Source organism: Thermoplasma sp. (assembly GCF_023256435.1).
GTDB lineage: Archaea > Thermoplasmatota > Thermoplasmata > Thermoplasmatales > Thermoplasmataceae > Thermoplasma.
On the sequence record NZ_JAGDXM010000048.1, the window covers coordinates 1 to 47,286 of the forward strand.

Annotated in this window: 52 protein-coding genes and 2 tRNA genes; 34 read left to right on the forward strand and 20 right to left on the reverse strand. The window is 42.6% G+C overall.

What is annotated here, in order from left to right:
* The 4 genes from Q0C15_RS06475 to Q0C15_RS06490 all read left to right on the forward strand — a co-directional run.
* Positions 1–1,382 (forward strand): HAD-IC family P-type ATPase (locus tag Q0C15_RS06475; RefSeq protein ID WP_297217495.1); only part of this gene is annotated, 1,382 nt, incomplete at its 5' end.
* Positions 1,383–1,390: 8 nt separating this feature from the next.
* Entirely contained in the window at positions 1,391–1,837 is a 447-nt protein-coding gene (locus tag Q0C15_RS06480) for a cation transporting ATPase C-terminal domain-containing protein (protein WP_297217586.1), read from the forward strand.
* 48 nt (positions 1,838–1,885) lie between these two features.
* A complete protein-coding gene (locus tag Q0C15_RS06485) occupies positions 1,886–3,061 on the forward strand; it encodes a CaiB/BaiF CoA-transferase family protein (protein WP_297217497.1) in 1,176 nt (391 codons plus the stop codon).
* Positions 3,062–3,129: 68 nt separating this feature from the next.
* Positions 3,130–4,494, forward strand: a complete 1,365-nt coding sequence (locus tag Q0C15_RS06490; protein WP_297217499.1) for an MFS transporter — start codon at positions 3,130–3,132, stop codon at positions 4,492–4,494.
* A gap of 79 nt (positions 4,495–4,573) precedes the next feature.
* Here the strand turns inward: Q0C15_RS06490 and Q0C15_RS06495 are convergent.
* The 4 genes from Q0C15_RS06495 to Q0C15_RS06510 all read right to left on the reverse strand — a co-directional run bounded on the left by Q0C15_RS06495 (position 4,574) and on the right by Q0C15_RS06510 (position 8,258).
* Positions 4,574–4,648: transfer RNA gene (locus tag Q0C15_RS06495), tRNA-Glu, on the reverse strand.
* A gap of 25 nt (positions 4,649–4,673) precedes the next feature.
* A complete protein-coding gene (locus Q0C15_RS06500; protein WP_297217501.1) occupies positions 4,674–6,254 on the reverse strand; it encodes an APC family permease in 1,581 nt (526 codons plus the stop codon).
* Positions 6,255–6,398: 144 nt separating this feature from the next.
* The gene (locus Q0C15_RS06505) at positions 6,399–7,607 is read right to left on the reverse strand and encodes an MFS transporter (protein ID WP_297217503.1); all 1,209 of its coding nucleotides are present in this window, start codon (positions 7,605–7,607) and stop codon (positions 6,399–6,401) included.
* Between the two features lie 81 nt (positions 7,608–7,688).
* Complete coding sequence (locus Q0C15_RS06510; RefSeq protein WP_297217505.1) at positions 7,689–8,258, reverse strand: hypothetical protein; 570 nt, start codon at positions 8,256–8,258, stop codon at positions 7,689–7,691.
* A 168-nt stretch (positions 8,259–8,426) separates the two neighbouring features.
* On the opposite strand from Q0C15_RS06510, the gene Q0C15_RS06515 reads away from it, so the two are divergent.
* Positions 8,427–9,218, forward strand: coding sequence for a S24/S26 family peptidase (locus Q0C15_RS06515; protein WP_297217507.1), 792 nt, complete (start codon positions 8,427–8,429; stop codon positions 9,216–9,218).
* A gap of 5 nt (positions 9,219–9,223) precedes the next feature.
* Here the strand turns inward: Q0C15_RS06515 and Q0C15_RS06520 are convergent, their stop codons facing one another.
* Entirely contained in the window at positions 9,224–9,748 is a 525-nt protein-coding gene (locus Q0C15_RS06520; protein ID WP_110640168.1) for a peroxiredoxin, read from the reverse strand.
* 272 nt (positions 9,749–10,020) lie between these two features.
* On the opposite strand from Q0C15_RS06520, the gene Q0C15_RS06525 reads away from it, so the two are divergent.
* Complete coding sequence (locus tag Q0C15_RS06525; protein ID WP_297217509.1) at positions 10,021–10,698, forward strand: glycosyltransferase family 2 protein; 678 nt, start codon at positions 10,021–10,023, stop codon at positions 10,696–10,698.
* On the opposite strand, the gene Q0C15_RS06530 is transcribed toward Q0C15_RS06525, so the two are convergent.
* Entirely contained in the window at positions 10,699–11,844 is a 1,146-nt protein-coding gene (locus tag Q0C15_RS06530) for an MFS transporter (protein WP_297217511.1), read from the reverse strand.
* 174 nt (positions 11,845–12,018) lie between these two features.
* Between Q0C15_RS06530 and sepF the strand changes: the two genes are divergently transcribed.
* Complete coding sequence (gene sepF, locus Q0C15_RS06535) at positions 12,019–12,381, forward strand: cell division protein SepF (protein ID WP_297217514.1); 363 nt, start codon at positions 12,019–12,021, stop codon at positions 12,379–12,381.
* 5 nt (positions 12,382–12,386) lie between these two features.
* Here the strand turns inward: sepF and Q0C15_RS06540 are convergent, their stop codons facing one another.
* Positions 12,387–13,664 carry an MFS transporter gene (locus Q0C15_RS06540; RefSeq protein ID WP_297217516.1) on the reverse strand — a complete coding sequence of 426 codons (1,278 nt, stop codon included), beginning with the start codon at positions 13,662–13,664 and terminating at the stop codon, positions 12,387–12,389.
* A gap of 230 nt (positions 13,665–13,894) precedes the next feature.
* Here Q0C15_RS06540 and Q0C15_RS06545 point away from each other — a divergent pair, with 230 nt between their 5' ends.
* From Q0C15_RS06545 to Q0C15_RS06555, 3 genes are all read left to right on the forward strand, one after another.
* Entirely contained in the window at positions 13,895–14,062 is a 168-nt protein-coding gene (locus Q0C15_RS06545) for a hypothetical protein (protein ID WP_297217518.1), read from the forward strand.
* Positions 14,063–14,175: 113 nt separating this feature from the next.
* Positions 14,176–14,595: a hypothetical protein gene (locus Q0C15_RS06550; protein ID WP_297217520.1), complete on the forward strand. Its 420-nt coding sequence runs from the start codon at positions 14,176–14,178 to the stop codon at positions 14,593–14,595.
* A 534-nt stretch (positions 14,596–15,129) separates the two neighbouring features.
* Positions 15,130–15,942, forward strand: coding sequence for a carbon-nitrogen hydrolase family protein (locus tag Q0C15_RS06555; RefSeq protein ID WP_297217522.1), 813 nt, complete (start codon positions 15,130–15,132; stop codon positions 15,940–15,942).
* Positions 15,943–16,497: 555 nt separating this feature from the next.
* Here Q0C15_RS06555 and Q0C15_RS06560 read toward each other — a convergent pair.
* Entirely contained in the window at positions 16,498–17,472 is a 975-nt protein-coding gene (locus Q0C15_RS06560) for a hypothetical protein (RefSeq protein WP_297217523.1), read from the reverse strand.
* Positions 17,473–17,634: 162 nt separating this feature from the next.
* Between Q0C15_RS06560 and Q0C15_RS06565 the strand changes: the two genes are divergently transcribed.
* From Q0C15_RS06565 to Q0C15_RS06620, 12 genes are all read left to right on the forward strand, one after another.
* Positions 17,635–17,922, forward strand: coding sequence for a YunC family protein (locus tag Q0C15_RS06565; protein WP_297217525.1), 288 nt, complete (start codon positions 17,635–17,637; stop codon positions 17,920–17,922).
* Between the two features lie 205 nt (positions 17,923–18,127).
* Positions 18,128–18,409: a 50S ribosomal protein L44e gene (locus tag Q0C15_RS06570; RefSeq protein ID WP_110642237.1), complete on the forward strand. Its 282-nt coding sequence runs from the start codon at positions 18,128–18,130 to the stop codon at positions 18,407–18,409.
* 2 nt (positions 18,410–18,411) lie between these two features.
* The gene (locus Q0C15_RS06575) at positions 18,412–18,609 is read left to right on the forward strand and encodes a 30S ribosomal protein S27e (RefSeq protein WP_297217528.1); all 198 of its coding nucleotides are present in this window, start codon (positions 18,412–18,414) and stop codon (positions 18,607–18,609) included.
* Positions 18,606–19,370: a translation initiation factor IF-2 subunit alpha gene (locus tag Q0C15_RS06580; RefSeq protein ID WP_297217530.1), complete on the forward strand. Its 765-nt coding sequence runs from the start codon at positions 18,606–18,608 to the stop codon at positions 19,368–19,370. The genes Q0C15_RS06575 and Q0C15_RS06580 overlap by 4 nt, the downstream gene beginning before the upstream one ends.
* Complete coding sequence (locus Q0C15_RS06585; RefSeq protein WP_297217532.1) at positions 19,367–19,549, forward strand: RNA-protein complex protein Nop10; 183 nt, start codon at positions 19,367–19,369, stop codon at positions 19,547–19,549. Before Q0C15_RS06580 ends, Q0C15_RS06585 begins: the two co-directional genes overlap by 4 nt.
* The gene (locus Q0C15_RS06590; RefSeq protein WP_297217534.1) at positions 19,527–20,282 is read left to right on the forward strand and encodes a proteasome assembly chaperone family protein; all 756 of its coding nucleotides are present in this window, start codon (positions 19,527–19,529) and stop codon (positions 20,280–20,282) included. The genes Q0C15_RS06585 and Q0C15_RS06590 overlap by 23 nt, the downstream gene beginning before the upstream one ends.
* The gene (locus Q0C15_RS06595; RefSeq protein WP_297217537.1) at positions 20,279–21,610 is read left to right on the forward strand and encodes a cobyrinate a,c-diamide synthase; all 1,332 of its coding nucleotides are present in this window, start codon (positions 20,279–20,281) and stop codon (positions 21,608–21,610) included. The genes Q0C15_RS06590 and Q0C15_RS06595 overlap by 4 nt, the downstream gene beginning before the upstream one ends.
* 151 nt (positions 21,611–21,761) lie before the next feature.
* Positions 21,762–23,207 carry a menaquinone biosynthesis decarboxylase gene (locus Q0C15_RS06600; RefSeq protein ID WP_297217539.1) on the forward strand — a complete coding sequence of 482 codons (1,446 nt, stop codon included), beginning with the start codon at positions 21,762–21,764 and terminating at the stop codon, positions 23,205–23,207.
* A gap of 25 nt (positions 23,208–23,232) precedes the next feature.
* Positions 23,233–24,093: a UbiA-like polyprenyltransferase gene (locus Q0C15_RS06605; protein WP_297217541.1), complete on the forward strand. Its 861-nt coding sequence runs from the start codon at positions 23,233–23,235 to the stop codon at positions 24,091–24,093.
* A gap of 75 nt (positions 24,094–24,168) precedes the next feature.
* Positions 24,169–24,927 carry a transcriptional regulator gene (locus Q0C15_RS06610; protein WP_297217543.1) on the forward strand — a complete coding sequence of 253 codons (759 nt, stop codon included), beginning with the start codon at positions 24,169–24,171 and terminating at the stop codon, positions 24,925–24,927.
* Positions 24,928–25,113: 186 nt separating this feature from the next.
* Entirely contained in the window at positions 25,114–25,509 is a 396-nt protein-coding gene (gene speD, locus Q0C15_RS06615) for an adenosylmethionine decarboxylase (protein ID WP_110642219.1), read from the forward strand.
* Positions 25,487–26,419 (forward strand): sodium:calcium antiporter, encoded by a 933-nt coding sequence (locus tag Q0C15_RS06620; protein ID WP_297217545.1) that lies wholly within the window; start codon positions 25,487–25,489, stop codon positions 26,417–26,419. The genes speD and Q0C15_RS06620 overlap by 23 nt, the downstream gene beginning before the upstream one ends.
* A gap of 82 nt (positions 26,420–26,501) precedes the next feature.
* On the opposite strand, the gene Q0C15_RS06625 is transcribed toward Q0C15_RS06620, so the two are convergent.
* Complete coding sequence (locus Q0C15_RS06625; protein ID WP_297217547.1) at positions 26,502–27,488, reverse strand: bifunctional pantetheine-phosphate adenylyltransferase/NTP phosphatase; 987 nt, start codon at positions 27,486–27,488, stop codon at positions 26,502–26,504.
* A 66-nt stretch (positions 27,489–27,554) separates the two neighbouring features.
* A complete protein-coding gene (locus tag Q0C15_RS06630) occupies positions 27,555–28,763 on the reverse strand; it encodes a PLP-dependent aminotransferase family protein (protein WP_297217549.1) in 1,209 nt (402 codons plus the stop codon).
* Between the two features lie 167 nt (positions 28,764–28,930).
* Here Q0C15_RS06630 and Q0C15_RS06635 point away from each other — a divergent pair, with 167 nt between their 5' ends.
* Positions 28,931–29,437 (forward strand): GTPase domain-containing protein, encoded by a 507-nt coding sequence (locus Q0C15_RS06635; protein WP_297217551.1) that lies wholly within the window; start codon positions 28,931–28,933, stop codon positions 29,435–29,437.
* Positions 29,438–30,307 carry a tRNA-intron lyase gene (gene endA, locus Q0C15_RS06640; RefSeq protein ID WP_297217553.1) on the forward strand — a complete coding sequence of 290 codons (870 nt, stop codon included), beginning with the start codon at positions 29,438–29,440 and terminating at the stop codon, positions 30,305–30,307. It abuts the gene before it with no gap.
* Here endA and rpsB read toward each other — a convergent pair.
* Positions 30,304–30,903 (reverse strand): 30S ribosomal protein S2, encoded by a 600-nt coding sequence (gene rpsB, locus Q0C15_RS06645; protein ID WP_110642256.1) that lies wholly within the window; start codon positions 30,901–30,903, stop codon positions 30,304–30,306. The genes endA and rpsB overlap by 4 nt on opposite strands.
* A 233-nt stretch (positions 30,904–31,136) precedes the next feature.
* On the opposite strand from rpsB, the gene Q0C15_RS06650 reads away from it, so the two are divergent.
* Positions 31,137–32,318: a glycine C-acetyltransferase gene (locus Q0C15_RS06650; RefSeq protein WP_297217556.1), complete on the forward strand. Its 1,182-nt coding sequence runs from the start codon at positions 31,137–31,139 to the stop codon at positions 32,316–32,318.
* Positions 32,319–32,456: 138 nt separating this feature from the next.
* Positions 32,457–32,530 (forward strand) — tRNA-Arg (locus Q0C15_RS06655).
* A gap of 137 nt (positions 32,531–32,667) precedes the next feature.
* Here Q0C15_RS06655 and Q0C15_RS06660 read toward each other — a convergent pair.
* The 5 genes from Q0C15_RS06660 to Q0C15_RS06680 form a co-directional block, all read right to left on the reverse strand.
* Positions 32,668–33,882 carry an MFS transporter gene (locus Q0C15_RS06660; protein ID WP_297217558.1) on the reverse strand — a complete coding sequence of 405 codons (1,215 nt, stop codon included), beginning with the start codon at positions 33,880–33,882 and terminating at the stop codon, positions 32,668–32,670.
* A gap of 120 nt (positions 33,883–34,002) precedes the next feature.
* Positions 34,003–34,653, reverse strand: coding sequence for a metalloregulator ArsR/SmtB family transcription factor (locus tag Q0C15_RS06665; protein WP_297217560.1), 651 nt, complete (start codon positions 34,651–34,653; stop codon positions 34,003–34,005).
* Between the two features lie 168 nt (positions 34,654–34,821).
* Positions 34,822–36,012 carry a cation:proton antiporter gene (locus tag Q0C15_RS06670; RefSeq protein ID WP_297217562.1) on the reverse strand — a complete coding sequence of 397 codons (1,191 nt, stop codon included), beginning with the start codon at positions 36,010–36,012 and terminating at the stop codon, positions 34,822–34,824.
* A gap of 80 nt (positions 36,013–36,092) precedes the next feature.
* Positions 36,093–36,617, reverse strand: coding sequence for a hypothetical protein (locus tag Q0C15_RS06675; protein WP_237265350.1), 525 nt, complete (start codon positions 36,615–36,617; stop codon positions 36,093–36,095).
* Entirely contained in the window at positions 36,614–36,919 is a 306-nt protein-coding gene (locus Q0C15_RS06680; protein WP_201796952.1) for a DUF211 domain-containing protein, read from the reverse strand. The genes Q0C15_RS06675 and Q0C15_RS06680 overlap by 4 nt, the downstream gene beginning before the upstream one ends.
* Positions 36,920–37,151: 232 nt before the next feature.
* On the opposite strand from Q0C15_RS06680, the gene Q0C15_RS06685 reads away from it, so the two are divergent.
* The 3 genes from Q0C15_RS06685 to Q0C15_RS06695 all read left to right on the forward strand — a co-directional run bounded on the left by Q0C15_RS06685 (position 37,152) and on the right by Q0C15_RS06695 (position 39,299).
* Positions 37,152–37,469 (forward strand): zinc ribbon domain-containing protein, encoded by a 318-nt coding sequence (locus Q0C15_RS06685; protein WP_297217588.1) that lies wholly within the window; start codon positions 37,152–37,154, stop codon positions 37,467–37,469.
* Between the two features lie 84 nt (positions 37,470–37,553).
* Entirely contained in the window at positions 37,554–38,519 is a 966-nt protein-coding gene (locus tag Q0C15_RS06690) for a Gfo/Idh/MocA family oxidoreductase (protein WP_297217565.1), read from the forward strand.
* A 138-nt stretch (positions 38,520–38,657) separates the two neighbouring features.
* Positions 38,658–39,299 carry a Snf7 family protein gene (locus tag Q0C15_RS06695; protein WP_110642247.1) on the forward strand — a complete coding sequence of 214 codons (642 nt, stop codon included), beginning with the start codon at positions 38,658–38,660 and terminating at the stop codon, positions 39,297–39,299.
* Positions 39,300–39,648: 349 nt separating this feature from the next.
* On the opposite strand, the gene Q0C15_RS06700 is transcribed toward Q0C15_RS06695, so the two are convergent.
* Positions 39,649–39,957 (reverse strand): hypothetical protein, encoded by a 309-nt coding sequence (locus Q0C15_RS06700; RefSeq protein ID WP_297217567.1) that lies wholly within the window; start codon positions 39,955–39,957, stop codon positions 39,649–39,651.
* Positions 39,958–40,132: 175 nt separating this feature from the next.
* Here Q0C15_RS06700 and Q0C15_RS06705 point away from each other — a divergent pair, with 175 nt between their 5' ends.
* From Q0C15_RS06705 to Q0C15_RS06720, 4 genes are all read left to right on the forward strand, one after another.
* Positions 40,133–41,104 (forward strand): homoserine dehydrogenase, encoded by a 972-nt coding sequence (locus Q0C15_RS06705; RefSeq protein WP_297217569.1) that lies wholly within the window; start codon positions 40,133–40,135, stop codon positions 41,102–41,104.
* Positions 41,105–41,262: 158 nt separating this feature from the next.
* Complete coding sequence (locus Q0C15_RS06710) at positions 41,263–42,075, forward strand: ABC transporter ATP-binding protein (RefSeq protein WP_297217572.1); 813 nt, start codon at positions 41,263–41,265, stop codon at positions 42,073–42,075.
* Positions 42,072–43,697 (forward strand): ABC transporter permease subunit, encoded by a 1,626-nt coding sequence (locus Q0C15_RS06715; protein WP_297217574.1) that lies wholly within the window; start codon positions 42,072–42,074, stop codon positions 43,695–43,697. Before Q0C15_RS06710 ends, Q0C15_RS06715 begins: the two co-directional genes overlap by 4 nt.
* Before the next feature lie 74 nt (positions 43,698–43,771).
* Positions 43,772–44,239: an AAA-associated domain-containing protein gene (locus Q0C15_RS06720; RefSeq protein WP_110642189.1), complete on the forward strand. Its 468-nt coding sequence runs from the start codon at positions 43,772–43,774 to the stop codon at positions 44,237–44,239.
* A gap of 109 nt (positions 44,240–44,348) precedes the next feature.
* Here Q0C15_RS06720 and Q0C15_RS06725 read toward each other — a convergent pair whose 3' ends face one another.
* Entirely contained in the window at positions 44,349–45,470 is a 1,122-nt protein-coding gene (locus Q0C15_RS06725) for an ATP-binding protein (protein WP_297217578.1), read from the reverse strand.
* Complete coding sequence (locus Q0C15_RS06730) at positions 45,460–45,909, reverse strand: hypothetical protein (protein ID WP_297217580.1); 450 nt, start codon at positions 45,907–45,909, stop codon at positions 45,460–45,462. The genes Q0C15_RS06725 and Q0C15_RS06730 overlap by 11 nt, the downstream gene beginning before the upstream one ends.
* 185 nt (positions 45,910–46,094) lie before the next feature.
* Here Q0C15_RS06730 and Q0C15_RS06735 point away from each other — a divergent pair, with 185 nt between their 5' ends.
* A complete protein-coding gene (locus tag Q0C15_RS06735) occupies positions 46,095–46,400 on the forward strand; it encodes a winged helix-turn-helix domain-containing protein (protein ID WP_297217582.1) in 306 nt (101 codons plus the stop codon).
* A gap of 5 nt (positions 46,401–46,405) precedes the next feature.
* Here Q0C15_RS06735 and Q0C15_RS06740 read toward each other — a convergent pair whose 3' ends face one another.
* Positions 46,406–46,990, reverse strand: a complete 585-nt coding sequence (locus tag Q0C15_RS06740; RefSeq protein ID WP_297217584.1) for a DUF981 family protein — start codon at positions 46,988–46,990, stop codon at positions 46,406–46,408.
* Positions 46,991–47,286 lie beyond the last annotated feature (296 nt).

Here is a 47,286-nt window from a genome sequence, read left to right on the forward strand (position 1 = left end):
GGAGAGGAGAAATAACGGGGGTGGTGGTGGGCACCGGGGCGCGCACGTTTTTTGGAAAAACTACGGAACTGGTTAAGATAGCCAAGCCAAAGCTTCACATGGAAGAGGTTATTTCGCAAGTAGTAAAATGGCTGCTCGTAATAGTTGTCGTTTTGCTTGGAGCTGCTCTAGCGTTTTCCGCAATAGAGGGGCAGAACCTGTTTGACCTTTTGCCCCTGGCACTTGTTCTTCTTGTATCGGCAATACCTGTTGCGCTGCCGGCCATGTTCACAATAACAATGGCCCTGGGCTCAATGGAACTTTCCAAAAAGGGCGTTCTGGTGACCAGGTTAAGTGCATCAGAAGACGCAGCAAGCATGGATACTCTGTGTGTTGACAAGACCGGAACCATAACCTCCAATACACTTTCGGTGGTTGACGTCGTCCCCCTGAACGGACACACGCAGGACGACGTCATTGCATACGGCGCGCTTGCCTCTCAGGAAGCCAATCAGGACCCAATAGACCTTGCATTTATCAACGATGCAAAAAACAGGAAAGTCGACATTTCCAAATACACTGTCAAGCAGTTTATTCCGTTTGACCCCGCCACAAAAAGAACTGAAGCCATAGTAAATTTCGAAGGCCATGAAATCAAAATTTTAAAGGGGGCAGTGAACATCATAACCCAGCTGTGCCGGATGGACAAAAAGACGCAGGAGCAGGTTAAAGGTGCAGTTGAGAAGATGGCCGATAGCGGATACAGGAGTCTCGGGGTAGCTTTGGCTGACGAAAATAGAACGGAGTTAGTGGGCGTTGTGGGGCTCTATGACAAGCCGCGGCCAGATTCTTCTAAGCTAATTACAGAGTTAAGGGGCCTTGGAATAGCGGTAAAGATGCTCACAGGAGATGCAGCGCCAATTGCTAGGAGGATGGCCAGCCTCGTGGGGCTGGGAGATAGTGTAACTGAAGCGCCAGAATTTAGAAAGATAACAGATGAGGCAAAAGTGGCAGAAATAATAGAAAAAAGCGATGGGTTTGCAGAAATATACCCCGAAGACAAGTACAAGATAGTCAAATCGTTGCAGGTAAAAAAGCACATAACCGGCATGACGGGGGACGGCGTAAATGATGCTCCGGCATTGAGGCAGGCTGAGGTTGGTATCGCAGTAAGCAACGCCACAGACGTTGCCAAGGGAGCCGCTAGCGTGGTTCTTACACAGGAAGGTCTGATCAACATAGTTGACCTGGTAAAGATCGGCAGGATGATATTCCAGAGAATAGTGACATGGATATTCAACAAGGTAGTCAAGGTGTTCCAGATAGTTGTATTTGTAGTTCTGGCATTTTTCATCTGGGGCAAATTTATAGTTGGAACCTTTGACGTGCTGCTCCTGCTGTAACTTTATCAATTTCAACCGACCATGTCAGGTGGTCAAAGAACCCAGACAGGTGGGATGTGAACTGGCTGGTCAAGGTTTCAATGGTTCTGGGCATAGCTGTAGTGCTTGAATCGCTGGTGATAGCATACTTCGGGGTAAATTATTTCGGCCTGCTGGGTAATTTAAGCAAACTGCACACATTTGGGTTCGACATACTGCTGCTTTCCGGCATGTTCACCATATTTGTCGTCAGGGAGAGAGGGCATTTCTGGAAGTCCAGGCCAAGTAACGTGCTGCTGGTTGCGATAATTGCAGACATAATTTTAAGCAGCACAATATCAATAACAGGGATTCCGGGGCTGGCGCCAATTCCCGCAATTGACGTGCTGTCAGTCATAGGATTTTCAGTGATATTCTCGCTAATCGTAAACGACTTCATAAAAGTGATAACTCTTAAAAGGCTCACCAGCAAGTGACCTGCAAATATTTTTAAACCAAGGTGTGTGAGGTAATAAAAGCTGAAATTGGAATCACCAGATTTGCTAAAGGATTTTGAAAATATGCAGCACTCCCAGTGGGAGAAATGGAAGAGGGCCCGTTCACTTGTTGATAACCCGGCCAGAGAAACAGTGGGGTTCATCGAGGGGCCTCCCACAATGAACGGCGAAAGTGCGTATTTTTTAAGCATAAATAGAAACAAAAAGAGCATAGTCATAAATCTTAAAAGCGAAGAGGGTAGAGAGATCATCAATAAGCTGATTGAACGCTCAGACATCATAGTGGAAAATTTCAGGCCAGGGGTTCCGGAAAAGTTAGGCATATCATATGATGATGCTAGAAGGATTAGACCTGATATAATCTATTCAAGCATATCTGGATTTGGTTATAATGGTTCGTTCAGAGATCGATCTGGTTTCGATCTGAGCGTGATGGCGTTCAGCGGATTGATGAGCATAACAGGTGAGCCTGGAGGCCGACCAGTGAAGTTTGGGGTTCCGATAGTCGATATAGTCACAGGTATGTTCGCAGCGATATCGATATTAGCTGCGTTAAGATACAGGGATATAACTGGAAAAGGTCAGTTCATAGACACCGCCATGATAGATTCGGCTGTGCAGATATTAACCCATCAGGCTACCTATTACTTTGCCACCGGCCGTAATCCGGAGAGGACGGGATCAGCTCATGCCAGTATAGCGCCTTATCAGGCATTCCGTACAAGAGATGGATACATAGTTGTGACAGCAGGAACCCAGAAAATATGGGAGAATTTGTGCAAAGCCATAGGAATGCAGGATCTAATCGCAGACGAAAGATTCAGAACAAACGAAGCCAGGGTAAAGAATAGAAATGAACTTGAATCTTTGCTTGAAGGATACTTTACGAAAAGGAATACAGATGATCTGTACAAGATCTTAACAGAGTTCGGTGTGCCATGCTCCCCCGTTAACAGCATAGGCCAAGCTCTAGAGAGCGAAGAAGTTTCCTCAAGAAACATGGTAGTAGAATTAACAAGCAGATTATACGGAACAATAAAGACTCTAGGTACCCCCTTGAAGATGGACAAATCACCCGGCAGGATTTACAGAGCTCCTCCCGCACTCGGAGAGGATACAATGGAAATAATCAGAGAATTAGGCTACAGCGGAAATAAGATAAAGGAGCTATTGGATAAAAAAATAATAATGTCATCCATATAATGTTGATATATTAAGCGAATTGTAATAAATCAGGCAAAATTTAAATAATGACATGATTTATCATTTCTATGGGGGAATCCGCCAATATAGAAGGGTTCAAGGAATTAGAGCGATTCGGAAGAAATTCTGCCAAAGCCACAGGATCACAATTTCTTGGATTTTTGCTTGACTCCTTTGATTTGACTATGATACTTTCAGTTGCTCCAGTTGTTGCGGCAGTGCTTCTTCCACCCGCTTCACCGCTAATCTCTGTCTTTTCTGTCATATTAGCATATTCACTCACTATAATATTCAGACCTGTTGGGTCTGCCATATTTGGTCATCTAGGTGATAGACTAGGCAGGAGGACAGACCTTATAATGACCGTCCTTGGTCTTGGAATAATAAGCTCATTAACGTCAGCTCTTCCAACATATGCTAGCGTGGGTATAATATCCTTTGTTCTATTTATACTAATAAGGATCGGCGTGGGTATATTTGCCGGAGGAGAATATTCAGCAGGGCATCCGTTCGTCATGGAATGGACACCATATAAATGGCGTGGCCTGATAAGTGGGCTGGTTCAGGGAGGATTTTCCTTCGGTGCGCTAGCAGCCGCTGCCACGGTTGCTGTCTTCACTCACTATTACGGGGAAGCAGGATTGATACATTTCGCATGGAGATATTTGTTTTTAACGACGCTTATACCTGCGGCTATAGCGCTTGCGATCAGACTTTCGATGAAAGATACACCTATATTTACAGAATTAAAAAATAATAATAAAATAAGGAGAACACCGTTTACCGATCTATTTAGAAAACCCATAAGAAGAGATTTTCTACAGGTGATGCTATGGATGACCGGAATGTTTTTCTTTGCCTACGCACTCTTTGCCTTTGTCCCGACTATTCTTGAACACGCACCATCAGTCTGGTCTTCCAATTTAGGATTGGCAACCACCATATATACGATAGGTACGGCTGGTGCATTTTTCGGTGCATTTGGTTTTGGCATAGCGAGTCAGAAGATCGGCCGTAGGAGGCTGACACTCTACTGGGCAGTTATGACCTTCATCGTCTCTATTCCAATTTACTATGCACTGATGAGATCTGCGGAGCTCGGAAATGTTCCTGTAGCGGTCCTGATGTCAATACTCATTGGAGCCATAACACAGGGTCCTTGGGGAATAGTCCCTGTCTATCTCTCTGAAAGATTTAAAACAGCTGTTAGATCTTCCGGTGTAGGTTTCGGCTATTCATCAGGGATCTTCATAGGTGGATGGTTCAGCATATATGTGCCTTTGATGCACAATTATCTTTTCAAGTCAATAGATACACCAACAAATATATGGTTTTCCACGGCAGTGCTGTTGATGATAGGCGCGGTTATTATATTTTTGGGACAGTGGATAGGCCCAGAAACACTCGGCACAAGGCTGAGATCGGCCGATTAATTTATTTTTCAAAAAACCTGTATTTTTAATGAATTGCTATTTTAACGCTTCTACATTTTCTTCAAAAAGAAATCAACTATGCTCCGGTCGGGATTTGGACCCGAGTCGGGGGATTGAGAGTCCCTAATGCTTGGCCGGACTACACCACCGGAGCTTTGAGGGAAATTTCATTTAGACATTTATTCTTTTTGATTGGCAATCCGCATGAATGATGCACCGCTTTTCAAAGCATAAATATATAATAATGCAGATAGAAACACAAATGCCGCCATCGTGAATATCTTCATATTCTGAAATTCTTCAGAATAAACAAATGAACCTGCAAGTATGAGTATTAGATACATGGGTAGCCACATTCCGTATCTCATATCGATCTTTCCTAGCCCCTTCTCCTTAAACAAAATCAGCAATATCGGAATGAGAAACAACGCTATTATAATCGCTATCTTGGTGAATGGAGTTATGAAGGCTATCAAACCAGCCAGCACAAACACCACAGGCTGTACTGTTCCATATAAACCCTTAAGCGTGCTATCTCTACCCGGAACTTTACGAAGAACGCCTGAGGATGCAGCCGGGCCTATAAAAGAGATCAGAAGGAGGACGCCAAGGGCTTCTATTATTGAATGCCAGTTTTTGAGTGTAAGCAGTACCACTGCAGATATTGCAAAATTAAAAAGCAGTGCGATTCTTGGGATACCACTTTTGCTATCAACATTGACGAAAAATGATGGCATGAATCCGTCCTTCGCGAGCGCATAGGTTGCTCTAGAATTGGAGGCTATTGCAGCCATAGAGGATCCGCTTGGAGAATAGATGGAATCAGCGATTATAAGTGAATAGAGCCACATCATGTTGAAATACATCGCGATATCCGCAAACGGTGATGGAAGGAACAGACCCGCCCAACCATGAGCCAGCAATCCGGAAGGAATGGAACCGATGAAAGATATCTCTAGCATTATGTAAAATATAAGTGAAAACACTATGACCAGTATCAGCGCGATGGGGCCATCTCTAGTTGGTCTTTTGGCTTCTCCGGCAAGATTTATCACGGCCTGGAAGCCCAGATATGAATAAATTATGCCGGCTGAGACTATGGCTGCAAGTACGGATGAGGGCCCGTAGGGAACGAAACCATAGGCGGTGAAGTTATGAAATTTGAAGGTCAGTAAGATGAGCGTCAGCATGGTTATCGTCGGGACGACTATCTTCAAAGCGGTTAATCCATTGATTATACGGGCAAAAGTCCTGACTCCGTAATAATTTACAAGCACGAACAGAAACATGAATCCAAGGGCTATTGCAAGCCCCTCTGACGTCAGTGAACCATCGATGAAGATGCCATTGACGTATGAGGACATGTACTCAACAAGCGCGCTGGCCTCGCTGGGTGGATTCATAGTATATGCAAGCCAAAGAGCCCAGCCTGTGATAGACCCTGCGATCTTTCCATGGGTGTACAGTGGATATCGAACCATGCCGCCAGCTTCTGATCTAAAACTCATAAGATGGGAAAATGTCAAACCGACTAACAATACCAGTATGCCACCGATGATCCACGATATGATAGACGCTGGGCCGGCAACTCTGGCAGCATAAAGGGGGGCAAACAGCCATCCTGACCCGATCACCCCGGTTATGCCTATCATGAATAGGTCAAGTATCCCGAGCTCTTTCCTCAGCTTTCGATCCTCTGCGACGAATCTTCTCTCGTTGATATATTTATCACCGTAGTTGCCTGGATTCGTTCCGTCCATTTCTACTGTCGATGAAATTTTCATATAAAATTCTTATGATGTATGCAAATGCATCTATTGTATTACTGTAGTTCATAAAATATAACGTCAATTCAGCAGAGCATAATGTCTGACCGTGCATGGATTGTCGATATTGAATAAGCATCATCGCTTCGCCACTGATCTCATCAGCCTGTTTCCTATTATTACAATGCTGATAGAAGCAAATATGGCTATTGTAAGCACAGGTGACCATATCATAACCGGATCATGCGGATTTCTGTATATCAGAAGCGTACCCATCACCGGTGCAAGTGGCGAAATGAAACCGCTTATCAACTGTGCAGATCCGAAGTATTCGCCACGCCTGTCCTCTGGTGCAATCTTTGAAATTATGGAATTCGTAACCGGAGCAAGTATGTTTTCGCCTATGGTTATAAGGACTATATCAAGCCCAAGGAGGATTATGTTATGTATAAACGCGAGGATGAAGAAGCCAATTCCGTACACTATGGTTCCAAGAGCCAGCTGATTGAAACCGTTGAATCTCTCTATGGCGCGTATTATGGGCATCTGCAAAGCTATTACGGTTATCCCGTTTATGGAGTAAAGTATACCTATCATGCTGTTCGGAACCATGTATATGACGGAGAGAAAGAGCGTGAGCGTTGTGCCCCACTGCCCAGATACGAAGTATGTAACGCCGATCAGCGCAGCAACTATGATAAAATATCTATCAGAAAAAGGCACATTGAAACGACCCGTACTTGTTCTGAGCTTACCTGTTTCATTCACAAGGAAGTAGTAGAGAAGAAATTCAACTATGGCCCCACCAGCGCCGAATATGAAAATGTAAAAATACGAATAATCGGCGAGAAATCCACCAATGGCTGGGCCGGCACTGAAGCCCAGATTGCCGGCTATGCGCAGGATGCCAAATGAACCGGTTCTCTCCCCTATACTCGTTACATCTGAGACTATTGCATTGTCCGCTATCCACTGTATGACCGATATGGGTTCTATAGCCAGGAACTCCGCCATGATCACTACGACATTTGCGCGGTACAGGATAGAGAACGCGGTTATCATCATTAGTGCAAAGAGGAAGATGGGTATAGCCAGCGATATTTTTCTCCGGCCGAGAGTATCTACAAGGTTACCACCGTAAACTGAAAACGGAAGTGCTATGATCGCTGTAAGAAGGAAGAGTACTCCGCTAACGTATACTGGAAGACCTCTAAGCTCCGTGAGGTACACCGGAATGAATATCCAGATCTGAGATCTTGCAAGGACCCTTATAAACTGGGCTCCTGACACTGCCTGCATCTGCTTTCTGATAAGGATAGATCTGTACGTAAATGATGTCTCTGGCAAAAGTATACCTTCCGCCGTAATTGCCAGAGATGGTATAATCGTTGCGCACGATGCGTTCAGCTATTTCAGAATTTCATGGGTTCATTTGTGCGTGCTGAAATGATCGATGAACCAGTATCTGCTTTCGGCGGGGCACAGTATCATGGTGTTTGGCGTGACACCAGTCATCTCTATATTTTCCATTATCTCCCTGTGCTTGTTCTCCCAGGTGAGAACCTCAAGATCCGGAAACATCGCGTATGTAAGCTTGTGTTTGGCTCTGAACAGCGAATCAGTAACCTCCGAGTTCACTGTGCCTGGATCTTTCCAGTAACCCTCGAGATATGAATTCAGAGTAGTGTTCATTATATCCAGCACATTAAATTTTATAACGAACTCTGGCGAAGATCTGTTTTCCTCCACATACTTCTGGTAAAGGTCTCTGTATTTTTTCTCATCTACCCCTCTGAATGAAACCTTGTCTGCAAGCAGTTCCTCGCTCATGAGTTTCTTTATTTCTTCTCCGTAAAGGCCATGGTCGTAATCGTAATGGGTAAGATAGGTCACGTATATCCTGCTTGGGTTCATTGAGAGTATGTACCGCAACATAGCGTTATAGCTGTAGCCCTCTATTTTTTCATGGGCTTTACCGATGGTTGCCACAAAAAACATAGTTGTATAGTTGAACTTATTATAAAGATATTAGCGAACATATGGATATCGGATGCAAAGATATTCAAATATTTATATTTTATTATTATATTATTATTGCCGTATATCTATAGGTATCGAATGAATACGAAAAAAGGTATAAAATAGAATATTTCCATACCGGAATCGTTGTCGTCGAAGTACAGGATCTCTAGATACAGTACGCTGATACTTGTCATAGCAATCGTTGCAATCATAGCCTCATTGACAGCCTATGGCGGTATATGGCCTCCGGCATCTGTTGTTGAATCCGAGAGCATGCAGCATTCGAATAGATGGGAATTTGGAGTGATAAATACTGGAGATATAGTGCTGTTGAAGAAGGTTCCTGACCCGGTGAAGAACGTTATAACATACGTTGTTGGAAGAGATATAGGGTATAAGACCTATGGAGAGTACGGAGACGTCATACTCTATACCGCGCCCAATGGCGAGGTTATAATACACAGAGCCATGTTCTATCTGTCATGGGACAACGGCACTCCGGTGGTCTACGGATACCATAATCAGAGCTGGATCAAGGTTACCAAGAGTTACGTGATAATCTATGACTGCAGTTACAACGGAAGAAACCTGTACGTGAATCTTAAGGGGCTGCAGGGAGAAGACGGGTTCATAACCGTCGGCGATCATAACCTTGCCACATCCACATTATTTGTGGCAAAGTACGATGCATACATCGCTGCAGATCAGAATATATTCGGCTATCCTCCAGTGAAACCGCAGAATGTGGTTGCAGTCGCATATGGACAGATACCATGGCTCGGACTCATAAAGCTAAATATAATGCGCCTGTACGGAGAATGGCCATACTACAGCGAGGTACCAGAGTATGCCTATGATTATTTATTTATCACGCTGTTCGTAATATTTGTACTGCCTTATATCTCATATTATGCTTATAAAAAATTGAAAAAATGAGGTGTTCAGACTTTTATCGTCGGCTGACCCTCATGCCAGTTAACCGGGCACAGCCCACCAGACTGTAGTGCCTCGAGTACTCTGAGAGTTTCCTCAGTGCTCCTGCCTACGTTATCATCCGTTATAACGACATACTTCACGATGCCGTCCGGGTTGATAATGAACAGACCTCTCTGGGCGTTTCCAGTCTCCTCATTGTATACATCGTAAGCTCTGGCTATTATGCCCTTCCTGTCCTCGATCATGGGAAACTTTGCCTTCGCAACTCTCTCATCGTGCTCTACCCAAGCCTTGTGAACGTAGACGGTATCCTCACTTACTGACATTACCTCGGTGTTCTTCTTCTTGAACTTCTCATAGTCCTCTGCGAAACCCTCGACTTCTGTTGGGCAGACGAATGTGAAATCTGCAGGATAGAAGAACAGTACTACCCATTTTCCTCTGTAGCTGCTGAGTCTAACTTTTTTTACTTCCCCATTTACAAAGGCATTAGCCTCGAAATCAGGTGCCGCTTTATTTACAAGAGACATAATGGTATATCACGAGGTTGTTTATAATAATTATCATCTGATTGTTTTTAAAAATAATATTTATTAATTAAGCTGATAATATAGTTATAGATAAAAATTATTCGCCCTAATGCGATAAGCGATTATATACTCAACGCAATCCAATGTTATACGGATGCAGAGGTGAGCAAATGCTAATCATCTGCGAATGCCTCTTCACTCAATGAATGACACCAGTACGAGAGATACTAATATATACCTCTGACTACCTATGAGGACGAGAGCGTGTAAAGATGATTATCGACGACAGCAAGATCAGTTTCGTCATTCCCACCATCAACGAAGAAGGTACGATAGGATCAGTGATAGATGGGATAAGATCGGATTTCAGGAACTCCGAGATAATAGTGGTCGATACCAATTCCACAGACAGGACAAGGGAGATAGCGAGATCAAAGGGCGCAAGGGTTATAGAAGAACCGAGACGCGGCTATGGGAGAGCCTATCAAACCGGTATTCCAGCCGCATCTGGAGAAATCATAGTCTGCATGGATGGTGATGGAACCTATCCAACGGACATCGTAAAACCGCTGATCGAAATTCTCATACTTGATAGGGTTGATTTCATCTCATGCGACAGGATAACCTTCAGGACAAGTACAAACTATACTACGCTCCATTATGTGGGAAACATGGTTCTGAACATCACAATACGCATACTCTTCAAGGTGAGGATGGTTGATTCTCAGAGCGGGATGTGGATATTCCGATCGGATCTCTATAGGAAAATGAAGAATCTGGGCAATGGCATGTCGTTCTCGCAGAATATAAAGATAGAGGCCGTTAGACATGGTGTTTTCATAGAAATACCCATAAGATATGGCGTCAGGATAACCAAGCCAAAACTCAAGACATGGCATGATGGTTTCCACAATCTCTTCGCTCTGTTTGTGAAGCGTGTGTCGGAATGATCACTTCAATGCCTTCAGATAACCCATAACGGTCAGCGATATTGCCGGTATGGCCAGTGCATAATCATAGAGAGATGCACCGGTTATCGACATCGCGGACAGTATCAGGAATGATATCAACCTTCCAGAAACAAGGTAGTATTCCCTATTTATCCAGTAACCGGAGGAGTATTCTATTCCATCCAGGAAATTCATGAAGCTTGACATTGCGGCATTACCCAGCGGCGTCATAAGAAATGTTATGATACCAGAAGCCACGAACACCGCTACCACCGCATATGATCCATTTATAAGATAAAGAAACGATGAAGCAATCACAGAGGCTATGAGAATCTTGTAGGACGATCCAATCCACTTCTGCATGTATATCGAGGATATGTTTGAGGCTATGACGACAAGAGCCGCATACGTACCGAAGAACCCAACTAGCAGATAGTCGTGCGTCAGGTAGAATATGTATATGGGTACAAATGTTGAGATCACTATGGTCAGCATATTCGACAGCAGGAAGAATATCTTGAAACGCAAGTAATCTGGGTTTCCTATCATCGTGTCTCTTAAACCAAAGCTCGTCCTCTTCTCACCGTTCTCCCTTATGGTCATGGCAATTATGCCCGCGACGATGAGGAGCGCAGCAGATATGATGAAGTCTATCCTGTATCTCGCTATACCTGTGCCATGGGCTTCCGATACTATGAACCCAGCAAATAGAGGCGCAACAAGCCCAGCTAAGCTTGATATTGCGGAGTTTGTGGAGAGGAAGTTGAACCTGTTCATCTTTCTCGTTATGGCCTGGCTCAGCGTGTTGTTACCTGCCCAGAACACACCAGATGGAATACCGTACAGGAGTCCGAAGGCGAATGGAACATAGAATGGCCCTTTCACAAATACCATGCCGAAAATTATGAAGGATCTAGCGATTGTACCTATGGAAAACAGCGTCTTGGCATTTGTTGCTCTGAGGAGATATCCAGAGGCCACAAACATCATAGTCTGCGTTGACTGGATGGCTGCCTGATACTCCATGACGCTGAGTATGCTGAATTTCGTGAAGAAGAGTATGTTGACGAAGATCCCGAACATACCGTTGGCAAAGGCGAAAAGATTGTACGAGGCATAGTATCTGGCCAGATCGGATCTGGCCATCGATCTCCCCTGTCTGATTTTGGAATTTTCATTGTTCAGATTCAATTGCCGTCTAAATGATGCGCATAGATCGCTTATATATAAATATGCTTAGGAGCGTACGATTATCTTTACATGATGAGCGAAACATAGACGGAGATGCTAAATTTAAATACACCCTACAGATCTTTCTCTATGCTCTTCAGGAAGAAGTCTGACCAGAAGAAGAATGACGGACGGGTCAGATACATAGACCTTGCCAGATACTCTCCAGAGAACTCTCCGGAGGATCAGAAGATGGTCAAGGTTGCTGAGATATACACCTATGAGGATCTGCTTGAAGCCAGCCGTTTCGTTTACAACGGAAATATTCTGATGGTTGACATATCTGGTGTAACAGACGACGTTTCCTCAAGGAGAATAATGGAAAAGTGCGCAAGCATAGGCAAGGAGATCAATGGAGATGTGGCGAAAGTATCAAAGAACATGATAATGATCACACCCAACGGAATAAAGATAGATAGGGAAAAATACAGAGGAAGCATGAGCCTAGTTTAGGGATTTCAGACCGATAGCCTTGATCTAGCAGTGAAAAGCTTCTCACCGCGGTATATCTTCAGTATTATGATCATACCTATGGTGATGACCGTGGAGGCCATCAGATAATCGGCAGAATATCCAAAGAGAGTCGTAACCTCGCCCGATACAAGGCCTCCAAATATCTGACCAACGCCAAGGAGTGAGTTGTACAGCCCTATAGCTTTACCTCTCGTTTGCTGCGTGGCATTCCTTGATACATAATTCGTCTGGCTCACACTTATTATGCTCCATATACCTCCCAGGAATGAATAGATCCCAACGGCTGAGATTATTGCAATATCTTTTGACGTTAAACCTGGTATGAGGGCGGAAAGGCCGAATATTATTATCCTTGCTGTGACCGCAAGGAAGAGTGCGGTTTTGCCGCCTATCCTTTCCACTATGCGCCCGGAAAAGATAAACGAAACGGTAGAAAAAGCTGAGTTGAACATGTACATTAAGAATATCAGGGTATTGTTTGCGCCGAAATTTATGACCATTACCGGGTATGGAACAAAGAAGAGCTGGAAACCGAACATCAGGAAGGCGGTCATAGCTATGAACATGACAAGGTTTCTGTCTAGCCTGTGCCCATTATTCTTTCCGTTCAATCGCATGAAATGTATGACCGCTGTAGGAAAATACCGCGTCCTCTCTATAACACGGAAGGTATTTGCCGGTATGGCATTTCTGTTAAGGTTTCTGGATGGTTCATGTATGAACTTAAGCGCCATGATGCCTGCTATTAGATAAATCATCGATGAAACTATGTACACATACGGAAGCGCCGAAGGCCTGTAATAGAATGTTATCAGTGCCGTTCCTAATCCTAACCCCAGAACGGAACCGATTCCAGAGGTCATGCTGAATTTTGATATGATTTGGGGCCAGACTGATCGATCGTTCTGCTCAAGGAGCATTATGGTGGAAACGGGTACGCTCGCCATCGCAACCACCTGAAAAGCTATGAGTATGGCGAGGTACTGATAGATATCCCTGACAAACACCACTGGCAAGAACGATACGAACGCACCGAAGAAACCAATCAGGACAAAGATCTTTCTCTTCGATACGGAATCAGAAAGATCACCCCAGAATATAAGCGCAGGGACCGAAGCGGCTGATGAAACTGCCGATGCAAGGCCAACGAAGAAGACGTTGGAATGAAGATAGACGACCACAAAAAGCGGTATCATTGGGTTTGTGATGCCAGAGGCCATGCTGGACATCAGATAGCTAATGAACCACCTGTTATCGGGCAATGCATCACGAATTTGAGGAATATCTGAGCACTATATAATCGTTCCCTGCTTATGAACGCATTGAAAAATTATGAATATGCTGATGTACGGAAACATTTGCTATCAGACCGATCGGTGATTTCACTTGTATAACGGGAATGGAGGATATATTTTCCAGATCCTGAACTTCGGTTTTCATGAATGTAAAAAATTCAGGTTTTTGTAGGAAGCAGTGGAGGTCCAAATACCCGGTGGTGAGACGTACATGGTGCAAACTCTTCAGCAGAGGGACGCTGATGCATGCCGATCTGAATGCGTATCACATCATGATAAAAGTGGCGCTGCCTGATCTTTTGCCGAAGGGAAAGGTATCGTGTTATACTGGGGAGTTTAAGCATCATGCGAGCTATAACTTCTAAAGATGAGCGCTTAAAACGTTAACAGGAACCATAATATTCTAACATGTTCCATAGATAATCCCTGCAGCATGGATCGCTACCAACTTTTTTAAATCCGTATATGATATGCTTTTGTGTTATTGATAATTGGAGATTTCATAGCCTTTGTCATAGCAATAGTAATGACGCTGATCATAGCTTCAGTTCCGGTGTGGCTAGCTGGTAAGATAGTTTCCAGAAGATCAACCTTCGGGCAGGCCATGGCTGCAACGCTGCTTTCACTCATAATATTTTACATATTCTTCTTCATATTTTCTCTTTTCACTCCTTTTATAGGCGTCATATTCGGTTTTATAGGATCTCTTTGGGTATTTAAAGAGGTTTATAGCATAGGATGGATCGATGCTCTCTCGCTCGCCATAATCGCCATATTTATAGCCGTGATAATCTCGCTGCTGCTTGGGGTGTTCCTCTTTCCAGTCATACATATCGGTATAATAAGGGGACACTTCATTGGATCTCCATTCATTAGAGGTCAGCTATGGATCAACTGAACCGCCCAGATCGGTAAAGAAATAGAATCTTCCTATTTATAGAAAAGTTAAGGGTTTGGGGGAAGCAGTAAAGCTCTCTTCGGACATGCGATACACGGACTTCCCTCAATGTAAATATTCATAAATGGTCTTCCTATATTTTTTGTATCCTCCACGATAACCAAGTGGATGATACTTAAGTAAAATCTGTACGATCTGAATATACGCCTGTGGAGATCGCTACTTCGGGCTCGTCTTGGATGTCCGGAAAGGCAGATGTCGGTCGTTGAAGCAGGAAGCTCCGATGCTTTAGCTGAGGAGTAGCTCACATAGGGCTCTTTGCGTTTCACCTGGAATGCTCCGAGGCTCGGAAAAAGTATGCAAGGAGATGCGGGGGTATCTCGATCGATGGAGAATGGCAGGATTTGTTGGAACATACATCTTGGAAGATCGCACATTAGTAATGGAATATGTTCCCGTGTTTCGATATCCATCATCTAATCGGAAGTTTGAAGTCCAGTCGATCAATAGATCGAACAATTAGCGGGTGTTGATATGAAAATTGCTATAGTACAAATGGGATCTACTTCCAATAAGGAAGAAAACGTAGAGGCCACTTACAGGCTGCTGGAAAGGGCAAAGGGATCAGAATTGGTCGTATTTCCGGAATATCAGCTTTATGTGCCCACATTCGAAAGTAAAGAGGATATGACTCATGTATCTGAATCTATAGATGGAAGTTTTATAAAAAGCATGATAGAAACCGCACAGAGAGAAAATCAGAAGATACTGGTCAACATTCCAGAAAAGAACTATTTCAACCTTAAGCCATTCAATAGCGCGATCTATATAGACGAACTCGGTCTGATATTAAAATACAGGAAATTGCACCTATTTGATGCCTTCAATTTCAGAGAAAGCAATGTGTTTGAGAAGGGGGATATGCCGCCAAGGATATTCAATGGATCTGGCGACCCAATTGGTGTCCAGATATGCTACGACTTAAGATTTCCTGAGCCAGCCAGGATTCTTGCACTAAATGGCGCAAAGATCATAATCTATCAGGCAGGTTGGTTCGCGGGCGAACGAAAGTATGATCAGTGGAAGACTCTTCTGAAGACAAGGGCAATGGAGAATGGCGTCTTTGTGGTTGGTGCAGCACAGACGGGCGAAAGGTTTACTGGTCACTCAATGGTCATATCGCCATACGGCGACATTCTGGCTGAAATGGGAATGGAAGAAGGAGTTGTTACTATGGATATAGATTTCAGCTTGATAGACAAATACCGTGATGAGGTCCCTGTCATCAGGCACCGTCGCACTGACATTTATGATGTACTGGACGTTGACGCCTTCAAAATGATATGATCTAGAAAGCCTGAAGCTCCATATAAGAGTCAGATCATAAATACCATATTCATTCTCATCGTTCAGAATGACATGTTTACGTGTTTTCTTCTATTGTAGCTAATGAAATCAAGATATTGGACATATGCTGTGATATATCTTCATTTTGAGATCTCGAATTTTTATAGGGATTAGGAGTTTGAGAGAGGCAGTAAAACTCCCTCTTCGGACGTGAGATACACGGATTTACATCAATAGAAAAATTTATTAATAACCTTGCGAATTTTTTATATATCATCCACGATAACCAAGTGGTATGATACTTGAATAAAATCGTTGAGATCCGAATATACGCCTGTGGATATCACGATTTATGGCTTGTCTGGATGTCCGGAAAGGCAGATGTCTCTTCGCTGTAAGGAAGATCCGATGCTTTAGCTTAGGAGCAGCTCACTAGGATTCTCAATATGCAGGTTATATCCACATAGCCCTGCATCATAGAATTCGGTGCACATCACCACCGATCTTGCTGAGATTCACTCCCTCATCAAATTCATATATTTCAGCTAAAGAACGTCATATGGCAAGTATCTCTTCGATTTTCATATTTACCTTCGGAAAATTCTTCCTAGTATCGTTAAGTATGACCGGTATGAGTCTCAGGAACTCTACTGTGGTGTAGAAATAGAGCATTAACTTTCCATCCTCGAATTTGGACCATCTTCTTAGGTAATAAACATTTTCAGCGATCATTACGCTACTCATGTGATTCGTCAAAGAATCGCCGAAAAATGCCCTGTATATGTCATAGTTGGAGTATTTCCCTATGTACACTGTTCCCTTTTCACCAGTATACGCCGTATCTATGAGTATATCTGGTATTGTATGCGTATCATCCAGCGCGTAGATATAGTCCTCTGTATTATCTTTGTGTGGTATCTTCGATTCTCTTCTCCAGGCTATATTCTTCTTGGCTTCTGCATATATTCCGTGCATAACCTGTGGGTTATCTATTTCCAGTGTGAGTTTATAGACCTGATCAAGTAGTTTTATTGCAGTGAAAGAATAATCAAATCCTCTGTTTGGGCCTATGTATCTTAGATATATATTTTCACCATACCCTGCCGAGTCTATGATGGAATTTACAAGCTTATCCTTGTCCTTGGAGATGAACCTCACTGGCAGCAGCATCTCTCCGCCTTTCATAGACGCCATATCAAATACAATACTATCTATATCAAAGAATGTGGTAAATGGTTCACTAAGCTTGAAACTCTGGGTATCCAGATATATCTTCCATACGCCATTTTTTATGACAGGGTTGAATTTATAGAGCACAGATTCTATCTCTTCTCTATGTCTATCTGGGATCTGTTCATCTTGCAGAAATATGTAAAATGATACGATCTTCTTTTCATTTATAGTCGGCAGCATGAGGTAGAAAAGATCATATTTTTCATTTATAACCGTAAGATCATTCTGAAAACGCCCAGCCAGAACCGCTTGCGAATCGAATATACCGTCAACATCCTGAAGAACCATATCTATCATTTGCATTAATATTGTTGTTGTATAGAAATTTTAGGATGATCAAACTAAAGTGCTTCATTCTTGAGCCGATAGGCTTGATATTACGGGTTTGACCGTATCGCTCGATCCATTATGTATCTGCGAATTAGAAAGTAATTTATCGAAGCCTCCGATGCACAAATCATGATGCAGATAGATTCTGTTGAGATCGACGGCAGGATATTTCAGTTCTTTAAAAGTGATCTTGGAAACGCCCCCCTTTTATTTCTTAAAGGCAAAAAGGGCTATGCGATGTGTGGCTATCTGAATATTGAAACTGCGAATAAAGTTGGAGATATAGCAGTACGCGTGACAGGTGTGAAGACCCTGGATGATATGTTATCGGCAAAGATAGCAGACGCTTCAATTGAGGCCCAGAAGCTTGGAATAAAGCAGGGAGACCAGCTGAAATCAGTCATAGACAGATTGTGAACATCCATAACTTTACTCATTTTTATTTCTTAGGAAATAGATACTGAATATGATTTCCTTTTTCATTCCATGATAAGCCTATGAGATGATATTTCATAGTGTTCGGCCGAATAATTCCGCATCTGATCGGAAGATTGCTATTTCATTCAAGGGCGAAAAGGTAAAAATAATAGATTGAAATACTTGCACATCAAGGTGAATCTATTTGAAGATGCCAAAGAAGATAATGACGTACTGCCCATACTGCAAGAAGCACACAAGCCATTCTGTAGAGAGGGTAAGAAAAAGAAAGGCGAGCGAACTAAAGGCCGGACAGAGGAGATTTAGAAGAGTCACATCCGGTTATGGAGGTTTCCCTAGACCAAAATTCGAAGGGAGGGAGAAGCCGACAAAGAGAGTAGCATTGAGGCTCGTCTGCGATGAATGCCATAAAGCCGTGACACCGCCAGGAATAAGAGCCAAGAAGTTTGAGATTGTGGAGGCGTGAAGATGGCAGAGACAAAATTTGTGAAGCCCAAGAATGTGAATGGGCACTTCGTCAAAATAAAATGCAAGGATTGCGGGAACGTTCAGGTGGTATTTGCAAGACCATCGTCAGTGGTAACCTGCAACATATGCGGAGCAACAATCGCTAAACCCACTGGAGGAATACTTGCCACATCAGGCGAGGTAGTAGAGGTATTATGAATATAAAGCCACTTCCGGACAACGGAGATCTTGTCGTGGTCAAAATAACCGAGGTAAAGAACTTCGGTGCTAATGGAGTCCTTGAGGAGTACCCAGGCGTTGAAGGGTACATCCATATATCCGAGGTCGCCACTGGTTGGGTTAAGCATATAAGGAGCTACCTACGTGAAGGCCAGAGAGTCGTATGCAAAGTGATCGGAGTTAATCCAGATAGGAAGGTGGTGGATCTTTCACTTAAAAGGGTGAATCAGCACCAGAGCAGAGAGAAGATAGCTGAATGGAAAAACGAACAAAAGGCCGATAAGTTGTTTGAGATCGTGTGCAATAAGTTAAATAAGAGCACAGACGAATGTAAGGAACAGTTCGGTAAAAGACTGGTTGAGCTGTTCGGGACCTTATTTGCTGCGTTTGAAAATGCTGCTCAATCCAATGGCGAATGGCTTCCGGATATTGATGGAGATTGGAAAAGCGTTTTTATAGAGATAGCAAAGGAAAATATAACGATACCAGAAGTCTCTGTTTCTGGATATTTCGAAGTTTATTCTCTTGCATCGGATGGCGTTGAAAGGATAAAGGAGGTTCTGACCATACCTGAAGATACGGGTAAGGTCGAGCTTGAATACGTAGGAGCGCCGAGGTATCGTGTAGTGGTGAAGGACAAGGATTACAAGAAGGCCGAGGAAACGCTGAAAAAAGTGGTGCAGATAGTTAACGATAAGGCTAAGAAACTACAAGTGGACGTGGAGTTCAATAAACAATGAAGTCTCTGATCAGGAAATGCCCAAAATGCCATACTTACACGCTTGAGGAAAGATGCCCTAAATGCGGATCGGAAACATACATGGCAGTTCCGCCGCGTTATTCTCCTGTTGACAGGTTCAAGAAGTACAGAATTGAAGAATTGAAAGGTGAGATGGATGGAGAAAATAGTTGTGATTAAATATAAGGATGTTAAGCTCAAATCGCCAGTGCTGGTTGGTGGACTTCCAGGCATTGGAAATGTGGGAAAAATAGCAGCTGACTATATGGTGGAGAAGCTCAACATGACCAAGATGTATGATATATTTTCCCAGTATCTGCCGCCTCAAGTTTTCATCAATGATGATAGTGTCATCCATCTCGTCAGGAACTCGATCTATTATAAGAAAATGAGGGGCAAGCATGATCTTGTTGTGCTCGCTGGCGATTTTCAGGGTACGACTCAGGAGGCCCAGTACGAGCTTTCCTATCAGGTTCTCCAAATTGCTAAGGAGATAGGCGTATCCATGATATATACTCTGGGAGGATACAGTATAGGAAAGATGATAGACAAGCCCAGAGTGCTTGGTGCGGTTACAGATAAAGAACTTGTCAAGGAACTAGAAAAGAACGGTGTAGTTTTCCCAAAGGGCGAGCCTGGAGGAGGCATAGTTGGTTCTGCCGGTCTTATACTCGGTCTGGGCATGGAGATGTTCAAATTTGAGGGTGCCTGTCTGATGGGCGAGACTTCCGGCTATTTTGCAGACCCAAAGAGTGCGATGGAGGTACTTAACGTACTTCAGAAGCAGCTGGGCATAAAGCTTGATATGAGCGATATAGAGAACAGGAGCAGGCAGATTGAGCAGATCACAGGCAAGATGCAGGAGGAGTTTCAGAATAAACAGAATAAGGAAGATCTGGGATACTTCGGATGAATAGGCCTAGATTGATCATAGCCGGACTCAGTAGCGGATCAGGAAAGACTACGACAACCCTATCCGTGATACTGAAGCTTAGATCCAGGGGATTAAAGGTTAAGCCTTTCAAAATAGGCCCGGACTATATAGATCCTCAGTTCCACAGGATCGCGGCCGGTGTCCCCAGCGAGAACCTTGATCTCTGGATGATGAATGATGATCAGATAGTATATCTTCTTAACGAAGCTTCGAAAGGATTTGACGTTTCTATCATCGAAGGGGTTATGGGTATCTTCGATGGTTTTGGATCTGATTTTTCTGGCAGCACCTATGATCTGGCCACCAGGACAAGAACGCCGATACTGCTGGTAATAGACGGCTACGGCATCGCCGGAACTGGAGCAGCAATGGTGGCAGGAGTGAAGGACTACGCAGGTGATCTGCTGCGTGGTGTCATCATAGCAAAGGTATCTGGTGAATCCCACTTCAACCTGATAAGAAAGGCCATAGAGGAAAAGACAGGCGTGCCGGTCATTGGGTATCTCATACGTGATGAGAAGGCGATTCTGGAGAGCCGGCACCTAGGCCTGGTTCAGGCCAGTGAGATCGAAAAAATTAATGAAGTTCTTGAGGCCATAGAAAACAGTTCTAATATCGATACAGAAAGACTCATGGAGATAGCGATGTCTGCTGGAGAAATAAGTTCCTCATACAGGCCGGAAGTAAACAGCTACGGACCAGCGAAGATTTCAGTGGCCATGGATAGCGCCTTTGATTTCTATTATGAAGAGAACTTCAGGATATTTAGGAAGATGGGAGCTTCCTTGCATTATTTTTCACCGATCGCAAACGAAGTTCCAGAAGCTGACAGTGACCTGATATATCTGGGTGGTGGCTATCCGGAGGTATTTGCTGGCGATCTTGAAAGAGCTAAGGATACCGCTGATGCAATTCAATCTGCAGTATCCAGCGGTACGCGGATATATGCTGAGTGTGGCGGATACATGTACCTTTGCAGATCGCTTCAGGACACCTCTGGTCATGTATACAGAGGTGCTGGCATAATACCTGCATACGTCTATATGAGCGATAAGCTCGTGATAGGGTACAGAGAGATACTGGCCAAACGAGATACCGGTATACTGAGGGCCGGAGAAAGTGCACGAGGCCATGAATTTCATAAGTCAAGGATAAGGTTTGATGTTTCGTATGATCATCCATTTGCGTTTCGCAGTAGATACAGTAGCTCTGAAGACGGATATTCAGAAGGAAAAGTAACAGCAACATACGCACATATCCATTTTCTGTCCAACCCAGGGGTTGCAGAAAATCTTCTGTCTTCTTAGGCGCACATCCCAATCGCTTGTACCTTTGACGGACTAAACTATATGAGTCTGATCTGTCTGGATTTCGGGAACAGCCTGTGGTGAGTCATTAAGACAAATTTGCTACGTTTTGAATTGCTAAATTTCTTAATACAGGTTGGCATGAGCTACTATGCTGTTCGATGATCTGCATGAATACTTGGATTTTCTCGCAAAGAAGAACGATCTCATAATGGTGAATGATCAGGTTGATCCGGATCTTGAGCTCACATACATGCTGAGTGAAGAGGAAAGGACAGGGCGTGGTCGCACATTACAGTTCAACAAAGTTAAGGGAAGCGAAGTTCCTGCAGTTGGAAATCTTTTTTCGACCTACGATAAGATGAAAACTATTCTGGGCGACGACCCATATCAGATCGGCCGCAGGATAGTGGAGATCGCTCAGCCGCCAGGTGACAGCGAAAGCTTCATAGGGAAGGGTATAGAGATGATGAGGGAGCTAGGTGGTCTGAGGCCAAAGATAACAAACAGCCTTCCGTCCAATTATGATGAGCTAGACAGGGTGGATCTGTTTCGCTATCCAATATGCAGGACATGGCCTCAAGATGCCGGAAGATTCATAACGCTGCCTCTGGTTATAACCAAGGATCCGGAGACGGGAGTGAGGAACATGGGAATGTACAGGATGCAGGTGTACGATGCTGAGACCACTGGTATGCACTGGCACATACATAAGGGAGGCTCAGAGAATTTCCAGAAGGAGGCTGAGAAGCACGAGATAATGGATGTTGCGGTGGTCATAGGATCGGATCCCCTGACGGTGTTCTCAGCTGTAGCCCCCCTTCCGAACGGCATTGATGAATTCATGTTCCGGGGTCTTGTGTCAAAAAAGCGCTTCGATCTTGTCAAGGGGAAGACGGTCAATGTTGAATATCCAAGAAACTTTGAAATAGTGCTCGAAGGTTATATAGATCCGGCAGAAACCAGAATAGAGGGGCCATTCGGGGATCATACCGGTTATTATTCCCTTGAAGAACAGTTTCCAGTGTTCCATATAAAGAAGATCATAGAGCGTAGGGACAGAATCTATCCAACCACCATAGTCGGAAAGTTATGGCATGAAGATGTGATAATGGGTAAGACCATAGAGAGGATGTTTCTGCCGCTAATACAGATGGTTATGCCAGAGGTTGTAGATATTAATACCATGGAGGAGGCCGTATTCCACAACATGGTTATAGTTTCCATAAAGAAGCGGTATCCAGGCCACGCAAAGAAGGTTATGTTTGGTCTATGGGGCATGGGCCAGATGATGTTTTCAAAGATAATAGTGGTGGTTGATGACGACATAAATGTGCATAACAGGAAGGAGGTGATCTGGGCAATGACTACCAGAATCGATCCGGATCGGGACGTGATCATCATACCCGGAACAGTCACGGACAGTCTGGATCATGCGTCACCGATATTCAATTACGGTTCCAAGATGGGCATAGATGCAACGAAGAAGAGAGCGGATGAAGGATACCAGCGCCGCTGGCCAGATGTGCTCGAGATGCCGAAGGAGATAGAAAACAAAGTACGCGATATTATGAGGAAGAACGGTCTCTCGCAGTGATCTTCAAAATGCGGCAGGCGCATCGATGAACTTCAAGGATATTGTTGAATTCATAAAACTGGAGCATACTGTGTTCGATCTTCCATTCATATTCACAGGTTATGTCCTTGCTGCCGGGAGATACGTATACCCATTGAAGATACTGCTTATACTCATAGCGGCCGTATCTGCTAGGGCATCCGCAATGTCCATAAATAGGATAGAGGGCCTTCGCTATGATCTGATAAATCCACGGAAGAAGGACTGGGCGCTTGTCTCAGGAAGGATGTCAAAATCCGAGGCAATAGCACTCACCGTATTATTTGTAGCCATATTCGAACTAACAACATTTCTGCTCAACAGGCTTGTGCTTATACTCTCACCCGTCGTCATCTTTCTCTTTCTAACGGATCCATTGCTTAAAAGATACACAGCGTGGAGGCACATATACATGGGATCCACGATAGGCGTCGGCATTCTGGCTGGCTATCTGGCAGTACTTCCAATCTTCCCAAGAGACCCTACAATATATCTCATATTCATAGGATCATCATTCTGGATAGCCGGTTTTGACGTGATATACGTCATACCCGATATGGAATATGACAGGATCAATGGCCTAAAGACGCTGATGGTAAAATATGGATTGAAGCGAGGCCTGCAAATATCGGTAGCATTTCACATAGTTACGCTGATCTCGTTCTGGGCGGTTCTGTTCTATATACGAACATACTGGTATCTGGCCGCGATGATCCTGATAAGCTTTCTTGTCATATACCAGCACATCATACTGGATCCGTCGAGGCCAGAAACTGTAAGGAAATCATTTTTCAATGCCAATTCATTCATAGGCTTTATCTATCTGCTTTCTCTGATACTTACCATAATATATCCTATAAGGGTATGACGTAGTAATCAAAGGGAAACCAATGTATAGAGGATCATGACAAAATTTTTTAGTTTGCTTTATATATTGCATTGAATGCTGCCCAAACCGGATCAGATCAATCAGATAATAGTGCTTTTGAATATATATCATGGAAGACGCAAGCCATCAGAGATAGCCAAGGACATGGATATAACACTCCAGGGCGTCATATATCATATCAAAAATCTGCAAAAGGAGGGTTTCATAGATAACGAAAACAGGATAACAAAGAAAGGCTTCGATTTCCTGTACAGGCAGCTTTCTGATATGAGGGAGTTCATAACATCCAATATAAAGGATCTGGACAGCGTTATGATCTGGGAGGCAATAGCCGCTGAAGATATAAATTCAGGATCAACAGTCTACCTCAGAATGAAAGGCGGTTATCTATATGCATATCTCTCTGGCGATGGAGCCAGGGGAAGGGCTGTAAATGGTGCGAAGGCTGGAGGACTTCTTGGTATAACCGATCTGTCTGGCATGATAGACGTGAATATAGGCAGGCTGTCGATAGTCGTTATACCGGACGAGCTGAATGATGAGGTGGAGGAAAAATTGAAGGATATCATGGCCAAGGTACCTTCCGATCTTCGTGCTGCCATTGGAGAGGCTGGATACGTTGCCCTTAGGAATGTGGGTGTCGAGCCGGATATTGAATATGCCCCTCTTGCCGCTGCGTTTGAAGCATGCGTGAGGGGTCAAAACGTCATGGTTGTGACCTCCAGGAGGCGACTGCACTATTCCATGGCTGAAATACCGCAGCTCGAAAATCGTTATAATCCCGTTAAAGCCAATATCTTGGAACTCTCATGAATATTTTGAACAGCATTATTATAATTTAACTATAATATTATTTAAATTATGAATAACAGGCAATGGATTTACTAAATTAATAAGTATTCATAAATTTTAAACATATGCACCAACCGGATAAAATATTTAAATACAACATATTAATTCTTCCTTTAACCTAAGAGGTGAAAACCTGTATGGAGGACGATGGAAGTGGGAGTAGGAATTCATATCATTGCAGATTTCTACGGGGTGGATTCAGAACTGATAGCTACTACAGAACGCATGTTTCCTATCATAGAGGGCGCTGTAGAGTACGGTCGGCTTACTAAGATATCATCTGACTATTACCAGTTCCGGCCGAGGGGTGCCAGCGGTATAGTGCTTCTTGCAGAGTCGCATCTTTCTTTTCATACCTGGCCAGAATATGGCTTGGTGACGCTAGATATATATACATGCGGCGATCCCAAGACTGCAGATGATGCTTTTGCTTATCTTGTTGATAAGCTAAGACCAACGTCAATTTCCACGAGAAAGATTATACGTGGTGATATGATAGAGGAGGCGGGAGAGAACCAGATTGAAGAGGCCGCATTCCATTGAACTGTTTTCTTCCCTCACCGTATTATCTATACTGATAATTTTATATAATACTCATTCCATTTTTCTGATAGTATCATTTTTCCTGATCTCGCTCCTAATACTTGTGCTTTCGGGCGATACCTTCTTTGACAACGCTGTGCCGATGTTCAGGGAAATGGGCATTGGAGACATGTATGCAGGTACGATCTTCATTGGCCTAGCGTCTGTTCTGGATGAGATTGCGCTTTCAGTATCATCACTGATCTTTCATCATCCGGAGATAGGAATAGGCGCTGTGGAAGGTTCCAATTTCATAACAATGATCTTCTTCACTGCCATAGTTGCGCTGATCTATCTCAAGGTAGTGAGATCCTTCATGATCGACATGACGATAATAATGGCTTTAGCAGTGATTTCAATTGGTTTATCGATAGTATATAACTATATTCCATGGTATCTGAGTACATTACTGTTTGTTCCTTTCATAATCTACGTCTCTGTCAAGGCCAAAGGAAACAGGGATCCAAATGATAAAGATAAGCAAAGTTACTCAGCCGTACTGCTAATATTGGCTTTTGTACTGATATTCATATCTTCAGATGTTCTGGTGAGAAACACCATAGAGATAGCCAGATACACCGGAATCAGCGCAATTGCATTGAGCGTCTATGGTATAGGACTTATATCATCCCTTCCAGAGATCATAATGATCCTTGTTTCGCTGATGGGCGGCAGGAAGACCGTCAGCATGGGCATATTCACAGGCAGTACGGTGTATAAGATGAGCCTGATACCCGGTTTCATAGCTTTGGCCGAGCCAACAGGCTTCAGAGAGGTATTTTACCTCCTTCTGGCGATGCTGATCATGTCTTCATTTGTCCTCACGGTGGGCATGATCACGGGTAGAAAATACAGAAAAAATGGATCCTGATCAAGCCCAGATAGGCTGACAGAATGTATCGATAAAATTGAGAACTGTATTCGACGGAACGATGATGAGTTGATCAACTGGATCAGGGTGGCGTGTACGTGGAATCGTAGAAGTCAGGATCAAGCCGAGGTATGAAGGCGTTCCTTATGGCTTCGTCCATGAGCGTTATCCTCTTCAATCTATCACCGGATAGCTTTCCAATTATACCTTCTGCCTGATCGATTTCTTCCAGATTGAAGTATTTGGAATAAGCCTCAGAGAACGTCATATCTCGTTTCATCCTGTCGACGATGTGATCTGGAATCTCAAATCCGCTGCTCATGCCCCTGGTAACGTTTCCAAAGCGATCTATAATGACGCAGTAATGGACGTCAAAGTATCTCTTTGAGAATTTTTCATATATTATCCCAGACTCAATACCTACCGAATAATCGTTATCCTTAAGGGAGGCCATGGCGCGCTGGGTTGCAAGTTCCATCGTATCCTCCCCGAATGGCTGCTGTGTTTTGAGCGAATAATCCTCGTTCTTCACTATGCTGTAATTCTTCACAATCCTTCTGACAAATTTTTCTACAGCGTATATCTTCGCTTCATTTCTGGTTGATATCCCTATTTTCAGGGGTATCTTTCTTTTGCCATTTGCGTCTATTTCACCATTGATTATCCTTGTTGAGCTTATCGGGAATAGATCCTGGGCCAGAACATATGGCACCCTGATTATCTTCAGTGGAGGCAGGCCGTTGCTGATTCGAATCTCGTTTATTTTCAATGATCGGGGATATGTTTCCGGTGATACAACTATTATCTCATAATCCTTCTCATAGGGGGCATTTCCATTTCTGTCGTCGATCTGTCTTATTCTGAATCTGTTGGTACGCTTGATCATATAATTGTAGAGGGCCCTGTACCTGATGCTGTACGGAACCGCGGGATATATCTTATTTTTCTTTACATATTCATCGCTTGTGAGGCCTATCACAACTTCATTTCCGGTATCTATTGCAGTGTTCAGCAGTGCCTTGTGTCCCTTGTGGAGCTTTGAGAAGGTCCCCCCAACAACGGTTATCATCCTGACGTTATGACTTTAACAATAAAATATATTTGGCTTACATTGCAAAATAATGAGATTTAGATATTATTCGACTATCTCCATCTCTTCATTTATGACATATGCGAGGCGTTTGATGCCTTCTACGATCTGATCATCGTCCGAATAAGTGAAATTAAGCCTCATGCTGTTATGCTTCTCCCCATGCGGATAAAAGGCGGAACCGCTGACATAGGCTACCTTTGCCTTTAGGGCTCTCTCGAGCATCTTTGTTGTGTCAATCTTCTCATCGAGGGAAACCCAGAGGAACATGCCACCGTTTGGTTTTGTGTACTTGACTCCTTCCGGGAAATACTCCTCTATGGATTTCAGCATGAGATCCCTCTTCTTTCTGTACAGGCTAACGGTTTTAGGTATCTGCCTGTATATATCTCCTCTTTTCAGATATTCATAGGCTATATATTCAGAAAGGGAATCAGAAGCCAGATCAAGACCCTGCTTGACCAGATTTATCTTCTCTATTATCTGTCTGTCCGCAATGACATATCCTAGTCTGAGGCCAGGCGCCATGACCTTTGAGAATGTACCGAGATAGATAACGTTGCCATCATCATCCATACTCTTTATGGATGGTACAGGTTCACCATCGTATCTCAGCTGGCCATACGGATTATCCTCGACGATGGGTATCTGATACCTCTTGGAGATCTCAAGAAGCCTCTTTCTCCTTTCGAGTATCATAGTTGTACCGGCCGGGTTCTGAAAAGTCGGTATTACATAGATGAATTTTGGTTTCATTCCGTTAGCCATAAGATTCGTTATCTTCTCTTCAAGCAATTCGATGTTCATGCCATTATCGTCAAGATCAACGGCGATCATGTTTGCCTTGTTCGAATTGAACGCTGATATTGCCCCAACATATGTCGGGCCCTCCGTGATTACGGTTTCACCAGGGTTCACGAATATTTTACCTATGGCATACAGGGCCTGCTGCGATCCCGTGGTGAGTATGATCTCCTCTCTCTTTGCCCTTATTCCTTCAGTCTTCTCAACATATTTAGCCAATTCATCCCTGAGCGGATCCAGGCCCTCCGTTGTCCCATACTGTAGGGCCTTCTTTCCGTAGTTTTCTATAACATCATTTAGGATCTCCTTCATCTCTTTCAGCGGAAATGATTCTGGATTTGGCATTCCACCGCCGAAAGAAATAAGTTCAGGGTCAGACGTGTATTTCAATAATGATCTTATCTCCGAGGGCTTTATATACTGAAATATGTCAGAAAATCTAAATTCCATGATTATTAAATATCATGTAAATATATAAAATTATAGTGCCATTATTTAACAGAGACTAATTTTTCTAATTCCGTCTGAGCTCTGTTGTCAAAGATCACGCTCGATCCATTGCGGACGGGCAGTATTCTGAGGAAAAAGTATAATTAAAAGATACATATTGATGCCCAATGCCTATTCAAAAACTCGCTTGGAAATTCCTCGTGATCGGTTCAAAGGGATCCGGAAAGTCTTCATTCATATCATATATCGTCTATGGGGAGATGTCTCCCGGACTCCAGAGATCTCTGATAAAGAAGACAGTAACAAGAGAAATAAATGGCAACAGATACAGCGTCGATATCTTGTTTCAGGAGGCAGATGATGATGCTGAAAGGACCATGGGAACGGCTACAGGTATGATCGTTATAATCGATCTCACTGATTCCGGAAGTTTGCAGTTTGCTGAGAGGGTCATAACCAGAGCCCATGGGATGAACAAGAGCAATGTGTATATCATTGGAAATAAGACCGATCTCAAGTACGAAGCTCAGATCTGGAAGGAGGATCTTGAGGAGTTGAGCAGAAAGTTCGGATCAGATTATTATATGGTTTCATGCAAGGATGGCACAGGTTTTGATGGTATTCTTGATGATATTGTTGATAGAATAATAAGCAGGAATGTATTGAGGAGATAGATGGAAGAAGGCATCTGCGGTTCTCATGACTTTCTAATTGAAGACGGCAAAAGTGGAAATTACATCATAGGAAAGTACAGGATAGGATACCTAAGCGGAGATAAACTGGTGCTTGATCCTTTCGAATGCCTATACCTCTACCTCAAAGGCAGGATAAGGTTCAAGGATGATGGATCGGTTGCCGATATCTTTAACGCTGTAACCTTTGATAGATACGTCGCCTATGAACTTCTCAAGAACAGAGGATACCGCGTCAAGGAGGATTCTGGCCTCTTGTATTTCAGAAAAACCACTGAGAGGCCTATGAGCCTCAGGGTAATGAGGGAATCAGATCTCATTGAATTCTCTGATTTTGTGGAAAATCCAGTGGATTTTTATTTCACGGTGGATGAGGAAGGAGATCCCACCATATATTCATCGCAGGAAGTTTCACCGGTGGGAACTGTTCATTTTGAAAAAATTTCCGGTTCTGTCGTTAAGATGGGAGGAAGAAATTTTCTCAGCCAAGAGGCCAGCAGCTGGATCGGATCCACGTTTCATGGATACAGATTACTGACAGAAACGGAGGCCAACTTTATTTCAGGAAAACATGATGTGACACCGGTAGATACAGTATTTTCTGATCTGGTAAGCAGAGGGTGCATAGTAAAGACAGGATTCAAGTATGGTGCGAACTTCCGGGTCTATCTGGGTAATGAGAGCCAGCATGCTGAATATCTAGTGAGCGTCATATCCGACACGGAAAGATGGTATTCTATCAGCAGAGGTGTGCGAGTGGCGTCAAGCGTGAGGAAAACAATGATATTTGCGAGTATATATAAAAATGAGGTCAGATACGTGGCCCTTAAAAGGGTAAAAGATATAATTTAGATCTGAGCCTCGAAATCGTCTATTGTATATTTGAACTGATCATAGCTGGATATGGTACCTCTGTTTTTCAATATCTCTCTGGCTAGCAACCAGTATATCACAGCCAGAGATCTCCTGCCTTTATTGTTTGTGGGAATTATGAGATCCACAAAATCGGTTTTGTTGTTTGCATCGCACAGAGCAATTATTGGAATACCAACTTTTATAGCCTCCTTCATTGCCTGAACGTCTGCAAGAGGATCGGTGACGATTATGACCTTTACCTCTTTGTAAAACTTAAGGCTCGGGTTGGTGAGCGTGCCTGGGTTGAACCTTCCGGTTATCGCCGTTGCACCGGTGACCTCAGCAAATTTTGCCACAGGCCTGAACGCATACTGCCTCTGCGCCACAACAAGTATATCCTGCGGCTCAAATCTTGCAAGCATCTTTCCGGCAACTATCAGCTTACTATTTGTCTTTTTAACATCAAGTATGTAAAGTCCATCGTTTCTGATCTTGAATATGTACGGCTTCATATCGCTGGACTTTACCTGCGTACCGATATGCACTCCTGATTTCTGATACTCCTCTTCCGGTATTAACATCTCTTCATCCATCTGATCACCCATTGAATAGGATTTTACCTTAATCAACCTAAGGTTTCCATTATCTGTTTTATGAGTTGATAGCTTTCAGGTATATAGCAATTTGCGAGTGGCTTTAACCTATGTCTTTAAACCTTTTGAAAAATTTACTGCATTGTTCAGAAAGAGGAAAGAAAGCGAGCAAATATGTGGCAGGTTATGGGATGTTATGAAATTATTATATAGGCTTTATCGATTAAATAAATATGCAAAAATTGAGCTGGGTAGAAGAAGAACTTTCTGCGTTGAAGGCAGAGGGTAGATACGTTCCCATAAGGACGATTGAAAGTGCTCAGGGATCATGGGTAACCATTGGCGGCAAGAAAGTTCTGAATATGTGCTCCAACAATTATCTTGGCTTTGCAAATCATCCGGAAACAAAGAAAGCAGCTATAGAGGCTATAGAAGAATATGGTGTTGGTGCTGGCGCTGTTAGATCTATAGCCGGTACCGACGAAATTCATGCTAAACTTGAAGAGAAGATTGCAGAGTTTAAGCACATGGAGGCTGCTTTGGTATATCAGGGTGGGCTCCTTGCCAACGTGGGTACAATACCTGCTCTTGTTGGAAAGGATGATGTGATATTCTCAGAAGAACTGAATCATGCGAGTATTATAGATGGAACAAGATTGAGTTCCGCGAAGAGGATAGTTTACAAACATCTCTCCGTGGAAGACCTTGAGAAGCAGATCAGAGAAAACAGGTCTTCATTCAAGAAAGCTATTGTGATAACCGACGGAGTCTTTAGCATGGATGGAGACATCGCACCATTGCCAGAAATAACAGAGGTTGCCGAAAAGAACGATGTGATGGTTTACGTTGACGACGCTCATGGTGAAGGAGTTCTAGGCGATCATGGAAGAGGCATTGTGAACTATTTCCATCTTGAAGATCGTGTAGATATTGAGATGGGAACATTCTCAAAGGCGCTTGGTTCAATGGGTGGTTTTGTCGCAGGTTCCTCAGATCTTATTGATCTCCTTAAGCAGAAATCCAGGCCTTTCCTTTTCAGCAGCGCGTTGAACCCTGCTGATGCAGCTGCAGTTCTCAAGGCAATAGAGATTTTAGAGAATGACGACTCGCTGATCAAGAAACTCTGGCATAATTCTGATCTCTTGAAGAAGTCCTTATCGGATATTGGATACAATACTGGCCACAGTAAGACACCGATAACACCTGTGATAATAGGCGATGAAAAGAAGACCGTTGATCTGAGCAAGAGGTTATATGATGAAAAGGATGTCTTCGCTTCACCCATAGTCTATCCAACTGTACCGAAGGGAACCGCGAGAATAAGGCTGATGCCTTCAGCAGTTCACACTGAGCAGGACATAAAAATCGCTGTGGATGCATTCGCGGATCTCGGAAAGAAACTGCACATAATTTAAATATTATTTTTATATATTTTTGTATAGTTGGCCATATACGATAATTTTATTTGTAAGAATTTATAAATATAATTCCAGCAGTACATTTCATTTTTTACTGTGTACGCAAACATAAATATCAAAAATGGATACGGAAATGCCCGAGTGGGGTAATTTGGATATCCTGGAGGCCTGCGGAGCCTCAGATCCGGGTTCAAATCCCGGCCCGGGCATTAAGCTATTCATTAATTGAAGCTTAGAATCAGATCGCTTGTTTTGTAGGATTTCTAACTCGAATTTGGCAATAGAATGCAGTTAAATCAGGATCATGAGGTTATGCTTATATATCTCATAATTTCTATTGAAAGCTTTACACGTCGGTTGAAAACATTGTCATAGCGGTTTTTTGTTTAAGTAGAAAGGCCATGATCATCGCCGCTATAGACAGTGTTCCAAGGGCTAGGAAAATAACTATTATGCTGATACTATTGATTTCCAGAGTAACCGCGATCAGTATAGCCATCGTTGTGATGGTGGAGAGCAAGGAAACTCCTGACGAAAACCTCCCGAGCATTTCCATAGGAACATGCTTCATCACGAAGGAGTTTCTGTTTATCCTCGTTCCTGGATTTCCGATTCCGTGTAAACTCTGAAAGATCATGAAGAAGATGAAATTAGAAGAAAAAGGCATAAGAAGTAGAGCAGCTATGTAAATAGCGAAAAAGATGAAGCTGTTGGCAAGTTCATTTCCTCTTGGAAACATAGATATGGCCAGTCCAGTCAGCGCAGCAAAGGCCGCGTAATCCATTTCAGAGAATGAAATATCTGATACATTTCCATGAATAACATTCACTATGAATATAGGCTTCAGCAGATTACCAACTATGATCATGATAAACGGAAAGTTTAGAAAATAGATGAGAAAGGTTTGCTTGGGATATCTCCTGATCATCGACAGCACTCCATTATGTTTGATCTTCTTATCCCGTAAAGATCTTACCGGCTTGAAATTCTCTTCAATTAATGATATGAATAGCAATGATATTATTTGGATGATTATGGCCAGCGCGAGTGAGCCCTGCGGTCCAATGAGTAATAGAGCAGGTACAGCTATCGCAGAGCCAAGGAGAGACGGAAACTGCCCAGACGCTTCTGCGATACCGTTCATCCTCAGATATGCAGTTTGGTGCGATATGGTCTGAAGCAATGCCCTCATCATGTCAAAATACACGCTTGAACTCACATTAATATAGATCAGCAGCACCGAAAGTACTAGCACCCTCTGCATCATATGAAAGTGCCAGAGGAGTAGAGAGAACATCTCGAATAGGATCGAGATTGTCTGCAGCATTTCTATAAGTCTCCTTCTTGGAAAGGAGTCTATTATTTTTCCCAGGAACGGATCGATGAACATTGAAAAAATCAATGAAAGTATCATGATAGTTCCGAACTGGATCTTGCCGGGATTACTGAGGCTGAGCAGAAACATGGTGTAAATTTCCACCGGATATGTGGAGGATAGGGCTAATATCTTCGATGAATTGTAAAGTAATGTCGAATATTTCGATATTCTCGTTGATTGCATAAGAGCTTATCTTTGAAAAATTAATAAATTAAATCATTTATAAATTTTATAAAATACCAGAGACTAGTAGTGGAATGCTTCGTTCATAAAAAATGAAAAACTATCAAAAGCCAGATTCTTTTATGAAACTGATTTCTCTTTACTTATTATGAATCGGCAGGCGCCGTGTCCATTTACCTGCGTGTGTGTAGAAACGACCTTCATACCCAGCACGGATTCAAATAGGTTGCATTCCAGTGAACAGGCCTCGCCGAATCTTTGGGCAATGGTGAATATGGGGCAATTGTATTCAGATAGCTCGTATTTGGAATTACCAGTCTTCTTCAGTTCAGGCACGTAATTTTCTTCATAACGTAGCTTTGCCAGTCCTTCAACCCTTGAATCTTCTTTCATGTTGCCCAGTGTCCGAATGTAAGATCTTTTTATATCATCATACCTATTTTCTAGGAATCTGATCACCAGATCCCTGTGGCCTGTTTCGGCAAGAAATTCTATCAGTTCATTCAATATCCTATCTCCTGCTGAACCAAATGCGCTTGAAGATTTCATTAGAAGATAGAACCTATAGAATGGTCGGCCTATTTCGCCTTTCATGATCCTTCTTTCCACAATATGTCTGTTCTCCAAAACTTGAATATGCTTGAGTATGGCCATCTTTGATAATCCGAGTTGATTTGACAGGTCCTGAAGAGATAATCCGTCATGCTTCTTCAAGGCAATTATGATCCTCGACTCGGTTGGATAACCATCGACGTCCTCTAATCCTCCCATATATATGGAACATTGTCGTATTAATTAACTTTTTCTTTTATAAATTATAAAAATGATAAACCCACCATTATTTGCCCTTTTTTAACTGAAAATCGGTATTAAGAAAAATTTTACTCAAGAGACATTATATATTCCGGCCTTGATAAAGACGGGATGCCTTGCAGCAGTTCAAGTATCTGACTGGCTGCTGGTTCCCGCATTTTTGTTCCCTGATACAGCAAGTGAGATCAATGGCGTTATTATCAATGAAATCAGAACAGTTCCTAGTATCGCAAGTGAATATTCGGTCGATGTTATTATGCCGGTGTCGTAAGCTATTGCGGCTATAATGACGCCAACTGCACCTCTTCCACCCAGCACAGACATCGTTGTCAATGGTGTTATGCTCTTTATGAATCTCTTGGACATCAGATAGTTAAGAGCCGTGCCTGAGGCTATTATAACAATAAGCGCCGGCAGAAAGATGATGAACAGATCCAGATGTGGAAAGACAACGCTTAGTCCAGCTATGGAAAAGAACAGCGGGATGAAGAACGAGTCATTTATCCGCTTCAGAGTATTAACCAGCATTCTATGGTATTTTTCACCGACTGACGCCTCATGTATGAGTATACCTGCAAAGAAAGATCCAAGCACATATGTTATGCCAATAGCCTCAAATATTATTGATACAAGCAATCCGGCTATTATGACGATAGAGAAGAGCAGATACTCCATGTTCGTGCTTTCCTCCTTTTCTTCAATCCATTTTATTATTCCTATTGCCCTTCTCCTTATCAGAATATCAAATACTGCTATTGCAAAGAAGAATAATACCACAAAACCGAGCGATTCGATCACTCTGTACATATTTTCCGTTGTGGCTGAAAGCATTATAAAGGCTAGTATATCGGTGAGAACAACTGCTGAAAGGATAAGTCTCCCTCCATTCACTTTGAGGAGATTGTATCTCATCAACAGAACCGATATTATCGAGATTGAAGGAACACTAACAGACAATGATACCACAAATGAAGAAATCACACCAAATGGGGTGATCATGTTGAGTATGATCAATCCGAGTATCATCGGTATAACAAAACCCGAAATGGTGAATATTATGGATCTCCTGAGATTTCCATATATATACTCAGTATTTGCCTCCACTCCTATGGACAGGATTATGAAGAAGAGCGAGATGCTCTCTATGTCAGATATCGTGGGTGAGGGTAATATAATCCTCAGGACACCTGCACCGACTATCACACCGGAGACAATATATGCGACAACTTCTGGAATTTTGAATTTATCAAGTACAACGCCCAGTAGCATAGAAACGGAGAGTAGTATCAAAATCTGGGTGAGTATGTCCGTTACCACCAAATCCCATAGCCATAATTATAATTAAAGTTATTTATGGAGATATGACATTTTGAAGCCTCTGAGTTTCGATACAATACTCAAGAGACTATGTGCAGAAGTATGCCTATATAGGACATTATTATGCCGACGGCAGACATGCCGACTGCCCATATAGCATAATGACCTGAAATTGACCTTGCAAGACCTATGCCTAGAAAGGCAAGCGCAACTGTAGCTGCTATAAATGGAAGTGCATGCAATCCAGGAAATAATGCATCAGAGGCCAGGGGAATCATTGAACCTAGAAAACCAGAAAGCCCAGCAATTGCAGTACCCTCCACGGCTTCCTCAGTTATTTCAATGCCGATGTGGCTTCTCATGAGTTTTCTCGGCGACTCCATGGCTAGCTGTCTTGACATTCGTGATATTTCACCACGCAATCTGGCGTACTCGGCTATGAAGAAACTGAAACTTCCCACTATGGCCGAACCAGCGCCAATCCTTAAGGCTTCGATCAGCCCTATGGAAACGGTAGAAGAGAGCGCTGCTGCAGCTATCATAAGTGATGTTATTATTCCATCGGAGAGCCCAAGTGTTATGGAAAAGAGAATGCGCCCTCTCAATTCTGATTTCTCCTCACGTTTTCTATTAGCCTTTTGCCCACAGCAATTTCATCAACTGAATGTATGGCAGATCCAGTGTTTTCAATAGTTTCTATCAGTTCATCGTAGTTTATATTTGTACCTTCCACGGTTATATTTGTGCCCATAGTTTCCATATCCATTTCCGTCACTATTATATTGACTGCCTCTACTCCCTGCACTCTTTCTATCGCGGCAGCAAGTTCAACCAACGTTGGCCTGTTCAGGCCCTTGTCAACATCAAGCACCACACGTCGTATGTTCAAATCGATCAGCACTCCCATAATATCGATATTTTAATGAAATGATACAAGATTGAACGATATTATTCTATTATGCATTTGTAACATCATTTCTTATACAATATCTCTATCATTATTCAATTAAAAAATATTTCTGAGATAACCGTTGAAAGGAATTTCAAAGCTGTGAAGGATGGAACAAGCAGATCTTACAATATTTATAGAAAGGTTAGGTGTTTGATAGAAGCAATAAAACTCTTTCTTCGGACATGAGATACACGGACTTCCCCAATGGAAAACCAGTAAGTTCTTCGGATACACGGCAAAGGAAATAAGCGTTACAGTCATCGTCATTGATCCGTATAATTCCAGCAGGGAATGCCCTGTATGCCACACCATAGGCAAAAGGAACAGACCTGAACTATCCCGTTTCAGATGGGTTTCCTGTGGGTTTGAAGGAGAGGCAGATTTTGTTGCATCCCTCAATATCAGGGACGGGGCTGTAGTCAGCCAGCCTATTGTGACGCGTGTTATTTTCGCTCATCTGATCCACCCAGCTGCAAGCTCTGAGCTTTTAGCGAGAGGTAGCTGACTTGGACTTCCTAGTATCTCTATGAAAAGTATATTAAGCAAAGTTAGTTGTAGTTAATCTAACTAGACGTCAGAGGGATTGATTTTGAAAGTTAATATAATTGGCCTTAATGGATTTGGAAAACGACATATTGAAGCATGGTCAAAGGCGGATATTGATATAGAGATAACCGAGAGAAAGATGGATATAGTAAATGAGTTGAAAAGCAAGTACGACATAAAAAAGGTATATGGATCTCTTGAAGAGGCATTCAAATCGGATGCGGAGATATTCGATCTTGTTCTTCCACACAACCTCCACAAGGATGTTACGATTCGATCCTTGAGTTTGGGGAAGCATGTACTGGTGGAAAAGCCAATAGCTACAGAGATCAAAGACGCGCAGGAAATGATAAGATCCTCCGAGGAACATAGAAGAAAATTGATGGTTGCGGATCAGTATTATTTCGATCCAAGTGTGTGGAAAGCTAAAGAATTCATGGATTCTGGAAAGATCGGATCAGCGCATACAATAATAATAAGGGATCAGAGGAAATACAATTGGCATGGATGGAGATCGCAGGCCTCAATAATGGGCGGTGGGCCATTGATCGATGGCGGCATACATTTTATCGATACGTTGCTGAATCTTAGCGGCGAATATGTATCCATTCGTTCAAACTTTTATAAGTCTGTACCATCGATAGAGGAACCGGACACAGTCGAGGCGTTATTTAAGTTCAGGAACGGATCAAACGGGGTATTTTTCTATTCATGGGGCTATCCCTACCCGCCGTTGTTACCATCATTTGAGATAGTGGGGACCGAAGGGAGCATAGTTGAGGATATTACTACCAAACCAAACAATTTCGAAACACCAAAGGGGAAACGTGCATATGGTGATCCGATACTCAACGGATCGTTGATTGATCTGGGCAAACATGACATATTCTTTGACGAAGTTTCTGGTTTTTTGAAGAGCGTGCTTGACGATTCTCCTGTCCCATTCGATCCATACCTTGCGCTGCGCGATCTTAAGGCGGTAAAAGACATCTATTCCAGCAGCATATAATAATGCTTCTGGATCTGCGAGAAGATCATTAAAAAAATGAGATCATAGATAAAAAGTGGAATACACATAAAAGTTTATATCTCACATTAAATTAATATTTTAAAGGGAGAAGAAAGTAAAAGATCGAAGGAGATGATCATGGTATTATTCAAATTTGGAAAGAGCGAAGAAGAGAAAATGCTTGAGAGAAGATCTAGGATAAGCAAATGGAAATCTGACATAGACAGGGCAATCAGACAGTATGAAAAGAACAGGGATATGAATATACAAAACGCCAAGATATCGTTAAAGGATGGGAACATAGAAAAGGCAAGGGTTTTTGCTTCTAACATAATTTCTCTGGACAGTGCCATAAGGGGACTGAAGGATTACAAACTGTTTCTTGAAAATATAGATCTTAATCTGCAGTTTGCCGACACAACCAAGAAAGTATGGGCCTCCTTGAAAGAAGGATCAGAAGATCTGCTCAAGAGCCAGCTTACTGAGAAGCAGGTGATACAGATGCAGCAGAATGTTGAGAAGATAATCACTGCATCGGATCAGATACAGGAGAGGCTGAGCAGCCAGCTTGATCAGATAACTACCGCTGTCAATCAGAAGGGAGAATACAATCCAGAGAGCGTTGAGAAGATATTGTCTTCACTTTCAGGTGAAGGGCAGAAAGCATCGGAAAAGCCCGCTGTTCAGGAGCCATCCGAGTCAGCCAGCACGGATAAAGATCTAGAAAATCTCCTGAAGTCACTTGGCGGCGTTAAGAACAATGACGATCAGATCAAATGAACCTTTCCCAAAATGAAGTCCTGGGATACTGGACCTGTTTGACGTTTGCATGTGCCGGTATACCTACTGTATTTTCTAGGTGATATTAGCGTTGTTTTTATCCTAATAGAACAGTACCAATACCGAAGAACCTTATTATCTATTTAGAGGTTTATCAGGATAATCCTATTCTCGCGATATGTTGTATATTCTTTTATCTGATAATATTTAAAAATCTCATAATAGAGGTGTAAGGTTTTTCTTGCTATGGCTTCACATTGATTCTATTTCCTACAAAATCTATTCACGAATAAAATTTTATATCATATATGGCCCAAATGAGTACGACCCGTGTTATCTGTTCGGCTTCTTATCCCTTCCAGAGCCCTACGGCCAGGCCTATTAGGAACAGTATCACTGTGAGAGAAAGGGACCCACCGAAACCTATCGATATATCATTTGTTATCTGCGCTGCATAGGTTTTTATATACGGCAGAAGTCTCGCCGTCATATTTGTTATGGATACATGGGGTGCGAATGAAAAGCCTACGTATGTAGAGAGGATGAGTGCAATCACTATGAGTATAAATGATGTGACGCCTTTTTTAATGGCCAGTCCGAATAGCAAACCATCGATGAGGGCAACAATGAGAAGGATATAGCCCGTTAGTTCTACCATTAAATGATTAACATAATGGGTCTATTTAAACTTGTCGTATATGTATGAAGCGTAGACGTTATGGGATCTGCATTTTCCAAACTTAAAATCATGAATCAATATTCATAGCGTTGATTATGGTTCATTTTTCAAGTTTGTTGAAAATTTTATATCTTACTATACGGTATTCGCCCGGATGAAAGAGATCAAAGTTATACTCATGGGCGTCGGAAACGTTGGACTTAACGTCCTAAGGATCCTTCAGACTAACAACGAGAGAAACGATGGTCTTAGTGTCCGGCTGGTTGGTGTATCTGATTCTCACAGTTCAGTTAGTGGAAAGAACCTGAATATTCAGGATATTATAAGGAATAAGGAGTTAAATGGCAGAGTATCAAATAATGCCGAAATAGATGTTGCGGAACTTTTGAAGGAAAGAGCAGATATTCTTGTTGACTGCACACCTGCATCAAGGGACGGATCCCGCGAAGCTGATCTGTACAAGATTGCATTTCAAAATGGTCTCGATGTTGTTACGGCCAATAAATCAGGTCTGGCAAACAGATGGAAAGATATAATGGACTCGGCTAAAAATTATTCCAGAAAGATACGATACGAAGCTACAGTTGCCGGTGGTGTCCCACTTTTCAGCGTTCTGGATTATTCCATAATCCCGTCCAGAGTGATTAGATTCAGAGGAATAGTGAGTTCAACCATCAACTATGTTATAAGAAACATGGCAAGTGGTGCAAAGCTGGATCAGGTCGTCGATGAAGCCATAAGGAAGGGTATAGCCGAAAGGAATCCTCAGGACGACCTCAAGGGACTAGATGCTGGAAGGAAAAGCGTTATACTTGTAAACCGTCTGTTTGGAACAACTTATACTCTGAAAGATGTAAGATATGAAGGTGTTGAAGAACGTCGATATGGTGAAAATGATCGCCTTATAACTGAAATTTATGAAGATAATGGTAAGCCTATAGCCATATCAAGGATTGCATCATTGTCGGAAGATGATTTTCTTAGGCACATAGACATAGATGGCTTAGGTTACCAGATTCTAACGGATAATAATGGTACGGTGAATGTCAGTGATGTATCAGATGGACCTTATGAAACTGCCGGAGCTGTGGTTAACGATATATTCATTCTATCAAACAGACCATAATAAAAACGCTTAATATGTAAAACAGTCTTTATATAGGTTCTAGGGATCGGGCGTTACGGTGATTGCCCCGTGAAAACTCACTGAGATCTCTGCACTGAAACCTGGAAGCCTAGGCTCATGATCGGGGGAATTTCACTGTTTCACTGCAGGTGATATCCATGGACGAAGATCTCATTAAAGATAATGCAATGCAACGAGCCAGAGCTGCCCAGTACGTCCTTAGTGCGGTTGGGATCGATTTTTCTTATGAGAATGGGTATAAGGTATTTGAGGATGTAAATATAGATGTGGGCCAGAACGAATTTGTTGCCATAGTTGGGCCATCTGGTATAGGTAAATCGACGCTTTTGAGGATACTCGGCGGATTCCTGAAACCTGACAAAGGAGCCGTTTATCTGTTCGGTAAGCAGATCAAGAGGCCCACCCCGGATATCATCTTAATACATCAATCCATAGTGACATTCCCTTGGTTAACGGCACTGGAGAATGTAATGCTGTCCCTCAAGGTGAGGAATGTTTCAGATGAGGAGGCAGAAAAGGCCGCCAGAAACGCCCTTGAGACTGTGGGGCTGCAGGGTTTCGAAGATCTATACCCGAAGGAGATGAGCGGTGGAATGAGGCAGAGAGTTGCCATTGCCAGAGCTCTGGCTGCAAGTCCTCTCGTCTTTCTTATGGATGAGCCATTTGCCCATCTTGATGAGTTGACGGCAGAAGGTCTCAGACAGGATATATATAATATACTCTTCAGTCCGGATACTCCGCTGAAGGGTGTCGTTTTGGTTTCGCACAATTTAACTGAGGTTGTGGAGCTGGCCGATGAGATATACGTGCTTAACAATGTTCCGGCCACCGTGGTTGGGAAGGTTCATGTGGATCTGCCCAGGCCAAGGAATCCGAGAAGTGAAGAGTTCAACCAGATACTGGATGCTCTCTACAACTATCTTACGCCACCTAAGGTGAGAAAGATATGAACGAGATTCTTCTCATCACACTGGCTGCTCTTGCGACTGCCGGTAGGGTTCTTGGTCTTATACTGATATCAATAGTAACAGGCTGGTTTCTTGCCTATGCGGCCATAAAGGGGAAAATATTTGAAAATATTTACATCTCGATTATCGAGGTATTCGAATCAGTTCCAGTTATTTCATTCTTCCCGATAGTTTTGATCATATTTGTGACGAGGATCGGCGGTCCACTCGGAGTCGAGATGGCTGCTGATTTTCTCGTCTTTACCGCCGTGGTCTGGAACATATGGATGGGTGAGTATCAGGCTTTTAAGACAGTTCCCCGGGAGATGCTTGAAGTTGCTGAGAACTATCAGATGTCGTTTTTTACAAAGATGAGAAGAATATTCATTCCATTTTCATATCCTAGGATTGCTGCAAACCTGTTTCCAAGCGTTTCCGATGGGTTTTTCTACATAACTGTTAGCGAAGTGTTCAGTGTCGGGGTACATACATACCAGACTTTTGGTATAGGCACGGTTCTGGATTCGCTTGCCGCGAGCGATAAGACAGGGCTCATTTATATGGCGTTATTGATACTCGCTTTTGTCATAATAATCATAATACTCGGGCTGAGGGAGTTCAGCAGATATGCCGTGTCGAGATATACTGTTGATACCGATGCGCCTATAATAAGGAGAGGGCGCCTTAATGTAAAGCAGACCACCAGGCTGCTCTCTGTTGTCGCCAGAAATCCACTTTCAAGACTGGCGGGATACTACAGATCCAGGGTCATGTCAAGGCCCCCTGAGGTCTTCGAGAAGCGTGAAATGCGACGGGAGAAGATAAGCAGATACTCGAGCATAGCCATAGGTTTCACAATACTCGGCCTCATAATATATTCTAGTACCGATCTCATAATTTCGGTTTCTCATAACGAATGGAACCATCTATTTTCTATCACGCCTAAGATACTTCTCTATCTTCTGTATGATTATGCAAGGGTAGGAGTGATACTGGCTCTATCTTTTGTGATAGCCATATTTCTAGGCTATTATCTGGCTATGCATTCACGAGCTGAGGGTATTGGCGTGCCGATAATACAAACGCTGAGTGCATATCCTCCGCCCATCTATTTTCCCTTCATATTCGGGGCAAGTTTTACTGCTATACATTCTGTACTTGGCCCATTCACTGATGAATTCTACGTTCTCGCATTGGGCTTCGTGAGCACATTCTATTACATATTCTATTCCTTCTGGATGGGCGTGAAGGCTCTTCCGTCAGAATATTTTGAGGTCATGAAAAATCTCAACATGGGATATTTTAGAAGGATGAGGAGTATAATATTACCGGGCACTTTCCCGTATCTCATATCTGGCATATCATCTACGATAAATAGCGCGTGGGGCGGCCTGATGATAGGAGAATACTGGCCAGATATAATACCAGGAAGAAATCTAAGCGTTCATTACGGATTGATGAAATTCATTGATATAGAGACCAATGTTGGGAACATAGCGATGGCCGCATGGGGTTCATTCTTGTTCGGCATAGTTGTCGCGATATACTCGATCATCTTCACAAGGAGGATGATGGATCTTGCTAGAAAGAGATATGTTGCAGAGGAAGGAGTATTCGCTGCCTGAGATGGTTTGCGATATGACGCACGTGCTTATGTCAAATAGAACACTTTTAATATTATGCTAAGCATTAACTAACGATGACTGAAGTCGTTGACCCCAATGCGAGGATCGCTGATCTCGTGGGATTATTGTACGTTATGAATAACATATTTGATGGAAAAACTGATCTTTACAGGCTTGAGAAAGAGATGGAAGTTGATATAGACGATCTCATGCCCATAGTGTACACGGCCTCCAATCTAGGCTTCGTCTCTGCTGAGTCAGGTGACATAATAATAACCGAGAAGGGAAGAGAGTATGTCAAATCAGGGATAAAACGGAGGAAAGAGATAATCAGAGAATCACTTAAAAACATAGAACCATTCAGGACTGCAGTCAGGCTTGGGCATTTCGATCTGGATCAATTGCTTGAATCTCTGAATCAGGAAGGAGTACAGACCTTCAATTCACCATCCGGCAACCATGATCTTGAGGTCATACTCATAGAATGGGGCGTTTATTCAGGTCTACTTAGAAAGGATGACGAGGGGTTTTCTGTTAATTGATCTAGTGTATAGAATCGGATGATGGAAGGTCTTTTTAGATATTTAATGTACAACACCGGATAATTTAATTTTAAGTTAGAATCTTTGTGCGAACTGATTATCCTATCGATCATATACCGCTGAATTCTCGGTATCTTGAGAGAAGCTCCGCATCTATGGACGGTTTGATGCTTCCGATAACGTCCAGCAGATCTCTTGTCTCAACGGTTCTCTGTTTACCAGTCTTCACAGCCTCCATAAAGACATTCTGACTTGCCTTCTTGCATATGAATTCTATATCAGCGCCACTGTAACCCTCGGTCTGCTGTGCAAGTAGATCGTAATCTATATCCCCAGCCTGCTTGACCTTTGCCATGTTTAGTTGGAATATCTTCTTTCTAGCCACAATATCTGGAGGCGGTACGTAGATCTTTATGTCAAATCTGCCAGGCCTCAGCATGGCCTCATCAATCTCCCATGGATTGTTCGTTGCTGCAATTATGAAAAGATTCTTGTTCTTCTGAGAATTTATACCACCAACCTCATTCAGTAGCTGTGCGACTCCTCGCTTTGCTGCATCGGAATTTGATGTATCCCTCTTTGGCACAAGTGCGTCTATTTCATCAAAAAATATTATTGACGGAGAGAGCAGTGCTGCTGCCCTGAAAAGCTTGGATATGTTCTTTTCAAACATACCGAACCATTGGCTGTAGAGACTTGCAGGATTTACATTTATGAATCTAGCCCTCACCTCGTTTGCGATCGCCTTCACTATGAAGGTTTTACCTGTTCCTGGCGGGCCATAGAGAAGCATTCCTCCACCAAATTGTATATTGTACTCCTGGGATAGCTCCTTGAATTTCATTGGATATACGATCTTTCCCAGTATCTCATTCTTTACATCTTCTAATCCCGCAACATCTTCGAATGTAACTTTTGGGATCTCCGGTTTTTCAAGGCCTATTTCTTCTAAGAGGGCTTCCCCCTCTGATAATCTATCGTCTCCTTCTTTTTCACGTACTGGCTCTGCGTTCACATTAACTCGCTGATACGCATTCAGAATTATATTGCACTGATCCAGTCTCTTCTTCTTCAAATCTGGAGGTGAGGCATTTGCAGCTTCCAACATCAACCTGTAGGCAGCGAAATAATACTCCTTGGCCTTGTCCTTATGGCCAAGTGATTCCTCCTTAATACCTCCCTGCAATAATCTCGTTGCCTTATCTATCTTTTCATCGGCTTCATCCAACATTCTCACTCTCCGTGCTCTTGTAACTATCCATTACCGTTCCTTTTGTATACAGCTTGATCTTTCCTATTTTCTTCTGAACGTAGATGAATTCAACTTTGACCTCATATTCGTCGGGAAAAATGGCGTATTCAGTGAGTATGCGGCTGAACTTGGATGAGAAAAAGAGGTAATCACGCTCACTTCCGTTGGCGATAAAGAAATAGGCCTCAAGTTTGGTACCTACAAGCCTATCTCTACCGGGAACAGCTGTTTCAGTTATTTTTTCTCTTTCCGGAACCACAGATACGTCCATAAGTTTTCCAACAACCATCATCTTATTCTGAAGTCCATATGCTTGTCCAAGAACCTTTCTGGATGCAGTTATATAATGCTTCGAAATGCGATCGTCATTTATTTCTGGTTCATAGTATTTCAGCACGTCTGTTACAACGAGGGACATAATTACCATCTTTCATGGAATACAGTCTTATTAAGCTTAGCGATTTGTGAATGGAATCATCAATCTCATAGAGCAAGCCATCCTCTATGTATATTTTAAGATATGCCGATTACTTCTGATTGCTGGATTGATCATATTATATGGTTGGATATATTCATATTTATATATGATTCTCTTATCTGTAAATGTTGTCTTCCGATCCAGAGTACTATGATGAATACAGGCGATTGATATGGTGGCTATTCTTCGGTACCAGGGGAGGCCAGATGCGGCTACGGATAATTGATTACCTAAAGGATAAGCCTTCGAATCTCAATCAGATAAGTGCTTCCCTTGGAATAAATTACAGAACGGCGGAGCATCATGCCAGGATATTAGAGGATAATGGTGTACTTGTTTCGGAGGGAGATAAATACGGGAAAATATATTATATAAATCCAGCCTTTATGAATAAATTTGAAATTATAGATAAATTCAGAAAAAAAGATTAGTTTGATTATGGGAAGTATTTAATGAAGTCAAGCAGATGGCCATATATCGCCGTATAGCCTATGAAAAGGGCTATAAACGTTCCTATGGCAAGTATAGCCGCTTCAACAATGTATACCGCCTTCCCCTTCTTAGGATCCACGAACATGACTGGAGACAGGAGAGCAGCAATACCATCTGCAACATAGAGACCCATGGCGGCAAGAAGATTATCTCCAGTTTCAAGATGATAGTTTACTATTCCCACCGATTCTATTATTACATATATGCCAAGGAAGAAAAGCAGAATAGACACTGAGGATATATCGTAGTGTTTATAATAGGCTATGGCTGAAATCGTAAGAAGAAGCCCAGCCATGAGAAGTGGATCACCGAAGAGCATATTGTAGCTTGAAGGCAGTGGCCATGTGAAGGACATGATGAAACCGCTCAGAAAATCGAATACACCAATACCAGCTGCTGGGAACAGAAGACTCTGAATCCTTTTTTCATTTCCCAAGGCTGAAAATAGAAAGTACATCGATCCAATTGCTGTTGTCATACCCAATGCCAGAAGCATTACAGCCAATGAATCTATAAATTCCGCGCCCATATTATCACAATTCAAATATCGCAAAATTGTATTTCAACTTATCTATTTGTGCATTATTTGACGAAATATATTGTCTAGATACAGATAATGGAAATTTTAGATGTAATAAATAACAAAATATGTTATTTGTGAAAATATTAAAGTATCTAATGTCGATTTCTATTATTTAATAATATTTTATTTCATTTTGCGACTAAATAGAAAACTTTATCTAATTATGTGCTATTCTTTATTCGATAGATATGTCCAAGACAATGTCGATTGTTCTGGCCTCCGGAACAATAGATAAGATAGCA

Coding starts and splice junctions, on each gene's coding strand:
- Q0C15_RS06490 (WP_297217499.1), top strand. CDS start 3,130: ATGGGGGAATCCGCCAATATAGAAGGGTTCAAGGAATTAGAGCGATTC.
- Q0C15_RS06500 (WP_297217501.1), bottom strand. CDS start 6,254: ATGGACGGAACGAATCCAGGCAACTACGGTGATAAATATATCAACGAG.
- Q0C15_RS06510 (WP_297217505.1), bottom strand. CDS start 8,258: ATGTTTTTTGTGGCAACCATCGGTAAAGCCCATGAAAAAATAGAGGGC.
- Q0C15_RS06520 (WP_110640168.1), bottom strand. CDS start 9,748: ATGTCTCTTGTAAATAAAGCGGCACCTGATTTCGAGGCTAATGCCTTT.
- Q0C15_RS06525 (WP_297217509.1), top strand. CDS start 10,021: ATGATTATCGACGACAGCAAGATCAGTTTCGTCATTCCCACCATCAAC.
- Q0C15_RS06530 (WP_297217511.1), bottom strand. CDS start 11,844: ATGGCCAGATCCGATCTGGCCAGATACTATGCCTCGTACAATCTTTTC.
- sepF (WP_297217514.1), top strand. CDS start 12,019: ATGCTCTTCAGGAAGAAGTCTGACCAGAAGAAGAATGACGGACGGGTC.
- Q0C15_RS06555 (WP_297217522.1), top strand. CDS start 15,130: ATGAAAATTGCTATAGTACAAATGGGATCTACTTCCAATAAGGAAGAA.
- Q0C15_RS06560 (WP_297217523.1), bottom strand. CDS start 17,472: ATGATAGATATGGTTCTTCAGGATGTTGACGGTATATTCGATTCGCAA.
- Q0C15_RS06565 (WP_297217525.1), top strand. CDS start 17,635: ATGATGCAGATAGATTCTGTTGAGATCGACGGCAGGATATTTCAGTTC.
- Q0C15_RS06575 (WP_297217528.1), top strand. CDS start 18,412: ATGGCAGAGACAAAATTTGTGAAGCCCAAGAATGTGAATGGGCACTTC.
- Q0C15_RS06580 (WP_297217530.1), top strand. CDS start 18,606: ATGAATATAAAGCCACTTCCGGACAACGGAGATCTTGTCGTGGTCAAA.
- Q0C15_RS06585 (WP_297217532.1), top strand. CDS start 19,367: ATGAAGTCTCTGATCAGGAAATGCCCAAAATGCCATACTTACACGCTT.
- Q0C15_RS06590 (WP_297217534.1), top strand. CDS start 19,527: ATGGAGAAAATAGTTGTGATTAAATATAAGGATGTTAAGCTCAAATCG.
- Q0C15_RS06595 (WP_297217537.1), top strand. CDS start 20,279: ATGAATAGGCCTAGATTGATCATAGCCGGACTCAGTAGCGGATCAGGA.
- Q0C15_RS06600 (WP_297217539.1), top strand. CDS start 21,762: ATGCTGTTCGATGATCTGCATGAATACTTGGATTTTCTCGCAAAGAAG.
- Q0C15_RS06605 (WP_297217541.1), top strand. CDS start 23,233: ATGAACTTCAAGGATATTGTTGAATTCATAAAACTGGAGCATACTGTG.
- Q0C15_RS06610 (WP_297217543.1), top strand. CDS start 24,169: ATGCTGCCCAAACCGGATCAGATCAATCAGATAATAGTGCTTTTGAAT.
- speD (WP_110642219.1), top strand. CDS start 25,114: ATGGAAGTGGGAGTAGGAATTCATATCATTGCAGATTTCTACGGGGTG.
- Q0C15_RS06625 (WP_297217547.1), bottom strand. CDS start 27,488: ATGATAACCGTTGTTGGGGGGACCTTCTCAAAGCTCCACAAGGGACAC.
- Q0C15_RS06630 (WP_297217549.1), bottom strand. CDS start 28,763: ATGGAATTTAGATTTTCTGACATATTTCAGTATATAAAGCCCTCGGAG.
- Q0C15_RS06635 (WP_297217551.1), top strand. CDS start 28,931: ATGCCTATTCAAAAACTCGCTTGGAAATTCCTCGTGATCGGTTCAAAG.
- endA (WP_297217553.1), top strand. CDS start 29,438: ATGGAAGAAGGCATCTGCGGTTCTCATGACTTTCTAATTGAAGACGGC.
- rpsB (WP_110642256.1), bottom strand. CDS start 30,903: ATGGATGAAGAGATGTTAATACCGGAAGAGGAGTATCAGAAATCAGGA.
- Q0C15_RS06650 (WP_297217556.1), top strand. CDS start 31,137: ATGCAAAAATTGAGCTGGGTAGAAGAAGAACTTTCTGCGTTGAAGGCA.
- Q0C15_RS06660 (WP_297217558.1), bottom strand. CDS start 33,882: ATGCAATCAACGAGAATATCGAAATATTCGACATTACTTTACAATTCA.
- Q0C15_RS06665 (WP_297217560.1), bottom strand. CDS start 34,653: ATGGGAGGATTAGAGGACGTCGATGGTTATCCAACCGAGTCGAGGATC.
- Q0C15_RS06680 (WP_201796952.1), bottom strand. CDS start 36,919: ATGGGAGTGCTGATCGATTTGAACATACGACGTGTGGTGCTTGATGTT.
- Q0C15_RS06695 (WP_110642247.1), top strand. CDS start 38,658: ATGGTATTATTCAAATTTGGAAAGAGCGAAGAAGAGAAAATGCTTGAG.
- Q0C15_RS06700 (WP_297217567.1), bottom strand. CDS start 39,957: ATGGTAGAACTAACGGGCTATATCCTTCTCATTGTTGCCCTCATCGAT.
- Q0C15_RS06705 (WP_297217569.1), top strand. CDS start 40,133: ATGAAAGAGATCAAAGTTATACTCATGGGCGTCGGAAACGTTGGACTT.
- Q0C15_RS06710 (WP_297217572.1), top strand. CDS start 41,263: ATGGACGAAGATCTCATTAAAGATAATGCAATGCAACGAGCCAGAGCT.
- Q0C15_RS06715 (WP_297217574.1), top strand. CDS start 42,072: ATGAACGAGATTCTTCTCATCACACTGGCTGCTCTTGCGACTGCCGGT.
- Q0C15_RS06720 (WP_110642189.1), top strand. CDS start 43,772: ATGACTGAAGTCGTTGACCCCAATGCGAGGATCGCTGATCTCGTGGGA.
- Q0C15_RS06725 (WP_297217578.1), bottom strand. CDS start 45,470: ATGTTGGATGAAGCCGATGAAAAGATAGATAAGGCAACGAGATTATTG.
- Q0C15_RS06730 (WP_297217580.1), bottom strand. CDS start 45,909: ATGTCCCTCGTTGTAACAGACGTGCTGAAATACTATGAACCAGAAATA.
- Q0C15_RS06735 (WP_297217582.1), top strand. CDS start 46,095: ATGTTGTCTTCCGATCCAGAGTACTATGATGAATACAGGCGATTGATA.
- Q0C15_RS06740 (WP_297217584.1), bottom strand. CDS start 46,990: ATGGGCGCGGAATTTATAGATTCATTGGCTGTAATGCTTCTGGCATTG.